50 protein-coding genes and 1 other RNA gene (1 of these 51 running past the window's edge) are annotated in these 57,671 nt (G+C 63.6%); 16 read left to right on the plus strand and 35 right to left on the minus strand.

Annotated features, from left to right (window positions below):
• Nucleotides 1–155 precede the first annotated feature (155 nt).
• From OZ411_RS24505 to rsmH, 12 genes are all read right to left on the minus strand, one after another.
• The gene (locus OZ411_RS24505; RefSeq protein WP_282530004.1) at nucleotides 156–1,163 is read right to left on the minus strand and encodes a D-alanine--D-alanine ligase; all 1,008 of its coding nucleotides are present in this window, start codon (nucleotides 1,161–1,163) and stop codon (nucleotides 156–158) included.
• Between the two features lie 108 nt (nucleotides 1,164–1,271).
• A complete protein-coding gene (gene murB / locus OZ411_RS24510) occupies nucleotides 1,272–2,192 on the minus strand; it encodes a UDP-N-acetylmuramate dehydrogenase (protein WP_282530005.1) in 921 nt (306 codons plus the stop codon).
• Between the two features lies 1 nt (nucleotide 2,193).
• Nucleotides 2,194–3,597: a UDP-N-acetylmuramate--L-alanine ligase gene (gene murC / locus OZ411_RS24515; protein ID WP_282530006.1), complete on the minus strand. Its 1,404-nt coding sequence runs from the start codon at nucleotides 3,595–3,597 to the stop codon at nucleotides 2,194–2,196.
• A 130-nt stretch (nucleotides 3,598–3,727) separates the two neighbouring features.
• Nucleotides 3,728–4,828, minus strand: coding sequence for an undecaprenyldiphospho-muramoylpentapeptide beta-N-acetylglucosaminyltransferase (gene murG / locus OZ411_RS24520; protein WP_282530007.1), 1,101 nt, complete (start codon nucleotides 4,826–4,828; stop codon nucleotides 3,728–3,730).
• A gap of 25 nt (nucleotides 4,829–4,853) precedes the next feature.
• On the minus strand, nucleotides 4,854–6,005 hold the full coding sequence (ftsW, locus tag OZ411_RS24525; RefSeq protein ID WP_282530008.1) for a putative lipid II flippase FtsW: 1,152 nt from the start codon (nucleotides 6,003–6,005) through the stop codon (nucleotides 4,854–4,856).
• 197 nt (nucleotides 6,006–6,202) lie between these two features.
• Entirely contained in the window at nucleotides 6,203–7,606 is a 1,404-nt protein-coding gene (gene murD, locus OZ411_RS24530; protein ID WP_282530009.1) for a UDP-N-acetylmuramoyl-L-alanine--D-glutamate ligase, read from the minus strand.
• Entirely contained in the window at nucleotides 7,603–8,709 is a 1,107-nt protein-coding gene (gene mraY, locus OZ411_RS24535) for a phospho-N-acetylmuramoyl-pentapeptide-transferase (RefSeq protein WP_282530010.1), read from the minus strand. Before mraY ends, murD begins: the two co-directional genes overlap by 4 nt.
• Before the next feature lie 9 nt (nucleotides 8,710–8,718).
• On the minus strand, nucleotides 8,719–10,152 hold the full coding sequence (locus OZ411_RS24540) for a UDP-N-acetylmuramoylalanyl-D-glutamyl-2,6-diaminopimelate--D-alanyl-D-alanine ligase (protein WP_282530011.1): 1,434 nt from the start codon (nucleotides 10,150–10,152) through the stop codon (nucleotides 8,719–8,721).
• The gene (locus OZ411_RS24545; protein WP_282530012.1) at nucleotides 10,149–11,606 is read right to left on the minus strand and encodes a UDP-N-acetylmuramoyl-L-alanyl-D-glutamate--2,6-diaminopimelate ligase; all 1,458 of its coding nucleotides are present in this window, start codon (nucleotides 11,604–11,606) and stop codon (nucleotides 10,149–10,151) included. Before OZ411_RS24545 ends, OZ411_RS24540 begins: the two co-directional genes overlap by 4 nt.
• Nucleotides 11,607–11,710: 104 nt before the next feature.
• Nucleotides 11,711–13,456, minus strand: coding sequence for a penicillin-binding protein 2 (locus OZ411_RS24550; protein WP_282530013.1), 1,746 nt, complete (start codon nucleotides 13,454–13,456; stop codon nucleotides 11,711–11,713).
• Nucleotides 13,453–13,854: a hypothetical protein gene (locus OZ411_RS24555; protein WP_282530014.1), complete on the minus strand. Its 402-nt coding sequence runs from the start codon at nucleotides 13,852–13,854 to the stop codon at nucleotides 13,453–13,455. The genes OZ411_RS24550 and OZ411_RS24555 overlap by 4 nt, the downstream gene beginning before the upstream one ends.
• A gap of 3 nt (nucleotides 13,855–13,857) precedes the next feature.
• The gene (rsmH, locus tag OZ411_RS24560; RefSeq protein ID WP_349017035.1) at nucleotides 13,858–14,850 is read right to left on the minus strand and encodes a 16S rRNA (cytosine(1402)-N(4))-methyltransferase RsmH; all 993 of its coding nucleotides are present in this window, start codon (nucleotides 14,848–14,850) and stop codon (nucleotides 13,858–13,860) included.
• Nucleotides 14,851–15,323: 473 nt separating this feature from the next.
• Here rsmH and OZ411_RS24565 point away from each other — a divergent pair, with 473 nt between their 5' ends.
• A complete protein-coding gene (locus OZ411_RS24565) occupies nucleotides 15,324–16,181 on the plus strand; it encodes an N-acetylmuramoyl-L-alanine amidase (RefSeq protein WP_282530016.1) in 858 nt (285 codons plus the stop codon).
• An 81-nt stretch (nucleotides 16,182–16,262) separates the two neighbouring features.
• Here OZ411_RS24565 and OZ411_RS24570 read toward each other — a convergent pair whose 3' ends face one another.
• Nucleotides 16,263–17,522 (minus strand): RNA polymerase sigma factor, encoded by a 1,260-nt coding sequence (locus OZ411_RS24570; RefSeq protein WP_282530017.1) that lies wholly within the window; start codon nucleotides 17,520–17,522, stop codon nucleotides 16,263–16,265.
• Between the two features lie 65 nt (nucleotides 17,523–17,587).
• Nucleotides 17,588–17,944, minus strand: coding sequence for a YciI family protein (locus OZ411_RS24575; RefSeq protein ID WP_165421009.1), 357 nt, complete (start codon nucleotides 17,942–17,944; stop codon nucleotides 17,588–17,590).
• A gap of 149 nt (nucleotides 17,945–18,093) precedes the next feature.
• Here OZ411_RS24575 and rnpB point away from each other — a divergent pair.
• The 3 genes from rnpB to OZ411_RS24590 all read left to right on the plus strand — a co-directional run bounded on the left by rnpB (nucleotide 18,094) and on the right by OZ411_RS24590 (nucleotide 20,514).
• An RNA gene (gene rnpB, locus OZ411_RS24580) (RNase P RNA component class A) lies at nucleotides 18,094–18,519 on the plus strand.
• A 245-nt stretch (nucleotides 18,520–18,764) separates the two neighbouring features.
• Nucleotides 18,765–19,508, plus strand: coding sequence for a sulfite exporter TauE/SafE family protein (locus OZ411_RS24585; protein ID WP_282530062.1), 744 nt, complete (start codon nucleotides 18,765–18,767; stop codon nucleotides 19,506–19,508).
• A gap of 73 nt (nucleotides 19,509–19,581) precedes the next feature.
• Nucleotides 19,582–20,514 (plus strand): DMT family transporter, encoded by a 933-nt coding sequence (locus tag OZ411_RS24590; RefSeq protein ID WP_282530018.1) that lies wholly within the window; start codon nucleotides 19,582–19,584, stop codon nucleotides 20,512–20,514.
• A gap of 6 nt (nucleotides 20,515–20,520) precedes the next feature.
• Here the strand turns inward: OZ411_RS24590 and OZ411_RS24595 are convergent, their stop codons facing one another.
• A complete protein-coding gene (locus tag OZ411_RS24595) occupies nucleotides 20,521–22,320 on the minus strand; it encodes an ABC transporter ATP-binding protein (RefSeq protein ID WP_282530019.1) in 1,800 nt (599 codons plus the stop codon).
• A gap of 506 nt (nucleotides 22,321–22,826) precedes the next feature.
• Nucleotides 22,827–24,404, minus strand: a complete 1,578-nt coding sequence (locus tag OZ411_RS24600; RefSeq protein WP_282530020.1) for a winged helix-turn-helix domain-containing protein — start codon at nucleotides 24,402–24,404, stop codon at nucleotides 22,827–22,829.
• 299 nt (nucleotides 24,405–24,703) lie between these two features.
• Here OZ411_RS24600 and OZ411_RS24605 point away from each other — a divergent pair, with 299 nt between their 5' ends.
• The 4 genes from OZ411_RS24605 to OZ411_RS24620 all read left to right on the plus strand — a co-directional run bounded on the left by OZ411_RS24605 (nucleotide 24,704) and on the right by OZ411_RS24620 (nucleotide 27,610).
• Nucleotides 24,704–25,459: an SDR family oxidoreductase gene (locus OZ411_RS24605; protein ID WP_282530021.1), complete on the plus strand. Its 756-nt coding sequence runs from the start codon at nucleotides 24,704–24,706 to the stop codon at nucleotides 25,457–25,459.
• A 61-nt stretch (nucleotides 25,460–25,520) separates the two neighbouring features.
• The gene (locus OZ411_RS24610; protein ID WP_282530022.1) at nucleotides 25,521–25,910 is read left to right on the plus strand and encodes a cupin domain-containing protein; all 390 of its coding nucleotides are present in this window, start codon (nucleotides 25,521–25,523) and stop codon (nucleotides 25,908–25,910) included.
• A gap of 53 nt (nucleotides 25,911–25,963) precedes the next feature.
• Entirely contained in the window at nucleotides 25,964–26,920 is a 957-nt protein-coding gene (locus OZ411_RS24615) for an MBL fold metallo-hydrolase (protein ID WP_282530023.1), read from the plus strand.
• Nucleotides 26,921–26,944: 24 nt separating this feature from the next.
• The gene (locus OZ411_RS24620; RefSeq protein WP_282530024.1) at nucleotides 26,945–27,610 is read left to right on the plus strand and encodes a nitroreductase; all 666 of its coding nucleotides are present in this window, start codon (nucleotides 26,945–26,947) and stop codon (nucleotides 27,608–27,610) included.
• A gap of 113 nt (nucleotides 27,611–27,723) precedes the next feature.
• On the opposite strand, the gene OZ411_RS24625 is transcribed toward OZ411_RS24620, so the two are convergent.
• Nucleotides 27,724–29,310 (minus strand): DHA2 family efflux MFS transporter permease subunit, encoded by a 1,587-nt coding sequence (locus OZ411_RS24625; RefSeq protein ID WP_130577544.1) that lies wholly within the window; start codon nucleotides 29,308–29,310, stop codon nucleotides 27,724–27,726.
• A 43-nt stretch (nucleotides 29,311–29,353) separates the two neighbouring features.
• Nucleotides 29,354–30,643 (minus strand): HlyD family secretion protein, encoded by a 1,290-nt coding sequence (locus tag OZ411_RS24630; protein ID WP_282530025.1) that lies wholly within the window; start codon nucleotides 30,641–30,643, stop codon nucleotides 29,354–29,356.
• A gap of 183 nt (nucleotides 30,644–30,826) precedes the next feature.
• Here OZ411_RS24630 and OZ411_RS24635 point away from each other — a divergent pair, with 183 nt between their 5' ends.
• Nucleotides 30,827–31,465, plus strand: coding sequence for a TetR/AcrR family transcriptional regulator (locus OZ411_RS24635; RefSeq protein WP_282530026.1), 639 nt, complete (start codon nucleotides 30,827–30,829; stop codon nucleotides 31,463–31,465).
• A gap of 229 nt (nucleotides 31,466–31,694) precedes the next feature.
• Here OZ411_RS24635 and OZ411_RS24640 read toward each other — a convergent pair whose 3' ends face one another.
• The 7 genes from OZ411_RS24640 to OZ411_RS24670 all read right to left on the minus strand — a co-directional run bounded on the left by OZ411_RS24640 (nucleotide 31,695) and on the right by OZ411_RS24670 (nucleotide 40,899).
• Nucleotides 31,695–32,750 (minus strand): ABC transporter substrate-binding protein, encoded by a 1,056-nt coding sequence (locus OZ411_RS24640; RefSeq protein WP_282530027.1) that lies wholly within the window; start codon nucleotides 32,748–32,750, stop codon nucleotides 31,695–31,697.
• A 4-nt stretch (nucleotides 32,751–32,754) separates the two neighbouring features.
• Nucleotides 32,755–33,087 (minus strand): hypothetical protein, encoded by a 333-nt coding sequence (locus OZ411_RS24645; protein ID WP_130577548.1) that lies wholly within the window; start codon nucleotides 33,085–33,087, stop codon nucleotides 32,755–32,757.
• Nucleotides 33,084–33,842: an ABC transporter ATP-binding protein gene (locus tag OZ411_RS24650; protein ID WP_282530028.1), complete on the minus strand. Its 759-nt coding sequence runs from the start codon at nucleotides 33,840–33,842 to the stop codon at nucleotides 33,084–33,086. The genes OZ411_RS24645 and OZ411_RS24650 overlap by 4 nt, the downstream gene beginning before the upstream one ends.
• The gene (locus OZ411_RS24655; RefSeq protein ID WP_282530029.1) at nucleotides 33,839–34,645 is read right to left on the minus strand and encodes an ABC transporter permease; all 807 of its coding nucleotides are present in this window, start codon (nucleotides 34,643–34,645) and stop codon (nucleotides 33,839–33,841) included. Before OZ411_RS24655 ends, OZ411_RS24650 begins: the two co-directional genes overlap by 4 nt.
• Entirely contained in the window at nucleotides 34,642–35,463 is an 822-nt protein-coding gene (locus OZ411_RS24660; protein WP_282530030.1) for an ABC transporter permease, read from the minus strand. The genes OZ411_RS24655 and OZ411_RS24660 overlap by 4 nt, the downstream gene beginning before the upstream one ends.
• Before the next feature lie 249 nt (nucleotides 35,464–35,712).
• On the minus strand, nucleotides 35,713–36,927 hold the full coding sequence (locus OZ411_RS24665) for an extensin family protein (protein WP_282530031.1): 1,215 nt from the start codon (nucleotides 36,925–36,927) through the stop codon (nucleotides 35,713–35,715).
• 348 nt (nucleotides 36,928–37,275) lie between these two features.
• Nucleotides 37,276–40,899, minus strand: coding sequence for an autotransporter outer membrane beta-barrel domain-containing protein (locus OZ411_RS24670; RefSeq protein ID WP_282530032.1), 3,624 nt, complete (start codon nucleotides 40,897–40,899; stop codon nucleotides 37,276–37,278).
• Nucleotides 40,900–41,026: 127 nt separating this feature from the next.
• Between OZ411_RS24670 and OZ411_RS24675 the strand changes: the two genes are divergently transcribed.
• The gene (locus OZ411_RS24675; protein ID WP_282530033.1) at nucleotides 41,027–41,857 is read left to right on the plus strand and encodes a tetratricopeptide repeat protein; all 831 of its coding nucleotides are present in this window, start codon (nucleotides 41,027–41,029) and stop codon (nucleotides 41,855–41,857) included.
• 252 nt (nucleotides 41,858–42,109) lie between these two features.
• Nucleotides 42,110–43,075 carry an amidohydrolase family protein gene (locus tag OZ411_RS24680; RefSeq protein WP_282530034.1) on the plus strand — a complete coding sequence of 322 codons (966 nt, stop codon included), beginning with the start codon at nucleotides 42,110–42,112 and terminating at the stop codon, nucleotides 43,073–43,075.
• Nucleotides 43,076–43,295: 220 nt separating this feature from the next.
• On the opposite strand, the gene OZ411_RS24685 is transcribed toward OZ411_RS24680, so the two are convergent.
• From OZ411_RS24685 to OZ411_RS24705, 5 genes are all read right to left on the minus strand, one after another.
• Nucleotides 43,296–43,712: an ester cyclase gene (locus OZ411_RS24685; protein ID WP_282530035.1), complete on the minus strand. Its 417-nt coding sequence runs from the start codon at nucleotides 43,710–43,712 to the stop codon at nucleotides 43,296–43,298.
• Nucleotides 43,713–43,794: 82 nt separating this feature from the next.
• Nucleotides 43,795–44,328 (minus strand): tetratricopeptide repeat protein, encoded by a 534-nt coding sequence (locus OZ411_RS24690; protein WP_282530036.1) that lies wholly within the window; start codon nucleotides 44,326–44,328, stop codon nucleotides 43,795–43,797.
• A 115-nt stretch (nucleotides 44,329–44,443) separates the two neighbouring features.
• On the minus strand, nucleotides 44,444–46,039 hold the full coding sequence (locus OZ411_RS24695) for a hypothetical protein (RefSeq protein ID WP_282530037.1): 1,596 nt from the start codon (nucleotides 46,037–46,039) through the stop codon (nucleotides 44,444–44,446).
• A gap of 390 nt (nucleotides 46,040–46,429) precedes the next feature.
• Nucleotides 46,430–47,236, minus strand: coding sequence for a hypothetical protein (locus OZ411_RS24700; protein WP_282530038.1), 807 nt, complete (start codon nucleotides 47,234–47,236; stop codon nucleotides 46,430–46,432).
• Between the two features lie 34 nt (nucleotides 47,237–47,270).
• Nucleotides 47,271–48,743 (minus strand): NAD(P)/FAD-dependent oxidoreductase, encoded by a 1,473-nt coding sequence (locus OZ411_RS24705; RefSeq protein ID WP_282530039.1) that lies wholly within the window; start codon nucleotides 48,741–48,743, stop codon nucleotides 47,271–47,273.
• A 143-nt stretch (nucleotides 48,744–48,886) separates the two neighbouring features.
• On the opposite strand from OZ411_RS24705, the gene OZ411_RS24710 reads away from it, so the two are divergent.
• The 4 genes from OZ411_RS24710 to OZ411_RS24725 all read left to right on the plus strand — a co-directional run bounded on the left by OZ411_RS24710 (nucleotide 48,887) and on the right by OZ411_RS24725 (nucleotide 53,681).
• The gene (locus tag OZ411_RS24710; RefSeq protein ID WP_282530040.1) at nucleotides 48,887–49,795 is read left to right on the plus strand and encodes a LysR family transcriptional regulator; all 909 of its coding nucleotides are present in this window, start codon (nucleotides 48,887–48,889) and stop codon (nucleotides 49,793–49,795) included.
• 1,033 nt (nucleotides 49,796–50,828) lie between these two features.
• Nucleotides 50,829–52,817, plus strand: a complete 1,989-nt coding sequence (locus OZ411_RS24715) for a TonB-dependent siderophore receptor (RefSeq protein ID WP_282530041.1) — start codon at nucleotides 50,829–50,831, stop codon at nucleotides 52,815–52,817.
• A gap of 161 nt (nucleotides 52,818–52,978) precedes the next feature.
• On the plus strand, nucleotides 52,979–53,239 hold the full coding sequence (locus OZ411_RS24720; protein WP_130580031.1) for a GlsB/YeaQ/YmgE family stress response membrane protein: 261 nt from the start codon (nucleotides 52,979–52,981) through the stop codon (nucleotides 53,237–53,239).
• A 160-nt stretch (nucleotides 53,240–53,399) separates the two neighbouring features.
• Nucleotides 53,400–53,681, plus strand: coding sequence for a hypothetical protein (locus OZ411_RS24725; RefSeq protein WP_130580030.1), 282 nt, complete (start codon nucleotides 53,400–53,402; stop codon nucleotides 53,679–53,681).
• 83 nt (nucleotides 53,682–53,764) lie between these two features.
• Here the strand turns inward: OZ411_RS24725 and OZ411_RS24730 are convergent, their stop codons facing one another.
• Nucleotides 53,765–54,472, minus strand: coding sequence for a hypothetical protein (locus OZ411_RS24730; protein WP_282530042.1), 708 nt, complete (start codon nucleotides 54,470–54,472; stop codon nucleotides 53,765–53,767).
• Nucleotides 54,473–54,533: 61 nt separating this feature from the next.
• Complete coding sequence (locus tag OZ411_RS24735; RefSeq protein WP_130580028.1) at nucleotides 54,534–54,722, minus strand: hypothetical protein; 189 nt, start codon at nucleotides 54,720–54,722, stop codon at nucleotides 54,534–54,536.
• Between the two features lie 251 nt (nucleotides 54,723–54,973).
• Here OZ411_RS24735 and OZ411_RS24740 point away from each other — a divergent pair, with 251 nt between their 5' ends.
• Nucleotides 54,974–55,306, plus strand: a complete 333-nt coding sequence (locus OZ411_RS24740) for an SMR family transporter (RefSeq protein ID WP_282530043.1) — start codon at nucleotides 54,974–54,976, stop codon at nucleotides 55,304–55,306.
• 124 nt (nucleotides 55,307–55,430) lie between these two features.
• Here the strand turns inward: OZ411_RS24740 and OZ411_RS24745 are convergent, their stop codons facing one another.
• The 3 genes in view from OZ411_RS24745 to OZ411_RS24755 are tightly spaced (each overlapping or abutting the next) and all read right to left on the minus strand, a layout consistent with a single transcriptional unit that may run on beyond the window.
• Nucleotides 55,431–56,126: an ABC transporter ATP-binding protein gene (locus OZ411_RS24745; protein ID WP_282530044.1), complete on the minus strand. Its 696-nt coding sequence runs from the start codon at nucleotides 56,124–56,126 to the stop codon at nucleotides 55,431–55,433.
• Nucleotides 56,126–56,875: an ABC transporter ATP-binding protein gene (locus tag OZ411_RS24750; protein ID WP_282530045.1), complete on the minus strand. Its 750-nt coding sequence runs from the start codon at nucleotides 56,873–56,875 to the stop codon at nucleotides 56,126–56,128. Before OZ411_RS24750 ends, OZ411_RS24745 begins: the two co-directional genes overlap by 1 nt.
• Nucleotides 56,872–57,671, minus strand: the 3' portion of a protein-coding gene (locus tag OZ411_RS24755) for a branched-chain amino acid ABC transporter permease (protein WP_282530046.1). It continues 505 nt past the right edge of the window; only the last 800 of its 1,305 coding nucleotides appear in the window; its start codon lies beyond the right edge, outside the window; its stop codon occupies nucleotides 56,872–56,874. The genes OZ411_RS24750 and OZ411_RS24755 overlap by 4 nt, the downstream gene beginning before the upstream one ends.

The raw sequence follows: 57,671 nt of genomic DNA on the forward strand, positions 1-57,671 counted from the left end.
TCCCGCGAATCATCGTTCAACTCACGGAATCAGCGATCAAATTCCTTCGCAAGATGTGCGAATATGACAGCCGTCATTCCGGGGCGATGCGAAGCATCGAGCCCGGAATCCATTTCGCCGCTTGCGCCCGTAGCCCGATGGATTCCGGGTTCGCGCTACGCGCGCCCCGGAATGACGGAAGGACTTGTCCGCCGCCTGGCCAATTCGATCTGCTCTTGCAGGAAATCGACGAACTCGATGCCCTGCGCCTTGAGCGCCTTCGGATAGAGCGAGGCCTTGGTCAGCCCCGGCAGCGTATTGGTCTCCAGATAGATCGGGCCCTTGGCGGAGATGATGAAGTCGGTGCGGGAATAGCCGGCGCAGGACAACGCCCGGTGGGCGCGGAGCGCAAGGTCCATGATCGCAGCGCTGATATCAGGCGAAAAGCGCCCGGGACAGATCTCCTGGGTCGATTTGAGCAGGTATTTTGCGGTGTAGTCGAACGCGCCCTCCGCCGGCACGATCTCGATCGGCGGCAGCGAGAAGATTGCGCCGTCGGACCGCTCCAGCACGCCGCAGGTTGCCTCCACGCCCGCAACGAACGGCTCGATCAGATATTCCTCCGCCCTGGCGGCGTTGCGGACGGCGACGATGTCCTGCTTCGCATTGACGAAGATCAGGCCGTAGCTTGATCCGTCGCGCGCAGGCTTGGCGATCAGCCTGCCGTATTCGGCGAAGGCAGCGTCGATCTCGTCCAGGGCGATGCCGCTCGGCGCCGGCACGCCCGCAATCGCCGCGAATCGCTTCGCCGCGACCTTGTCGAAGGCAAGATGCGAGGAAGCCGAGCTAGAACCGGTGAAGGGGATGCCGCGCATCTCGCACATCGCCTGCAATTCGCCGTTCTCCGCGCTGCCACCGTGCAGGCCAAGCACCAGCACGCGATCCTCGCGGGCAGCCTGGTCGAGCGCCTGCGCGAGCGGGATGCCGCGCGTGCCGGGCCTGAACTCGTCCTGGAAGGGCCTCGCATGTTCGAGAAGCTGCTCGGACCGCACGACATGGACATTGTCAGCCACGTCCCAGAACCAGAGATCGGCCTCCGGCAAAGCCTGGTGCAGCGCCTGCGCGCTTGCCACCGAGACGAGGCGTTCCTTGTTGCTGCCGCCGAAGAGAATGGTCGTTCGCATCGCTGTTGCCTTCAGTCATTCCGGGATGGTCCGACAGGACCAGACCCGGAATCTTCTCTCCGTATAAGCTCTGGATTCCGGGTTCGCGCTTCGCGCGCCCCGGAATGACTACGGAATCCCGATTCGCTTGATTTCCCAGTGTAACTCGATTCCCGACGTCTCTTTCACCCGCTGCCGCACGGTTTCGCCGAGCGTCTCGATATCGCGTCCGGTGGCATTGCCGGCGTTGATCAGGAAATTGCAGTGCATCTCCGAGACCTGGGCGCCGCCGACGCGCAGGCCGCGGCAGCCGGCGGCATCGATCAATTTCCAGGCGCTGTTGCCCGGCGGGTTCTTGAACGTCGAGCCGCCGGTCTTCTCGCGAATCGGCTGTGCGGTCTCGCGGTGGGTCTGCACCTCGTTCATGCGCGCGCGGATCGCCTCGGGCGCGGTGATCTTGCCGCGAAAGCGGGCGGAGGTGAAGATGATCGAGGGATCGACGCCGCTGCTGCGATAGACGAATTTCATGTCGGCATTGGTGAAGACATGCTTGGTGCCGTCGCGGCCGATGCCGGTGGCATCCAGCAGCACATCCTTGGTCTCGCCACCGTTGGCGCCCGCATTCATGCGCAGCGCACCGCCGATGGTGCCGGGGATGCCGAAGAAGAACTCCATGCCGCCGATATCAGCCGCAGCCGCCGTCTCCGCCACGCGCTTGTCGAGCGCCGCGGCGCCGGCGCTGACGACGTCGCCTTCGGCCCTGGTCTCGCCGAATGCGCGCGGCGCGAGGCGAATCACGACGCCCGGCATGCCGCCGTCGCGCACGATCAGGTTCGAGCCGACGCCGACGACATAGACAGGCAACTCCTGCGGCAAGCGCGCGAGGAAATAAGCGAGGTCGTCCTCATCCGCCGGCGTGAACAGCACCTGCGCCGGTCCGCCGACGCGAAACCAGGTCAGTTCCGCCAGCGACTGGTTCGCCAAGAGACGCCCGCGCAATTCCGGCATCGCGGCTTTCAGCTCTGGCGTGATGTCGGGGAAACCGGCCACGCTAGCCCAACGCCTTCAATTCGCCGGGCAATGCGTAAGCCCATTGCGTGATGTTGCCGGCGCCGAGGCACACGACGAGATCGCCGGGCTTGGCAAGGTCGCGAACGATTTTCGCAAGCTCGCCGGCATTCGGCAGCGGGATCACCTCGCGATGGCCATGCGCGCGCAGGCCGAGCACGAAATGATCGCGGTCGATGCCCGGGATCGGCGCCTCGCCTGCCGGATAGACCTCGGCGACGACAACGGCGTCGGCGTCGTTGAAGCAGGTGCAGAATTCCTCGAACAGCGACTGCAGGCGGGTGAAACGATGCGGCTGCACCACGGCGATGATCTTGCCGCTGTAGGACTCGCGCGCCGCCTTCAAGACCGCAGCGATCTCGACGGGATGGTGGCCGTAATCGTCGATCACGATGACGCCGTTCCATTCGCCGGTCTTGGTGAAGCGCCGCTTCACGCCGCCGAAGCCTGCGATGGCCTTGCGGATCGCTTCGTCGGAAATGCCAAGTTCACGCGCGACCGCGATCGCCGCGGTGACATTCAACGCATTGTGGCGGCCGGGCATCGGCAGCACGATATCCGATATCTCGTGCACCACGTCGGTTTTGCGGTTGCGGAAGGAGACCTTGAACTTCGAGCCGCCGGGAATCGGCTGCAGGTCGACCAGCCGCGCATCGGCCTGCGGATTTTCGCCATAGGTGATGATGCGGCGGTCCTCGATGCGGCCGACGATCGTCTGCACCACAGGATGGTCGATGCACATCACCGCAAAGCCATAGAACGGCACGTTCTCGACGAAGGCGCGGAACGCGTCCTGCACGGCCTCGAAGGTCTTGAAATGGTCGAGATGCTCGGGGTCGACATTGGTGACGATGGCGACATCAGTCGGTAGCTTCAGGAACGTGCCGTCGCTTTCGTCGGCTTCCACCACCATCCAGTCCCCTGCGCCGAGCCGCGCATTGGTGCCATAGGCATTGATGATGCCGCCATTGATCACGGTCGGATCGAAATCGCCGGCATCGAGCAGCGCTGCGACCATCGAGGTGGTCGTGGTCTTGCCATGGGTGCCGGCGATCGCGACGCAGCTCTTCAGCCGCATCAATTCGGCGAGCATCTCGGCACGGCGCACCACGGGAATGCGCTGCGCGCGCGCCGCCATCAGTTCCGGATTGTCGCGCTTGATCGCGGTCGAGACCACGACGACGTCGGCGCCGTTGATGTTCTCGGCCTTGTGGCCGACCGAAACCTTGACGCCCTTGTCGCGCAACCGCACGACATTGCCGCTCTCGGACGCGTCAGAGCCCTGCACGGTGTAGCCGAGATTGCAGAGCACCTCGGCAATGCCGCTCATGCCGATGCCGCCGATCCCGATGAAGTGGATAGGTCCGATCTCGCGCGGCAGTCTCATGGTTCGTTTTCCCTCGTCATGCCCGGCACTTGCCCGGTCACCCACGAATCTCCTGCCCTTCATGCAAGACGCGGATGGCCGGGACAAGACCGGCCATGACGCCAAACGGGCGAAAATTCGCTGTTCCGGCCTAAATTCCAGCCACTTTCACCACCAGATCGGCCAGCCGCTCAGCGGCGTCGAGCCGGCCGGCGCCGCGCGCGGCTGCCGCCATCGCCGTCAATTTCTCAGGTTCGGCCGCGAAAGCAGAGATTTCGGCCGCCAACCGGCCTTGCGTGAATTCCGCCTGCGCAATCCGCAGCGCGCCGCCGGCCTGCGACAGCACGCCGGCATTGGCGAACTGGTCCTGGTCGATCGCGCCGGGCAGCGGCACCAGGATCGAGGGCCGGCCGATCGCGGCGAGCTCGGCGACGGTGCCGGCACCGGAGCGCGAGATCACGAGATGGGTGGCGGCTAGTCTTGCCGGCAGGTCGGCGAAGAACGGCGCGAGCTCGGCATTGATCTTGAGCCGGTCATAGACCGCGCGCACCCGCGCCATGTCCTCCTCCCGCACCTGCTGGGTGAGGATCAGCCGGCTCCACAGCGCGGGCTCGAGCTTTTCGATCGCGCCGGGCACGATATCGCTCATCACCCGCGCGCCCTGGCTGCCGCCGACCACGAGCAGGCGCAGCGGCCCGTTCGGCTCCGGCGTGGCAAACGGCACCGCGGCAGCCGCGAGGACCGCGGGCCGCATCGGCGTGCCGACGGTGGTGGTCTTGCCGGCCAGCGCCGGATCGCGATCGAGCACGCCGGGCAGCGAGGTCGCGATCGCATTGACGCGGCTGGAGAGGAAGCGATTGGCGCGGCCGAGCACCGCGTTGGCGTCATGGATGATGCCGGGTACGCCGAGCAGGCGCGCGGCGAGCAGCGGCGGCACCGTGGGGTAGCCGCCGAAGCCGACCACCGCGGCCGGCTTCAGACGGCGCACCAGATTGGCGGCAACCACGATACCGTAGCCGAGCGTGATCGCGGTGCGGGCGAGCGTGATTGGATTGCGTCCGCGCACCGTCTCGCTCGGCACCACATCGATATTTTCCTTGGAGAACAGTCCGCTGTAGCGCAGCGCGCGGGCGTCGGTCGCGAGCCGCACGCGCAGGCCGCGCTTGATCAGTTCCACGCCGAGCGCTTCGGCGGGGAACAAATGGCCGCCGGTGCCACCGGCCGCAAGCAGGATGAGGGGCGCGTTGTCCATGGTCTCAAATAGCCGACGGCGCTAGTCAGGCATAGCCCTGCACGGCGCCGGCCGCGTTCACGGATTCGATCTCGGTGCGCGGGCGCTGCCGGGTCAGCGCCAGCATCATGCCGACGCCGTAGGCCAGCGAGACGATCGAGGAGCCGCCATAGGAGATGAACGGCAGCGTCATGCCCTTGGCGGGGATCAATTGCAGATTGACCGCCATGTTGATCGCAGCCTGCACGCCGAACAGGATCGCAAGCCCCGACGCCGCAAAGCGGGCGAACATGTCCTCGGTCGCATAGGCGCGCGAGAGCGTGCGGATCACCACGAAGGCGAACAGCGCCAGCAGCGCGAGGCAGAGGATGATGCCGAATTCTTCCGCGGCGACCGCGAAGACAAAGTCGGTGTGGCTGTCCGGCAGGCTGCGTTTTGCAATGCCCTCGCCCGGCCCGAGCCCGAACCAGCCGCCGTTCCAGAATGCCTCCATCGCCATGTCGACCTGGAAGGTGTCGCCGGAGGCCGGATTCATGAAGCGCTTGATGCGGCCGGCAACGTGCGGGACGAACAGATAGGCGCTGAACAGGCCGAGGCCGGCGGCGCCCGCAAGCCCCGCGACCCAGATCATCCGCATCCCTGCGATGAAGAACAGCGCACCCCACACCATCAGGATCAGCATGGTCTGGCCGAAATCGGGCTCCATTACCAGCAGCGAGACCAGCGTCAACAGCAGCACCAGCGCCATCGAGGTCGCCGGCATTTCCGGACGCCTGGTCGATTCCGCAAACAGCCAGGCCGCGAGGATCACGAAGGCCGGCTTTGCCGATTCGGAAGCCTGGATGTTGACGCCGACCAGCGTGATCCAGCGCCGCGAGCCCTTCACCTCCGGGCCGACCAGCAAAGTCATCACGATCAGCGCGATGCTGACGAAGAACACCACCACCGCGGCGCGCCGGATCTGGCGCGGCGACAGGAAGGAGACCGTGATCAGCACGATGAAGGACGGCAGCAGGAACATCACGTGCCGGCTGAAGAAATGGAAGGGGTCGAGCCCGATCCGGGTCGCGACCGGCGGGCTCGCCGCCAGCGACAGGATGACACCGCCGAACATCAGCGCGATGACCGCCGCCAGCAGCGGCTTGTCAATGGTCCACCACCAGTCGGAGAACGGGGTGCGTTGATCACGGGCGAGCATGGGCGTCCCCAGAATGCCGAGGTAACGGCCATTGGTGGACGAGGATGGTTTCCGAAGGGTTAATGGAGTGAGCAACTTTGGAGATAGAGCGAACCTCTCTCCCCTCGTCATGCCCGGCCTTGTGCCGGGCATCCACGTCTTTGCCGCCGCAACGAAGGGAAGACGTGGATGGCCGGGACAAGCCCGGCCATGACGGGCTACATCACCACCGGCTTGACGCCGGGCAGCGCTGTCACGAGGTCGCGGAAGGCGGCGCCGCGGATTTCGAAATTGCGGTACTGGTCGAACGAGGCGCAGGCCGGCGACAGCAGGACAACCGGGTCAGTGAGCCCAGAGGCTTCCGCGTCACGCGCGGCGTCGGCGACTGCTACATCCAGCGTCTGCGAAATCTCGTGCGGCACGGCCTCGCCGAGCGTGCCGGCGAATTCCTGCGCGGCCTCGCCGATCAGATAGGCTTTGCGGATGCGCGGGAAATAGCCAGTCAGGCTGGTGATGCCGCCGGCCTTGGGCTTGCCGCCGGCAATCCAGAAGATATCGGAGAAAGACGACAGGGCATGGGCGGCTGCATCCGCGTTGGTGCCCTTGGAGTCATTGACGAACAGCACGTTGCCGCGGCGGCCGACCTGCTCCATGCGGTGGGCGAGGCCGGGAAAGCTGCGCAGGCCGTTTTGCAGCACATCCGTCGAGATGCCCATCGCCAGCGTGCAGGCCGCAGCGCATGCCGCGTTCTGGGCATTGTGCAGGCCGCGGAGCGAGCCGATGCCGCCCAGTCGCGCGACCTCGCTGCGCGCGGCGCCCGACGCCAGCACGATGGTCTCGTGTTCGACATAGATGCCGTCCGGCAGCGGGTTCTTCACGGACACCCGCACCACGCGCTTGCCTGACCGATCCAGGCGATCGGCGATGTTGCGGCAGAAGATGTCGTCGACGCCGACGATCGAGGTGCCACCCGGCTGCACGCCGGCCACCAGCCGCTCCTTCACCGCAGCGTAATTCTCCAGCGTGCCGTGGCGATCGATGTGGTCCTCGCTGACATTGAGCAGGATGCCGACGGACGAATCGAGCGAAGGCGTGAGGTCGATCTGGTAGGACGACATCTCGATCACGTGCACACGCCCCATCCGCGGCGGCTCCAGCGACAGGATCGCGGTGCCGATGTTGCCGCCCATCTGGGTGTCGTAGCCGGCGACCTTCATCAGATGGGCGATCAGCGCTGTCGTGGTCGACTTGCCGTTGGTGCCGGTGATGGCAACGAAAGGCGCTTGCGGCGCGTGCCGCCGTCGCTCGCGGCAGAACAGTTCGATGTCGCCGATCACCTCGACGCCGGCCTGGCGCGCCAGCAGCACGCTCCAATGCGGCGCCGGATGAGTCAGTGGCGCGCCGGGGGTCAGGATCAGCGCGGCGAAATTCGTCCAGGAGACCGAGCGCAGGTCCGCGGTGACGAAACCGGCCTGCGCGGCCTTGGTGACGTTGTCGGAATTGTCGTCGCCGGCGATCACCTCCGCCCCACCCGCCTTCAGCGCCTGGCAACTCGCAAGCCCCGAACCGCCGAGTCCGAACACGGCGACCGTCTTGCCCGCGAAAGAGGTGACAGGGATCATCGCAGCTTCAGCGTGGAAAGGCCGGCGAGCGCCAGCATCACGGCGATGATCCAGAAGCGGATCACGATCTGCGGCTCGGTCCAGCCCTTCTGCTCGAAATGATGGTGCAGCGGCGCCATCCGGAACACGCGCTTGCCGGTGAGCTTGAACGAGGCCACCTGCACGATCACCGAAACCGCCTCCAGCACGAACAGGCCGCCGATCACCGCCAGCACGATCTCGTGCTTCACCGCGACCGCCGTCGCCCCGAGCATGCCGCCGAGCGCGAGCGAGCCGGTGTCGCCCATGAAGATCGACGCCGGCGGCGCGTTGAACCACAGAAACCCAAGACCTGCGCCCAGCACGGCGCCGCAGAGCACCGCGAGCTCGCCGGTGCCGGCGACGTAGTTGATCTGCAGGTAGTCGGAGAACACCGCGTTGCCGGTGAGATAGGAAATCATGCCGAAGCTGGCAGCCGCGATCATCACCGGAACGATGGCGAGACCGTCGAGGCCGTCGGTCAGGTTCACCGCGTTGCCCGCGCCGACCATGACGAAGGCGCCGAAGATCACGAAGAACCAGCCGAAATTGAACACCAGATCCTTGAAGAAGGGAATCGCGAGCGAGGTCGAGGACACGTCGCGCCCGAGCCGCACCAGCGCGTAACAGGCGGCGAGCGCGATGATCGCCTCGATCGCGAGGCGCAGCTTGCCGGCAAAGCCGCTGTGGCTCTGCTTGGTGACCTTCAGATAATCGTCATAGAAGCCGACGAAGCCGAAACCCAGCGTCACCGCCAGCACGATCCAGACATAGGGATTGATCGGGTTGGCCCAGAGCAGTGTCGCCACGACGACGCCGGACAGGATCATCAGCCCGCCCATGGTCGGCGTGCCCTTCTTCGTAATCAGGTGCGATTGCGGGCCGTCGGTGCGGATCGGCTGGCCCTTACCCTGGCGCAGCCGCAGATGATCGATGATCCAGGGCCCGAACAGGAACACGAACAGCGCGCCCGTCACCATCGCCCCGCCGGTGCGGAAGGTGATGTAGCGGAACACGTTGAGCGCCCCCCGGAACACCCCGAAGCCGGGCACCGTGTTGGAAAGGTCGATCAGCCAATAAAACATTCAATATGCCTATACCGCTTCTTCATGCGCGGCTTTGCCGGGAAAGCGCTTTTCCAGCGCGTTGACGATCCGCTTCATCTTTGAACCCAGCGATCCTTTGACCATGACGGCGTCGCCGGGGCGGATGGCCGCGACCGCCTGGGTCTCCAGACTCGCCGAGTTATCGGCATAGCCTCCCCGCCTTCCCGTGGAAAGAGCGTCCCAGAGGTTGCGCATCAGCGGACCACAACAATAAACGAGGTCGATATTGTTGACGTTGACAGCCTCGGCCAAACCGCGATGCAGCGCAGGCCCGGTCGGCCCGAGTTCGAGCATGTCGCCGAGTACCGCGATGCGGCGGCCGTGCGGGCCGAGCTGGGCCTGCCCGAGCACGTTCAGCGCGGCCGCCATCGACGCCGGATTGGCATTATAGCTTTCGTCGATCAGCGTCGCCTCGCCGGTCCCTACCTCGAGGATGCGCCGCGCACCGCGGCCCGCGGGCGCCTCGAGCTGCGACAGCGACAATGCCGCGCGCGCAAGGTCCGCCCCGATCAGCGCCGCGCCGGCGAGCACGGCGAGCGAGTTCATCGCCATATGGCGGCCCGGCATGCTGATCGTGTAGGTGACGTCGCAGCCGAGGACGTTGGCATGGACAGCGGAACAGGTCGCGTGGAGCGACACATCGATCAGCCGCGCATCGGATTGCGCGTCCGTGCCGAAGGAAACGACGCGTGGGATGCCAAGTTCCTTCGCGCGGGCTTCGAGCCTTCCGAATTGCGCATTGTCGCGGTTGAGCACGACGGCGCCATCAGGCTCGAGACCGAGAAAGATCTCCGCCTTGGCGTCCGCGATCTCTTCGATGCCGGAAAAGAACTCCAGATGCACCGGCTCCACGGTGGTGATGACGGCAACATGCGGCCGCACCAGCTTCACCAGCGGCGTGATCTCGCCAGCATGGTTCATGCCGATCTCGAACACCGCAAAGCGCGCCGATGCCGGACAGCGCGCCAGCGACAGCGGCACGCCCCAATGATTGTTGAAGGAAGCAACGGAGGCATGCGTCTCGCCCTGCGCCGAGAGCACATGCCGCAGCGCTTCCTTGGTCGAGGTCTTGCCGACCGAGCCGGTGACCGCGATGATCCGAGCGTTGAGCCGCGCGCGCGAGGCGTGGGCAAGATCGACCAGAGCAGCGAGCACGTCGTCGACGATCAAGAGCGGCGCATCGGCGGGGAACTTTTCGCGCTGCGCGCTTTCGACCACCGCGAGCGCCGCGCCCGCTTTCAATGCGGCCTCGACAAAACTGTGGCCGTCATGCACGTCGCCCTTGATGGCGAAATAGGCCTCGCCCGGCCGAAGCGTGCGGCTGTCGATGGAAAGACCAGTGACGCCGGAGGGCAAGCGCCCCTGTGTGGCGGCGCGCATCGCGTCGACCATCGCTGCCGATGTCCACAGTAATGTGCTCATGCGACCCTCGCTCCAAGCGCCGCGGCCACGGCCTCATGATCGCTGAACGGCAGCGTCTTGTCGCCGATGATCTGTCCGACTTCATGCCCCTTGCCGGCAATCAAAAGCACATCGCCCGGCTGCAACGCGGCGATGCCCGCCCTGATCGCTTCCGCACGATCGCCGATTTCGCTGGCGCCCTTCGCCGTAGCAAGGATGGCGGCACGGATCGTCGCGGGATTCTCGCTGCGCGGATTGTCGTCGGTAACGATGACGCTGTCCGCATTGTCAGCGGCGATCGCGCCCATCAGCGGACGCTTGCCCGCATCGCGGTCGCCGCCGGCACCAAGGACGACGATCAGCTTGCGCTTCGCATAGGGCCGCAGCGCCTGCAGCGCCTTGGCGAGTGCGTCCGGCTTGTGTGCGTAGTCGACGAAAATCGGCGCACCGTTGCGCTCGCCGACGCGTTCGAGCCGACCCTTGGCGCCCTCGATATGTTCGAGGCTTGCGAAGACGGCATCGGCGTCGCTGCCGGTCCCGATCGCAAGGCCGGCGGCCACCAGTGCATTCTCGATCTGGAATTCACCGACCAGCGGCAAACGGATGGCGCGCTTTCGGCCACGGTGTTCGACCGTAAGCTTCTGCGCAAAGCCATCGATCGAAGCGTCGACCAGGCGAATATCATCTCCGCCATCGACGTTGCGGCCAACCGCGATGATCCTGAGCTTGCGCGCACGCGCCGCATCGATCACCTCAGGCGAACAATCATGATCGGCCGAAATCACCGCCGCGCCGCCATCCATCACGAGATCGCGGAACAGCCGCAGTTTCGCGTTGAGATAGTGCGCCACGTCGGGGTGATAATCCATGTGGTCGCGCGACAGGTTGGTGAAGCCGCCGGCGGCGACGCGCACGCCATCAAGCCGGTACTGGTCGAGCCCGTGCGAAGACGCTTCGAATGCGAGATGCGTGACGCCATCGCGAGCGATCTCGTCGAGCTGGCGATGCAGCTCGATCGGATCAGGCGTGGTCAGCGAGCCATAGACCGTACGCTTCGGCGACACCAAGCCGATGGTGCCGATGCTCGCGGCATCGTGCCCCAGTCGCTGCCAGATCTGGCGCGTGAAAGCCGCCACCGATGTCTTGCCGCTGGTGCCGGTCACCGCCGCGATGGTCTCGGGCCGGCGCGGGAAAAATTTCGCCGCAGCCAACGCCAGCGCGCGGCGTGGATTCGGCGTCACGACAAATGGCACGCGCAACCCGCCTTGCGGCCGGTGCTCGCTCGCAACAGCGGCTGCGCCCGCGGCAATCGCGGCATCGATGAAGCGCGCCCCGTCGGTCTTGTAGCCCGCGAGTGCGAAGAACAGATCGCCCGGCTTCACCGTGCGGCTATCGGCCGTCACCCCTCCGATCTCGACGGCTTCCGCCTGCGGATCGATCGTGGCATCAGCACTGAAAAGGTCGCGAAGTCTCATGATCTTCCAGTCCGGCCCGCTGCTCACAGGCTCAAACGTGACGGCGCATGATCCTCTCGGAAACCCCGCATCCACGCTTCCGGATCAAGCCCTGCCCCCACGCCTTACTGGGTTGTCCTCGATGCCGCAAGAATAAGGCGGTCGGACGGCGGCAGGTCGAACCGCGGCTCGAGCCCCAAAAGCGGCGCAATACGGGCGATCACCTTGCCGCCGGTCGGCACCGCGTTCCAGCCCGAGGTGATGAAACCATGGGTCTCCGGCAGCGCCTTCGGCTCGTCCAGCATCACCAGGAGCTGGTACTTCGGATTATCGGCCGGGAGGATGGCGGTGAAGGAGTTCAGCACCTGTTTCTTGGAGTAGCGGCCGTTGACCACCTTTTCCGCAGTGCCGGTCTTGCCGCCGATATAATAACCCTTCACGTCGGCCGACTTGGCGGTCCCGATTTCGGCATTAAGTCGCATCAGATAACGGATCTTGTCCGACGTCTCAGGCTTCACCACCCGCTTGGCCATCGCCTTGGCGTCTTCCTCCGAGCGCTTGAGGAAGGTCGGCGGAATCAGATAGCCGCCATTGACCATCGCATTGATGCCCATCACCGCCTGCAGCGGCGCAACCGCGATGCCATGGCCGAAGGAGATGGTGATCGTGTTCAATTCGCCCCAGCGCTTCGGCACGATCGGCGATGCGCTCTCCGGCAATTCGGTGCGCAGCCGGTCGAGCTGGCCGACCTTCTTCAGGAACGCCTTGTGCGCCTCGACTCCTTGCGCAAGCGCGATGCGCGCCGCGCCGACATTGGAGGAGAAGGTGAACACTTCCGACAGCGAGATCGCCCGGCCGAGCGGATGGCTGTCGTGGATCGCGAACTTGCCATAGTGCAGCGCACCGCGCGCATCATACATGGTGTGGAGCGTGGCCTTGCCGGAATCCAGCGCCATCGCCAGCGTCAGCGTCTTGAAGGTCGAGCCCATCTCGAACACGCCCGTGGTCAGCCGGTTGATGCGATCGGGATCGTGCGCTTCCTTCGGATTGTTCGGATCGAAATCAGGCAGTGAGACCAGCGCGACGATCTCGCCGGTCCGGACATTGGAAACGAGGCCCGATGCCGCCTTCGCCTTGTATTTCTCCTTGGCCTTCAGGAGCTCGTCGCGCAGCGCGTGCTCGACGCGCAGATCGATCGACAATTCCACCGGCTTCTGCAAGCGGTCGGTGGCAAAGCCCGCGCGATGCAGATCGGCCAGACCGTTATTGTCCAGCCACTTCTCCATGCCGGCGATGCCCTGGTTGTCGATATTGACGAGGCCGATCAAGTGGGCAACGGTCGCGCCGGTCGGATAGATGCGCCTGTTCTCGCGCAGGAAGCCGATGCCGGGAACGCCGAGGCGGTGGATATCCTGCTGCTGTTGCGGCGTGATCTCGCGCTTCAGCCAGACGAAGCCTTTTCGCGAGGACAGACGGTCGCGCACTTCGGCGGTGTCGAGGTCGGGCAGCGTCGCGGTCAGAAGCTCGATCGCCTCGTCCTTGTCGATGATGCGGCGCGGCTCGCCGAACAGGCTCGGCGCTTTGACGTCGGTCGCGAGGATTGCGCCATTGCGGTCGATGATATCAGGGCGCGCGGTCGCGATCGCATCCTGCGAGGCGGTGCGGCGCGCGCCGTGGCTATCGGCGCCGATCGCGAACATCACGAGCCGCCCGGCAATGATGGCGTAGACCGCGGCAAACGCGATGATCGCAAAGCCGACGCGGGCGCGCGCCTTCACTGCGCGGTCGACATTCCGCCCGTAGAGCAGGCCGCGGATCAGCCGCTGCCGCCACGGCTCGGCCGGCTTTGTGCTTGGCGCGCGGTCGGTCATTGCTGATCTCCCTGCTGCGCCGGCTCTCGTACCGATCCGGTCACGCTCTCCTGGTCGGCGGCGGCCTCGATGGTGTTGATCATCGCGCCGATCGGATCGGGCGCGCCCGGCCGCGCGAAGTTCGGCGGACGTTCGGGCAAGTTCTTCAGCGAATCATATTGATTGGCCGTGAGCGGCTTCAACGCGAGATGACGCTCGGCCAGCCCCTGCAGCCGAAGCGGCGAGTCGAGCTTGGCCCATTCGGCGCGCAGGGCAGCGATCGCGTCGCGCTGCTCGCGGATTTCCGCGTTCAGCCGCAGCACGCGCTCGGTACGGGCCGTCGATTCCATCTTGATGCGGTAGACATAGGCCGCACAAACCACGAGGAAACCGATCACGAGGAAATGGAGGATGCGCATGCGCTAGCCTCCCCTCATCACGCGTTCGAGCGTCGGCCATGACGGCGGTGCACCCTCGGCATGAGCCGGTGCTTCCGTACGCTCGGCGGCGCGCAGCTTGGCCGACCGGGCGCGAGGATTGGCCGCGATCTCGTCCTCGGACGGCGTCAGCGGACGTTTTGTCAGTATCTTGAAGCTCGGCGCCATCTGCGCCACTTCGGGCAGATGCCGTGAGCCGCTGGAAACCTTACCGCGCTCAGCCAGGAAATTCTTGACGATGCGGTCTTCCAGCGAATGGAACGAAACAACCACGAGCCGCCCGCCCGGCTTCAGCACGCGCTCTGCGGCGGTGAGCGCGCGATGCAATTCGTCGAGCTCTTCGTTGACGAAGATGCGCAGCGCCTGGAACGTCCGCGTCGCCGGATGGATCTCGTTCGGCTTGGACCGGACGACCCTGGCGACGATGTCGGCCAGCGCTTGCGTCGTCGTGATCGGCGCTTCCTTGCGCGCGGCCACGACGGCGCGCGCCACGCCGCGCGAGTGCCGCTCCTCGCCGAAGAGATAGATGATGTCGGCAAGATCGCGCTCGGACGCGGTTGCGATCACATCCGCCGCGGTCGGCCCCGCATGCCCCATCCGCATGTCGAGCGGGCCCGCCAGGCGGAACGAGAAGCCGCGCGCGGCCTGGTCGAGCTGCATCGAGGAGACCCCGATGTCCATCACCACGCCGTCAATGACCTCGACGCCTTGAGCGGCGCAGACCTCGGCGAGATTGGAGAAGCGGTCCTCGACCAGCGTCAATCGGCCATCGGCGCGATCGACCAGATCGAAACCGCCCGTGATCGCCGAGCGGTCGCGGTCGATGCCGATGACGCGGGTTCCAGGCATGTCGAGAATCAGGCGGCTATAGCCGCCGGCGCCGAAAGTGGCGTCGATATAGATGCCGCCGTCCCGCGGATCCAGCATCTCGACCGCCTCGCGGCCGAGCACCGAAATATGCGGCGCGGCAGCGGTCATGCGCCGGCTCCGAGCGTTGTCCGGCGTAGGGGATCGAAACTGGACACGGACCAGCCCATGGCGCCTCGAATGGTTGCGCGTCACACCGCGGTTCCGTCCGAGCAGCCGCGGCACGGAGCACACGCCGGTTCCCAGATCAGGCCGCAAATCCTGATTTCCGACCGGAGTTTGCTGGGCTGCCATGGGATTTCGCGCGCAAGCGGGCCTCGGCCGTCCCTCAAAAACCGGTTCGGCAATTCACCACTTAGTAACGGCACTTAGCGTTAAGAAAGCGTTGCCGAATCCTTCACGGTTTTTTTTTGCTTTTTAACCACACCTGGAACCCGCTGATGCGCACCATCCACAGGCGGGTCTAAAATTCGCGGGATGTGCGCGCCATGTGATTGCGCCCGCGGCAGGGTAAAGGAATAGTAAATTGCAGGCTGTCCGGAAATTGCAGGGCTGCCGTTCCGCCGCCGGGTTTGAGATTTGGGATGCCATCTGGTTCGTTCACGTCCGCTGATTCGAAACGTCAACGCGCCCTTCCCGTTCCGAGGGCCATCGCCGACATGAAAACCTTTACCCCGGACTCCTCGATCGTCTCCGACGTCATCCCTTCGGTGAATTTCGGCGAACGCGCCAACGACCGGCAGCCCGACATGATCGTGCTGCACTACACCGGCATGCCCGACGTCGAAGGCGCCATCGCCCAACTCTGCACCGCCGGCACCGAGGTCTCCGCACATTACATTGTGCTGGAGGATGGCCGCATCGTGCAATGCGTGCCGGAGAGCAAGCGCGCCTGGCACGCCGGCGTGTCCTGCTGGGCAGGCGAAGGGGACATCAATTCCTGCTCGATCGGCATCGAGATCATCAACCGCGGCCACGACTGGGGCTACCCGGATTATCCGCTGCGCCAGATCGCAGCAGTGATCGCGCTGTGCCGCGGCATCATGCTTCGCCGCAACGTGCCTTCGTATCGCGTGCTCGCCCATTCCGACGTCGCGCCGGCGCGCAAGAAGGATCCCGGCGAAAAGTTCCCGTGGCATTCGCTCGCCAATTCCGGCGTCGGGCATTGGGTTCAGCCGGCGCCGATCGTGCGCGGGGAGACGCTGCAGCTCGGCGCGATCAACGACAACGTCACCAACATGCAGAAGGCATTCGCCCGTTACGGCTACAACATCCCGACCAACGGCAAGTTCGACGGCCCCACCATGGAAGTCGTCACCGCCTTCCAGCGCCATTTCCGCCAGGCGCGCGTCGACGGCATCGTCGATCGTTCGACCATGACCACCCTGCACGCGCTGCTGGAGAGCCTGCCGGAGGCGGCGACAGAGGTTGCGGCGAAGTAGGCAGGTCTTTCGTCATTGCGAGCGCAGCGCAGCGAAGCAATCCATCCCTCCGCACACGAGGAGAGATGGATTGCTTCGTCGCTACGCTCCTCGCAATGACGGACGGGACTCCATCTCCGCGATGCGTCGCGCGTAGAGCCGGCGCAGCGGCTCCAGTTGCGTCGCGGCGGTTGCCGCCAGATAGGCTTCGCGCGCGGCGTCGGTGCGACCGAGGCGACGCAGCAGATCGGCGCGGACGGCCGGCAGCAATTCGTAACCCTTGAGGCTGCCGCGCGCTTCGAGCGCGTCGATCAGGTGAAGCGCGCGCGCCGGGCCGTCGACCATCGACACCGCCGCGGCATGGTTCAGCTCGATCACCGGTGATGGGCTGATGCGGAGCAGCACTTCATAGAGGCCGGCGATCTGCGGCCAGTCGGTGTCTTGATAGCTTGGCGCGCGGGCATGGAGTGCCGCGATCGCGGCCTGCACGGCGTAGGATTGCGGCCGGCCGGGCATGCGCAACGCTTCCTCCACCAATCGCAAGCCTTCAGCGATCTGGCTGATGTCCCACAGCGAGCGGTCCTGCTCCTCCAATAGCACGATGTCGCCGCCCGCGGTCTCGCGACCGGCGCGGCGCGCGTCATGCAGTAGCATCAATGCCAAGAGCCCCTTGATCTCGCCGCGGGCGGGCATCAGCGCATCGATCAGCCGCGCCAACCGGATCGCTTCGCGCGCCAGATCGGGGTGCATCAGATCCTCGCCGGAGGTCGCTGCGTAGCCTTCGGTGAAGACGAGATAGATCACCGCGAGCACACCGCGGAGCCTCGGCTCCAGCGCCTCGCGCTCGGGCACCTCATAGGGAATGCCGGCGAGGCGAATCTTCTGCTTCGCGCGAAGCAGCCGCTGCGCCATCGCATCCTCGCTGACGAGGAAGGCGCGCGCGACCTGGGCCGTGCTGAGTCCGCACACCGTGCGCAGCGTCAGCCCGACCTGCACCTCGTCGGCAAACGACGGATGGCAGCAGGTGAAGATCAACCGCAGCATGTCGTCGTCGAGCGTGGCATCGACGATCTCGCATGGCGACGACGCATTGAGCAGGAGTTCGTGCGTCAGCTCCTGCTGCTTGCCGCGGAACACGGCATTGCGGCGGATGCGATCGATCGCCTTGTTGCGGCCGACATTGACGAGCCACGCCCGCGGGTTTTGCGGCAGTTCGCCCGCATACCAGCGCTCGAGCGCCACCGCGAATGCCTCCTGCAGCGCATCCTCCGCAAGATCGAAATCGCCGACGAGGCGGATCAGCGTCGCCAGCGCCCGGCTCGCCTCGTCGCGGAAGATCTTTTCGATCTGGGTTGGAGTCATGCGGTCTGTCAAATCATCATTCCGGGATTGCGCCAAATGGCGCATCCCGGAATGACGGTACGGCATCAGTTGTTGTCGTAGATCATGATCGGCCTGACTTCGATCGAGCCGGTCTTGGCGCCGGGAATCCGCGCGGCGACGCCGAGAGCGGTGTCGAGGTCCTTGGCGTCGATCAGGTAATAGCCGCCGAGCTGTTCGTGCGTTTCCGCGAATGGACCGTCCGTCGTCAATATCTTGCCGTCGCGAACCCGCACCGTCGTCGCAGTCGTTGAGGGTTGCAGCCCGTCGCCAGCCTTGAAATGGCCGCTCTGGATGATGGACTGGGTGAATGCACCGTATTCCGCCGTTAGTTTCTTGCGGTCATCGGCGGTCATGCGGCCTAACTCTGCCTCCTTTCGATAGATCAACAGCAGGTACTGCATCTGAAAATCTCCTCTTGATCGGCTGGATCGCCGACATCCAGTCGAACGGGCGACAGGCAAAACGACACCTTCAGGATAGATTATTTTGGCGCGCTTCGCGGGCGTTATCCGCTTGACGGAACCGGCTGGAACCCCCATGCCTATGGGCGTCAGTCGGCCGGACGGCCGCTCCCGCAAGCGCCGAAAGGCCGCGGGGGAGGAAAGTCCGGGCTCCATCGACATGCGGTGCCGGATAACGTCCGGCGGGGGCAACCCCAGGGAAAGTGCCACAGAGAACGAACCGCCCGCCTTCGCCCTTCGGGGCTTCGGCGCGGCAAGGGTGAAAAGGTGCGGTAAGAGCGCACCGCGTTTCCGGCAACGGAGACGGCATGGCAAACCCCACCGGGAGCAAAACCGAATAGGGACGGCAACGCAGGCTGTTCGCGCAAGCGATAACGCTGCAGGGCGATGTCAGGCCCGCCGTCCGGGTAGGTTGCTCGAGGCCGTCTGCAAAGGCGGTCCCAGAGGAATGGCCGTCACGTACCATTCGCGAGAATGGTGCCCTACAGAACCCGGCTTACAGGCCGGCTGATGTTCTTGGAAATGAGGGGTTCGGCGCAAACACGCCGGACCCCTCGCCATTTTTGCAGACCGTCATTCCGGGGCGCATCGAAGATGCGAACCCGGAATCTGGAGATTGCGGCGCGAGATTCCGGGTTCGCGCTCGCGCGCGCCCCGGAATGACGTCGTCGCGCAACGATCCGAAGCAGCGGATTTGCGATAGTGCCTGCCGGGCTCGTCGTGTAAACGTCAGGCCAATGACAATGAGAACAAGACGATGATGGGCGGATTCGCCCTGACGGTGCTGTTCGTCGGCGCGCTCGCCGGGGGCTTCGTATCCGGCCTTGCTGGCTTCGGCACCGCGCTGATGGCGCTGGGGATCTGGCTTTACGTCGCGCCGCCCGCGTTTGCCGTGCCTCTGGTCCTGATCAGCTCTGTCGTCGGTCAAGTCACCACCCTGCCCTCGATCTGGCGCTCGATCGATTTCAGGCTGGTCTGGCCGTTCGTGCTCGGCGGGCTCGCCGGCGTACCGCTCGGCACGCTGCTGATCGCGCATGCCGATCCAAACACCTTCAAGCTGACCATCGGCGTGTTTCTGCTGGTCTTTCCCACCGCGCTCTATTTTCAACGCAAGCCGATGGCGATCAAGTTTGGCGGCAAGCCGTTCGACGGCGCCATCGGATTTGCCGGCGGCATCCTCGGCGGCCTCGCCGGCCTTTCCGGCCCCTTGCCGATTCTTTGGGCCAGCGTGCGCGGCTGGACCAAGGAGCAGCGGCGCGGGATTTTCCAGACCTTCAACTTCACGGTGCTGGCGACTGCGCTGTTGCTGCAGGCGTTCGCCGGCTTCGTCACGAGGGACGTCCTCGCGCTCGCTGTCGTGACCTTTCCGGCGACGGTGGCCGGCGCCTGGCTCGGCGCGCGAATCTATCATGCGCTGAGCGACCGGAATTTCACGAACATCGTGCTCGGGCTGTTGTTTCTATCCGGCATCGGGCTGGTGTGCAGCGGAATTGCTCCGAGATAGCGCGCGCATGGCTGCCATATGCACCGAGTAGATTGCTGTACGCGGAACCGCAAAGCCGGTAACCACCTGTTTCATGTCCTCGTCCTCCTCGCGCGAACGTCTCGGCCTGTTGCTGGGCTTCATCGGCATGGCGATCTTCGGCGGCACGCTACCGGCGACGCGGCTTGCCGTTGCGGAAATTGATCCGATTGCCCTGACCGCGATCCGCACGGCAATCGCCGGCCTATGCTCGCTCGCGCTTCTGATTGTGTTGCGGCGGCCGCTGCCGCGGCGGGAGCTATGGCCGCAGCTTGCGCTGGTGATGCTGTGTGTCGCCATCCTGTTTCCGCTGCTGATGGCAGAAGGCATGCAGCGCGTTGACGCCTCCCATGGCGGCGTCGTGCTCGGCGTGCTGCCGATCGCGACCGCGCTGGTGGCGGTGACCATTACCCACGAGCGGCCGCGGCCCTTGTTCTGGGTCGCCGCTGTCGTCGGCGCTGTGCTGGTGATCGCCTTTGCGCTGCGCGATGGCGGCGGCACGCTGTCGACGGGCGACCTCTTCCTGTTCGCCTCTGTTGCGGTTTCCGCCGTTGGCTATGGCTTTTCGGGACGGCTCACCGCGGAGATGCCGGGCTGGGAAGTCATCAGTTGGGTGTTGGTGATCGCGTTGCCGTTCGCGCTGCCGGCGGCGGCGCTGACGATGCCGGCCGATCCCATGCACATTTCGCTTAAGCCATGGCTTGGTCTGCTCTACGTCGCGCTGTTCTCGCAATGGATCGGCTTCTTCGCCTGGAATGCCGGCATGGCGATGGGCGGGATCGCGCGGGTGTCGCAGGTCCAGTTGCTGCAGCCCTTCGTCACCTTCGTGCTCGCCTCGGTCTTCAATGGCGAGACGATCACCCCGCAGGTCGTGCTGTTCGCCGCCGCCGTGGTGGCGACGGTCGCGATCAGCGCGCGCACGCGGGGTCGAACGCGTGTCGTTCCGGAGCAACGCGCAGCGCTCGCGCTGACGCGCCCCCCGGAATGACGGCGGCTACTCCGCCGCGACGCGGCCGAACTCCGTCGCCTGCCGCTCGAACAGGCTGCGATAGATGCCGCCCGGTCGCGCGGTCAGCGCGGCATGGGTGCCCTGCTCGACGATCTCGCCGCGATCGAACACCAGGATGCGGTCGAGGCCGCGCACCGTCGACAGCCGGTGCGCGATCACGATCGAGGTGCGGCCCTTCATCAACCGCTCCATCGCCTCTTGGATCAGCACCTCCGATTCCGAGTCGAGGCTCGAGGTCGCCTCGTCCAGGATCAGGATCGGCGCATCGGCAAGGAACGCGCGCGCCAGCGCGACGCGCTGCCGCTCGCCGCCGGACAGTTTGACGCCGCGCTCGCCGACCAGCGTGCCGTAGCCCTTCGGCAATCGCATGATGAAGTCGTGCGCATTGGCAAGCCGCGCCGCCTGCTCGATCGCCGCCATGCTGGCGCCGGGCCGGCCATAGGCGATGTTCTCCGCCAGCGAACGGTGGAACAGGATCGGCTCCTGCTGCACGATCGCGATCTGGCTGCGCAGCGACTGCTGGGTCGCGTGAGCGATATTCTGGCCGTCGATCAGGATGCGGCCGTCGGAGACGTCATAGAGGCGCTGCACCAGTTTCACGAACGTGGTCTTGCCCGAGCCGGACCGACCGACCAGCCCGACACGCTCGCCGGCGCGGATATCGATCGACAGTGCGTCATAGAGCGGCGTGCGATGCCCGCCATAGAGGAAGGTGACGTTGTCGAACGTGATCCTTCCGCCCTGGACGTCGATCGGCTTTGCGTCAGGCGCATCGACGATGCCGAGCGGCTCGCCATGGATGGTGACGAGCTCCTCCATGTCGTTGACCGAACGCTGCAGATTGTTGATGTGCATGCCGACGTCGCGCAAGTAGGCATGGATGACGTAATAGCTCGTCAACACATAGGTGCCGTCGCCCGGCGAGGCGCGGCCGGCAAGCCACAGCAGGATGGCGCCGCCGACCACCGACGCGCGGAAGCACAAGAGCACCACGAGCTGCGCCATGTTGGTTGCGTTGTAGCGCAGCCAGGTGCGCAGCACCCGCCTGCGCCAGCGGGCGATGACGCCGGCGAGCCGCGTATCTTCGCGCGCCTCGGCGCCGAACGATTTCACCACTGCGTTGCAGGTGAGCGCGTCCGCCAGCGTGCCGCCGACCTTGGTGTCCCAGGCATTGGAGACGCGCGCGGCCGGTGCGATATAATTCACCGAGAGCACGATGGTCATCGCAACATAGATCACCGCGCCGACGCCGATCACGGCGCCGAGCACGGGCCAGTGCAATCCGAGCAGGATCATCGAGCCGACCAGCACCATCAACGACGGCAACAGCGCCATCAGGACGGTGTCGTTGAGCAGGTCGATCGCCCACATGCCGCGGGTGATCTTGCGCACGGTCGAGCCGGCAAACGAATTGGCGTGCCAGTCGGTCGAGAACCGCTGCACCCGCGCGAACGCCTCCTGCGCCACATCCGACATCGTCGTCAGCGTGAACGGCACGATCGCCTGCAGCCCCACAAACCGCAGGATGATCGACAACAGGCCAAGCGCGACGATGCCGCCGAACGCAACCATCGCCGCATGTCGCGCCGCCAGGTCCGAGGTGCCGAGCGTCAGGGCGTCGACCAGATGGCCGGAGTAAACCGGCATGAACAGGTCGGCGACGGTGGCGCCGAGAAAGCCGACCAACACGGTCGTGGCGCGGGTGGGCTGCTTCAGCCAATGGCGGAATGCAAACGGGATCACGACGCGGATCGCGGCGGGACGTTTGTCAGTTTGAATAGTCATGGCGCAATCCGGCCGCGCTCGCCGCGCAGGCCGACTCCATCTGAATTGACGCGCGAAGGCGCAAAAGCGCGCGCGAGCGTCGTTGAAAGATTGGTAAAGTGTTGGAAGGCTTGGAGGACCGGGACGTCAGCCCCGATCAAAACTGGCGGTCAACGGCGCGACCGAGCATCCAGTACAAGCATCGGACAGGGGCGCGCGATCTGCGAATAAGCCAAAATCATGCAAATCTCCCCGGTTCGAGCGACAACGCGCTGCTTATAAATGCGTCACGCCTGATTTGCAAGATGACAAAGCCGTGAGCTCGCGTCTTCGCGCTAGAGCGACAGCGCGCAAACTTGATTCAAAGACTGCTGCTCGCGGATTCGATTATTTCACAAGGGCCGCGGTGCAATGGCGTGGGAATTCCGCAGTGCTTCGCCTTACATGCGCTTCGGACGCATCCGGCCAAATCTGCAGCAGGACTATGCTACCCCAACTTCACATGATTGGTCGGAGAACCGCGCGCCTCACTCCGGCAGCCCCGCCTTCCGCAACCCATCTGCGAAGGTCGCGAGGTCCTCCGGCCGGCGAATCGGGAGCCAATCCGCGAGATTGGAGACGCGCAGCGTGGGGTCGAGCTCACGCAGATGCTTCATCGCGCGCTGCGCCTCGTCCGGCCGGCCGGCGAGCGCATGGCTCGCCGCGATGACACTGACGACCATCAGGAAGCTCGGCAACTCCCGGAAGGCTTTCTCCGCCCACGACGACGCGGCGTCGAAGCGCCCCGCGAACAGATGCGCCGCCGCCAGTCCGGCCTGCATGCGGTAGAGCTCGGGGTCGAGTGGGCTCAGCCTCATGGCGTGCGAGAAGTGCTCGATGGCGGCGTCCGGCTCGCCGTTCCAGGTCCGCAGGAATCCGGCGAGGAACCAGGCCGACGCGAGATTGGGATTGAGCACGAGCGCCCGGTCGAGCAAGGCGATGCCGCCGGCGACGTCATCGGTGAGGTGGGCGAGCGCATGCCCGCCGCGGGTGAGCGCGACCGCATCGTCCCGGCCCAGGTCGACGGCCCGGCGCGCCAGGCGGGCGCCCTCGGCGATCTCGCCTGGGCGATCGGTCATCCAGCCGTTGACCTTGCGCCAGAAATAGCACCACGCCGCCATCGCATAGGCCGACGCGAAATTCGGGTCGCGCATGAGCGCGTGGTTGAACTGACCGAGCGCTGCGTCGATCGACTCCCTGGATCCCAGATGGAGGTGCGCCATACCGCGCAGATAGTAGTCGTAGGCGTCGAGGCTTTCGGTTGGCTTGCGCTTCGCGCGCTCGATCTCGGCCCGCTCGAGCTGCGGCGCGATCGCGCCGACGACGGCCTCGGTGATCTGATCCTGCAGCTCGAAAATATCGTCGAGCGCACTTTCGAAACGCTCGGCCCACAGATGCGCCCCGGTGGTCGCATCGATCAGCTGCCCGGTGATGCGCACCTTGTGTGCCGCCTTGCGCACGCTGCCTTCCAGCACATAGCGCACGCCGAGCTCGCGGCCGACCTGTTTCACGTCGACCGCGCGGCCCTTGTAGGTGAAGCTCGAATTGCGTGCGATCACGAACAGCCAGCGAATGCGCGACAAGGCCGTGATGATGTCCTCTACCACGCCGTCGGTGAAGTACTCCTGCTCGATGTCGCCGCTTAGGTTCAGGAACGGGAGCGCGGCAATTGAGGGCCTGTCGGGGAGGGTCGGCGGCTCTGCGATGGTTTTGCCCGGCGCGTCGGGCTCGGTGCTGACTGCGGCGGAGCGACTGGCGATTTCGCTGACGTCGCCGACGAACCGGAATCCCTTGCGGGCGATCGTTCGAAGCAGGCGCTGGTTCTGCCCGCTGTCGCCGATGGCCTTGCGCGCCGCGTTGATGTGACTGGTCAGGGTCGATTCAGAGACGATCCGCCCGACCCACACGGCATCCAGGAGCTCGTCCTTGCTGACGACGTGCTCGCGGTTCCGCACCAGATGGAGCAGCAGGTCGAAGACCTGCGGCCCGACGGCGATCGGCTCGGCGCTGCGCGTGAGCTCCCGCCGGTCCGAGTCGATCACGTAGTCCTCGAACGCGTACTGCACGTCGCCCTCTCATCGCCGCCCATCGCCATGGCCGGCAAGCCATTGATAGCACGGTGATCATCGCCGAAGCTCGGCCGAGTTATCGCGCCGGTAAAGCAAGCGGAAACTGCCGGAACAGCGTGGCGCTTTCTTGGCTCGTCTTGCTCTTTTGTCCCGCTGTCTTGGACGGAAACCCAAGCGAAATTCAATCGCGCCTCAAGGCCGCCACAAGGCTTTCCGGCCGCCGATCCGGCACCCTTTGCCGCGTCGAATACGACACAACCTGGACACTCCCTTGCACACCCTTGGAGGGCAAGATCATGAAAATTGTCGTCATCGGAGGCACCGGCCTCATCGGATCAAAGCTCGTCAAGAAACTGCAGGAGAAGGGTCACGATGCCATCGCCGCCGCGCCCAATACCGGCGTCAACACCATCACGGGCGAGGGACTGAACGAGGCGCTCTCCGGCGCACAGGTCGTCGTCGATCTGGCGAACGCGCCGGTGTGGGAGGACAAGGCGGTGCTTGAATTCTTCGAGACCTCGGGCCGCAACCTGATGGCCGCGGAAAAGGCCGCCGGCGTGAAGCATCATCTGGCGCTGTCGATCGTCGGCAGCGACCGCAGTCCCGACAGTGGCTACCTCCGCGCCAAGGTGGCGCAGGAGAATCTGATCAAGGCGTCCGGCATTCCCTATACGATCCTGCGCTCGACGCAGTTCTTCGAGTTCGTCGGAGGCATCGTCAAATCGGGCGCAGAGGGCGGTGTGGTCCGGCTGTCGCCCGCGCTGTTCCAGCCGATTGCCTCTGACGACGTGGTCGCCAACCTGGCCGAGCTGACGCTCGCACCGCCGCTGAACGGCACCGTCGAGGTTGCGGGCCCGGAAGCCTGCCCGATGGACACGTTCGCGCGCAAGTTCCTGGCTGCGAGCGGCGACCAGCGCAAGGTGATCGCTGACGTGCACTGGCGCTACTTCGGAGCCGAGCTGAACGACCGCTCCTTGACGCCCGGCGATCGCCCCCGCCTCGGCTCCATCCGCTTCGACGACTGGCTCAGCCGCAACGCGGTTCATAGCTGAAGCACAGGAGATAACCATGATCATCCGAGCGGGTTCCGGGCAACGAACGAAAGAGGCGACTATGACGATCAAACTCGTTGCGTTGGTTCTTCTGTGCCTCATGACCGGCACGGCGGTGGCTCAGGAGCCTAAGGTCACGTCACTCATGTCTAAGGATCTTCCGGAGAATCCCGGCAGGGAAGCTCTGATGATCACAGTCGAGCATGCGCCCGGAGGGTCGAGCGCTATCCACCGACACAACGCACATGCGTTTGTGTACGTGTTGGAGGGCTCCGTCGTGATGCAGCTGAAGGGTGGACAACCGGTGACACTGACAGCAGGACAGAGCTTCTATGAAGGCCCTGATGATGTTCATGTCGTCGACCGGAACGCGAGCAGCACCCAGCCGGCGAAATTCCTGGTGCTCTTGATCAAGGACAAGGGCGCCCCGGCCGTCGTGCCCGCACAGTGACTGTTACGGCAACCCAAGTACCCGAAAGGCAAGGCAGTCAGCAGGAGACAAACATGAGCTTGGACAACACCTCACAGCCCTCGGTCAAGTACTGCGCCGACAAGGTGAACGCGAAGTACATCCACGGTAGACCGGAGCCCGAGTTGGTTCCGTCGCGCTACGCGCTGAAGGTCGGCGCGATTGACGTGCTGGTGGTCAGCGATGGGGTGCTATCGTTGCCAGGCGCGATGTTGGGCCACAACGTTGACCCGGCCGTCCGGGCGGCCTGGCTGGAGGAGATGTTCCTGCCGCCGGACGTGCTCGAGTGGGCGCTGAACGTGGTCGTGGTGCGTAGCGGCGGCCGGACCATACTCATCGACGCTGGGATGGGGGCGGAGTTCCCGGACTTGCCGCGGGCCGGGCGGACGGTTCAGCGACTGGAGGCCGCCGGCATCGATCTCGCATCCGTGACCGACGTGGTGCTCACCCACATGCACATGGACCACATTGGCGGGCTGCTCGTCGACGGGGTGAGGGACCGGCTGCGTCCGGACCTGCGGATCCACGTGGCCGCCGCCGAAACCAAGTTCTGGGAGTCGCCCGATTTCTCCCACGTCTCCATGCCGCCGGGGTTCCCGGACGCGCTTCGGCGGACGGCCAAGCGGTTCTTGCACGAGTACCAGAGCCAGTTGCGGACGTTCGAGGAGAAGCACGAGGTGGCGCCGGGGGTGCTCGTCACACGCACTGGCGGCCACACCCCCGGGCACAGCGTGGTCCGCCTGGCATCCGGCAGCGACCGGCTGACGTTTGCTGGCGACGCCGTGTTCCAGGTCGGGTTCGAGCACCCCGACTGGTACAACGGCTTCGAACACGACCCCGAGGAGGCGGCCCGCGTCCGGGTCCGTCTTTTGCGGGAGCTGGCGGCGAACCGCGAGTCGCTGGTGGCCACTCATTTGTCGTTCCCGTCCGTCTGCCACGTGGCGCTCGACGGCGACGTCTTTCGTTGGGTACCGGGCCCCTGGGAGTACTGACCGCTGTTGGGTTAGGGTGCGATCATGGACGTATATGAGGCAGTCACAAGCCGACGGGCGGTGCGCGGATTCAAAGACGAGCCTGTGTCGAGGGAGGTGCTGGAGCGCGTGCTGTCCGCCGCAGCTTGGTCGCCGTCCGGATCGAACATCCAGCCGTGGAACACCTACGTGCTGACCGGCGCGCCGCTGGCCGAGCTCAAGACGCGCGCCGTCGAACGCGTGTGCCACGGCGACCCCTGGGACGAGCGACAGTACGAGATGTACCCGCCCGCGCTGAAGTCCCCGTACGGGGAGCGCCGATCCGCCTTCGGCAAGGAGCGCTACAGCGCGCTCGGCATTGCGCGCGAGGACTGGGAGGCGCGCCAGCGGGCGGCCATCGGCAATTGGAACTGTTTCGGCGCGCCCGCCGCCCTGTTCTGCTACATCGACCGCGACCTGGGCCGCCCCCAATGGGCCGACGTCGGCATGTATCTGCAGACCGTCATGCTGCTGCTCCGCGCCGAAGGGCTGCACAGTTGCCCACAGATGGCGTGGTCGCAGGTTCGGGACACGGTCGCGGAGGTCCTGTCACCCTCGGACGCGCTGATCCTCTTCTGCGGCATGTCGATCGGGTACGAGGACTCCACGGTGAGTTACGCCCGTACGGGCCGCGCCCCGCTCGACGAGACGGTCACGTTCGTCGGCGGTTAGTTACTTGCGCTCGCAGACAAGTGGCCCTTCGCGTCATTTCGCGGCGACGCTTTCGGAGCGAAGCGGACATTCAGCGAGCCGCGCTTTCCGAACCGGATTTATGAGCACGCGCCCTAGTGTCCGCCGCCGCCAGGTGCCGCCGCCGACGGCTTGTTCAGCAGCAGGACCAGAAAACTGAGGCCGACATAGAACACGGTCAGCATGAAGAAGGCGTCGCCATAGCCCATCACCGCCGCCTGGCGATGCACGATCTGCGACAATTGCTTCAACGCCATCATTGCAGCATCGCCCATGCCCTGCATGCGCTCCGTGAACATGTTGAGCGTCTCGACCGCCGTCGCATTGCCCCAATGCACCCGATCGTGCAGACGCGAGATGTGCAGGTCCGTGCGGTCGTTCAGCACCTGATTGATGACAGCCAATCCCACCGCGCCGCCGAGGTTCCGCATCAGGTTGAACAGGCCGGAGGCGTTCTTGACCAGATGCGGCGCCAGCGTGCCGAGCGCGATGTTGTTGGTCGGCACCATCGCGCACATCATGCCGATGCCGCGCAGGATCTGCGGCACCAGCAGTTCATAGAAGTCATAGTCGCGGGTGATCCAGGTCATCTGCCAGGAGCCGAGCGCGAAGGTAACGAGGCCGAAGGCAATGATGTAGCGCAGGTCGACCTTCTGCATCAGCTTCCCGACGACCGGCGCCATCAGGAACATCGTGATGCCGGAGACGAACATGGTCTCGCCGATCATCAGCGCGCTGTAGCCGCGGACCTCCGCGAGATAGCGCGGATAGATATAGGTCAGGCCGTAGAGGCCGATGCCGATGCAGAACTGCAGCACACAGCCGATCGCGAAATTGCGGTTGCCGAACGTCCTGAGATCGACGATCGGCTCATCGACGGAGAATACACGCCAGAAGAAAGCGATCGCGGACACGAAGCAGACTGTGGCGAAGAACGCAACCGACGTGTCCTGCAGCCACTCATACTGAGGCCCCTCCTCCAGCACATATTCCAGTGAGCCGAGGAAACCCGCCATGAACAGGAGGCCCCACCAGTCGAAGCGCTCGAGCAGCGCGAAATTCGGCTGGTCGAAATCGATCAGCGCGAGCACGCCGATGGTGATGCCGATGCCGGGCACGATGTTGATGAAGAACAGCCAGTGCCACGACATCAGGTCCGTGATGTAGCCGCCCACCGTGGGACCGACAGTCGGCGCCAGCGTCGCCACCAGTCCGATAATCGGCGCCACGATGTGGAACTTCGAGCGCGGAAAGATCGTGTAGGCCGAAGCGAACACGGTCGGGATCATGCCGGCGCCCAGAAATCCCTGCAGCGCGCGCCAGAGGATCATCTGCTCGATCGAGGTGGCAAAACCGCACAGGAAGCTCGAGACGGTGAAGCCGAAGGCCGAAATCGCAAACAGCAGCCGCGTGCCGAGCGCGCGCGACAGGAAGCCCGACAAGGGAATGGCGATGACCTCGGCGATCAGATAGGCGGTCTGCACCCAGGATACTTCGCTCGAACTCGCCGAGAGGCCGGCCTGGATGTCCGACAGCGATGCCGAGACGATCTGGATGTCCAGGATCGACATGAACATCCCGAACACCATGATGATGAAGGCGACCACCCGCTTCGGCTCGATGCGCTCGGTGGCGGCCGCGGCGTTCATCATGTTCGGCGAAGCGGTGGTGGCGTCGGCCATATCTGCTCACCTGCGCCCGGGATTTTCTTGCGGACTCAAACTATCACTGCGGATGAATCATCATCGGTGCGTCGAGATCGGCATCATTGTCCGCATCCACAGCGCCCTCGCTTGTATCCACGGTGGTGTAGACCGACATGCCCGCGCGCAGCACGTTCTGCCGTGCAACGCTCTTCGGCACGCGGATGCGGACCGGCAGCCGCTGCACGATCTTAGTGAAATTGCCGGTGGCGTTGTCCGGCGGCAGCAAGGTGAACACCGAGCCTGCGGCCGGTGAAATGCTGTCAACCACGCCCTTGAACTTGCGGTGGCCGTAAGCGTCGACCGAGATCGTCACGGGCTGGCCCGGGCGGACGCGCTTGAGCTGGGTCTCTTTATAATTGGCGTCGATGAAGACATCGTCGAGCGGCACCACATTGCCAAGCCGCTGGCCGACCTGGATGAAGTCGCCGACATTGACAAGACGGTTGGAGAAGGTGCCGTCGACCGGCGCGCGCACCGTGGCGAAATCGAGGTCACGCTCGGCCTTGGCGAGCTGGGTCTGCAGTTCAGCGAGCGTGGCGCGGGCCTCGTTCTGCTGCGCCTTGGTCACCTCGACATTGTCGCGCGCAGCGTCATAGGCAGCCTGCGCCGACTTCACCGCGGCGACGCCCTGGTCACGGCTGGCCTCGGAGACTTCGAAGGTGGCGCGCGAAGCAAAGCCCTTGGTGCTCAGCGCCTGCTGGCGGTCGAAATCGAGGCCGGCGCGCTTCAGGTTCGCTTCGGAGGACGCGAGCTGTGCCTGGGCCTGCTCGACCGCGCTTTCCAGCGCGGTGACCTGGCGGCCGATGCGCTCGATGGTCGCCTGCTGGGTGGCGATCTTGCTGCGCGCCGCGTCGACGGCGATCCGGTAGTCGCCGTCGTCGATCCGGAAGATCACTTCGCCGGCGCGCACGATCGCGTTGTCGGCAGGCAGGATCGCCGCCAGATGGCCGGAGACACGCGCGCCGAGCATCGAGTTGTTGGCGCGCACATAGGCGTCGTCGGTCGAGATGTAGAAGCGGCCGGCCACGAACCAATAGACGCCATAGCCGACGGCGGCGAGCGCGAGCAGGCCGAGCACACCCATCATGACGAATCTGCGCTTGGCGGGTTTTGGCGCGGCGGCGGCTGGCGCTGCCGGCTGCTCCGGTGCAGGCGCGGCCGGCGTTTCGGAAGGCCGGCGCTTGGCTTCTTCAGCAGCGGGGCCACGAAGCTGCTCTGCTGGCTGAGCTGATGTGTTGCGCACGGACTCGCCCTCGACCTCCGGCTCGGAGCGAACGACGCGTGCAGCCTGATCTCTCGCCGCGGCCATAGCCGGACTCCTCATTTACCCGTCACGACGCAAGCGAGGCCCTGCGGCCGGTGCGGCATCGTGTCTTTACATCTATCATTGACCGAACGGTTCGGTCAAGCTACATTGTTTTGGAGGAACCCTAAGGAGAAAATCCCTTCCGGATAGTACCCGGATTGAAATGTTCTCCGAGAGGCAAAACCAATGGTTGCAAGCCATACATCCCCTCTTCAGATCGTTGCCGAGGAGGACTCCTCGAAGCGGCGACAGATTCTCGACGGTGCCCGCAAGGTGTTCCTGGAGCTTGGTTTCGACGGCGCCAGCATGGGCGAGATCGCCCGCGCCGCCGGGGTCTCCAAGGGCACGCTTTACGTCTACTTCGACGACAAGAGCCGGCTGTTCGAGGCGATCGTCGAGGAAGAGAAGATCGAGCAAAGCAAGACCGCTTTCAACTTCGATCCCCAGCGCGACGTCGATATCACCCTGCCCGAATTCGGACGCGCCTATGTCGCCCTGCTGTGCAGGCCGGGGGGCGGCTCGGCGATCCGCACGGTGATGGCGATCGCCGAGCGGATGCCTGAGGTCGGCAGCCGATTTTACGAACAGGTGATCGCGAGCAACGTCAAGCGCTTTGCGACCTATCTCGAAGCGCGCGCCGGGCACGGCGACCTCGTGATCGATAATTTCGAGCTCGCCGCCTGGCAATTCATGCAGATGTGCCAGGCAACGCTGTTCCAGGCTTTCATCTTCCAGGCCAAGCCTTCACCATCGCCGGATCAGATCGCCACGGTGGTGGACAGCGCGACAAAGGTGTTCCTGGCGGCGTATCGGAAAGCGGCGTGAGAGGCCGATGCCGGTGTTGCCCCTCATGGTGAGGAGCGCGCAGCGCGTCTCGAACCCATGAGGCCCCGCCTGTGGCCTCGCCCTTCGAGACGGCCGCTACGCGGCCTCCTCAGGGTGAGGAGATAGACTGCGGTCGCCACTCTCTCAGTCGTCCCTGTTCGCAATCACCGAGAGCTGTCATTCCGGGGCGATGCGAAGCATCGAGCCCGGAATGACATCGGAGATACCTTTACGGCTTGAACACGTAGCCCGGACCGATCGCCGCGGCCTCCGGGATTGGCGGCAGGTCGGAGAAGAGTTCGGGGTGATCCTTCATCACCTTCAGGATGTATTTCGGCTCGATATGCTTGTTGACATCGAAGGTCGCCTTGATGATCCCAAGCCGCGACAGACGGTCTTCGGCACTGTAGAGCGCGCGATAATTGTTCGCCGAGAGACGACGGTCCGCCTGCTGGATGTTGAACTGCATCGCGGCTTCGGCGATTTCCTGCTTGAGGCCGGGGATCCAGCGGGTGGCGACCTGTGCCGCCTGCTTCGGGTTCTTGCGCATCCACTGGTCGGCTTCGGAGACCGCAGCGAGGAATTTCTCGATGGTGTCGCCATTGGCCTGCACCCATGGGCGGAGCGCGACATTGAAGCCGAGATAGGAGATCACGTCGCCGCCGCGGATAATCTCGACCGCACCAGGCACATCCTTGCCCGCCACGATCGGCCACGGATCCCAGCCGGAGAAAGCGTCGATGCCCTTGGCGAGCAGCGCGACCGTCATGTCCGGCGGCGGCGTGTTCACTAAGGTGACCTCCTCCGGCTTCAGCCCGGCCTTCTCCAGGATGCCCAGGATATAGAGGTGGTTGATGGTGCCGAAGGATGCCGCGATCTTCTTGCCCTTCAGGCTCGCAAGGTCGCCCTTGACGATCCCTGAGCCTTCGCGCGCGACGATCGCCATGGTCGCATCCGAGCCGGCCTTGGTGGCGTTGCCGCTGTAATTGCCCAGCGCGACCAGATCCATGCCGCGCAGCACCGCGCCGATCATGGGCACACCGACCTGCACGATCTCGCTCTCGCCGGCCTGCAGCGCGTTGAGGGCGTCGACGCCGGTGGCATAGGGCCGCGCGATGGTGACATCGAGGCCGTATTTCTCGAAGAAGCCGCGCTCGAGCGCGATCGGCAATCCGATCTGGTCGATGCCGGTGACCATGCCGGCCTTCAGCTTGGTCAGCGTCTGTGCGCCCGACGGCGTCCACGCCAGCGCGAACGCCAGCGCGAGCAGCAATAATCGTTTCATTCTCCTACCCTCCCGGTTTTATCGGCCCCACCGCCGTCACCCAGTACGGCCGAGCGACGGCGTTGAGGTCCGTTCGTTTGACGCCACGTAATTCAATCGAATGCTCGTCGGTGCCCGAGACGCGTCCATATTGCTGGAATGCGAGCACGTGGAAGCGCTCGGGGGTGAACGGCAGCTCGATCTGCACATTGACCTTCTCGGACGTGCCGGCGAGCTCCGGCGAGATCTTGCCCGGCGCAGCTAAGGTCAGCCAAAGCTGAAAGCCGGCCCAGGCGGCGATGACGCCGAGCACGATGCGGCCCTTGGTCGAACGGAAGGCTTGCGCGACGAGGCTCATGCGGCGCGCACCATCTGCAGCACACGCGCGGAGAGCTGTTTGAACTTGTCGTCCTTGACCAGATCATCCCAGACCCGCGGCCGCGGCAGGTCGATCCCGATCTGGTCGAGGACGCGCCCCTTCGAAAGCACGACGACGCGGTTGGCGAGGAACACCGCCTCCGGCACGTCATGGGTGATGAAAAGTACGGTCGGCTTGCGCTCCTGCCAGATCCGCGTCAGCTCTTCCTGCAGCGTCATGCGCGTCTGCGCATCGACGCTGGCGAAGGGCTCGTCCATCAGCAGCACATCCGGATTGTTGGCGAGCGCGCGCACCACGCCGACGCGCTGCTGCATGCCGCCGGACAATTCATTGGGGTAGCGGTGCGCCGCATGCGAGAGGCCGGCAAGCACGAGATATTCGCGCGCGATGCGGTCGCGCTCGGCCTTCGGCACGCCGCGCATCTTCGGGCCGAAGCCGACATTGTCGAGCACGGTCTTCCAGGGAAACAGCGCAAACGACTGGAACACGACGCCGCGCTCGGGGCCCGGCCCCTTGACCGGCCTGCCATCGAGCAGGATCTCGCCGCCAGTATAGGGAATGAAGCCCGCGATCATGTTGAGGATGGTGGTCTTGCCGCAACCGGACGGGCCGACCAGCGAGACGAACTCGCCTTGCTCGACGTCGATCGAGACGTCGTGGACGGCGTTGACATGCGAGCCGGCATACGGATCGAAATAGGTTTTTGCGAGGTTCTTGAGCGAGAGCGTCTTCATGATGTCACCAATCCCCAGCGCTGGCCGGTCGCGCGCTCGAGCGGCGCGAGGATCCAGGCGTCCACGATGTACCAGAGCAGTCCGAGAATGATCATGCCGAGCAGGATCTCGACGGTGGAGCCGGAGCGGCGGGCATCGAACATCATGAAGCCGATGCCGCTGGTGCCGACGATCATCTCCACCGCGATCAATGCGCGCCAGCCATAGCCGAGGCCGTTGCGCAGGCCGGTGATGATGTTGGGCAGCGCGCCGGGCAGCGTCACCTCCCAGAGCACGCGCGCCGGCGAAGCGCCTAGGCTGCGGGCGGCGCGCGCGAGATCGCGCGGCACGGATTCGACGCCGAGCACGGTGTTGAGCACCACCGGGAACAGCACGGTATAGACGATAACGAAAGTCATCGTCGTGAGCCCGAAACCGAACCAGATCAAAAGGATCGGCAGCCAGGCGATGTCGCCGATCGCCTGGAAGAACAAAAGGATCGGCCAGCAGATGCGATGCGCCCAGCGGCTGGTGCCGATCAACACCCCAAGCGGAATCCCGAGCGCCATGCCGACTGCAGCGCCGGTGAACAGGCGGATCAGGCTGTCGCCGAGATAGTCCGGCAGGATGCCCTTGTAGGTTAGCGTGACGAAGGAGTTTGCGACATCGACCGGGCCGGGGAAGAACGCGCGCGGGAAAATTCCGGCGGCGGCGACCGCGCTCCACAGCGCGACGACCGGAATGAAGGGGATGATGGCCGCGAGTGCCGGCCAGCGCCGCGTCATCCGTGCGTAACCGCTCCAGAACTGCAAGAGGACATTCATGCGCGCCTCACCATGCCCCAGCGCTCGATGGTCGCACGCTCCAGCGGGACCAGCAGCAGACGGTCGATCAGGAGCCACAGCACACCGATCACGATCATGCCGAACACGATAACTTCGGTGCGGTAGAAATCGCGGGCGACGAACAGCATGTAGCCGAGCCCGACATTGGTCGCGATCATCTCGGCCGCGATCAGGCCGCGCCAGGCAAAGCCGAGCCCGGTGCGAACGCCGGTGACGATGTTCGGCAGCGCGCCCGGCAACAGCACTTCCGTCAGCAGCGCCCAGCGGCCGGCGCCGAGCGAGCTTGCGGCATTGCGTATGGTGTGCGGGATGGTCTTGACGCCCAGCAGCGTGTTGTAGGCGACGACGAAGAACACGGCGTTGAAGATCACGAAGACGATGGCGCCGAAGCCATAGCCGAACCAGAGCGTGGCGATCGGAATCCAGGCGATGCCGGCGAGCACGGAGAAGAAGCGGAACAAGGGCGTCAGGAACGCGGCGACCGTCGGACTCACGCCCATCGCGATCCCAAGCGGCACGGCGGTGATAATGCCGATCAGCGTGCCGAGGCCGACGCGCAGCAGGCTCGCGCCGATATGGGCAAACAGCGTGCCGTCGCGGATGGACTCCATCGCGGCAGTACCGACCGCGCCGACGGAGGGGAAGACGCGCGGATTGATATCGAACAGCGGGACGACGACAGCCCAGATCGCAACCAGCGCAAGGAGCGGGGCAACGAACATCGCAGCCCCCGCGAGCGAATTGACGCTGCGCGCAAGCCACGGCGATCGCCGCTTCAGACTGCGCGTCACCTCCATGCCGCCTCCCCCGATATGATGCAGCCTTTGCCGGCCTTTATTGTCGTTTATCGCGTCCGTGCCGCCTTAGACACGCGACGCCATGCCTCATGTTGCGCAAATTGTCTCATCGCGCAATCGCCTATCCTGCGTAGATCACCCGGGCGGGGGGGCCGGACGCCCGGCAAACAACGAAAGGATGGGGCAGCATCGGATGTCAGCGATCCTGCACTGTCGCGGCCTGCTATCCCTCCGACAAGCGCGCAAAGACTACTCGTCGGTGAATTCGTCTTCTTCGTTGACCTTGGGCTTGCGGCTGAACCAGGAGGACTTCTTGCCACCGAGCGAGCCCGTGACATTGGGGTCGCGCGAGGCATAGGGGTTGCGCGAGTTGGCGCGGGCGGCGATCTCCTCGCCGGAGACGGCGGCGGGCTCGCAGATGACGCGGCGGCTGGCGCGGCGCATCAGGTCAACGTGAATGTGATCGTAGTGAAAACGGTTGGAGCCCGGCGCCAGCACGGTGTTGAACTGCTGGCAGGCCGCGCCCTGGATGTCGCGCAAGAATCCCTGCTCTTCCGGCAAGCCACGCCAGCCATCCTTCACCGAGATGCGGCGGCCGTCGGCGAGCGTGAAGCCGGCGATGTCGAGTGCATTGCCGAAGGCGTGCTCGGAAATATGCGCGCTCGGATTGCCGTTCATGCCGCGGCAGGAATACGCGGAGATCTGCTTGATCTCGACCACGCGCGCGCCGAACCAGCGCGTCGCTGCCGGCTGCACGGAATCGGCAAGCCAGCGATCGAGCGCGGAGACGATCGGACAGGCGAGCGTCGCCGTCGGCTTCAGCGTGACCGGGCCGACCGCGGTGACGGGATTGCCGCGCTCCGGCCCGAGCCGCGGCAGTGGCGCGGCGGCGCCTTGCGATGGCGAATAGGGAGCGGGGGAATAAGGTGCGGAACCGCGGTCGCGCTGCGGATAGCCTTGCGGCGCGCCATAGACCGGACCGCCCGGCGGTTCCGGCGTGCCCTCCGCCGGCAAATCGATGTCGTCCTGCTGCGGCGCGACGCCGGGAGCGTTCAGCGAAATCGGCCCGTTCGACGGCGCACCATAGCCGGGCTGGCCCGCGGCCGAATTCGGATAAGGAGCCGGCCGCGGCGCCGGTTGCGGTGCGATCGGCCAGCGCGGCTGGCTGCGGCTCGAGCCGATATCGGCCGGCGGACGCAGATCGTCGGCGAAACCAAAACTCTGGTCGCTCTCGCCGAGTGCTGCGACCTTGAGCGGGAATTGCGCACCGCACGCGCCGGGACCCGAGATCGGGTCGATGCGCACGAGGTCCGGCCCTTCCTTCACGGCTCCGGATTTCAGGCAAGCGACTTCGGCCTCGGCCCGCCAGGGTTCACGCTCGGCCTGGAAGAAACCGCGACCGCAACCTGCCAGCGAAACGAGGACGACGGAGCCGACGAGATACAAACGAACTCCACGCGTCATGCGCGGCAGGTTCGGCTAATTTATTTAAGGACTCTTCAACGCGTTGTTTTTACACATCTTTAACCATACCGTCACCGGCCCCGGAGGCCTCAAGCAGGACGGACAGCATCGCTGGCTTTTTCGGCGGGGAACGGTTTGGTAAATTCGCGCGTTCTATGCGGGCAGGCGCAAACGCTGGGAGCGTTCTCGATGGCTATGAGTCTTCTCGTCAGCCGGCTGAGCGTCGTCGCCGCCTATGTTGCGCTCGCCTTTGTCGGCGCGATTGTGCTTGGCCTGTTGTAGGCTTTCCCTGGAAACCTGGATTGGACTTGCGCCCGGCGGTTCTCCCGCCGGGCGCTGCCGTGATTTCTACCAGCTATAGCGCACCACGCCCTTGCCGGCGTAGGAGCGCGTGACGTCGGAAAATTCACCCTCGAAGGTCGCGGCTGCCGACCAGCCGTTCATCGAGTTCAATTCGGCAGACGCAGTGGTGAGCGCGGCATCATGTGCTGGCGCCGCGCCGCCTACGACAAAGGACGCGCCGGGCAGCGCCTGGAAGGTCGCAGCGATATTGCGATCGGTGTTGAAATCATGCGCCCAGGCAAAGCGGCCGCGCAAGGTGAGCACCGCATCCGGTATCGCGAAAGACTTGTCGGTTCGCACGCCCAATTCGCTGCGCGGCGCCGTGACGGTCTTGGCGCCGTAGGACAAGGCGAACGCACCGACACCGGCCACGACCTGCTCGGCATAGGCCGGGAGATCGAACGTCGTGAACTGTGCGGCGGCATAAGGCGTGACCGCTCCGATCCACGGCGTCGGCAGCCGATAACCGCCTTCAACGCGGCCCGAGTAAGCATTGGCGTTGAACTCAGCGTGCAATCGATCGAGGCCGGCGCCGATCACGGTGCGATCGGTCGTGATGTCCTGCCAGCCATAGGCGAGCGCGCCCAGGACATAAGCCGCGCCGACGTCGTGGCGCGCGAAGACGCCAGCCTGGAACAGGTCGGAGCGGCCGCTTCCGAGCGAATTGGCGACCGAGAAATTGGTGCCGCCGCCGGCGAGCGTGAAGCCTACAAGCGTGTTCGACGCGATCCGGTAGTCGGCGCCAACAGCCGCGCCGTAGATGCGGCTGGACGTGTTGTTCGATCCGAGCGCGGCGTTGCCGTCGGTCGTCTGCGAGCCGCCGAAGCCGGCCGCCCAGACGCTCCAGCGTTGCAAGGCCTGCGCGGGCTGTGGCGCCTTGCGGTACACGGCGGCATAGGCAGCGCGTTCGGCGCGCGATCCACGCTTCCGCGCCGACGCATAGGCGTTCGCGCCCTCGGCATCATCATCGGCGAACTGCGAGGCGCCCGGCGATGGAGATACATTGTCGCCGCGTCCGGCGATGAACGGATCGGTCATGATCCCCATGAACATGTTCATCGCGTTGAAGGTGGTCTGCTGCGAGCCGGTCGACGTCTCGCCTGAAGCCTGCGTCAACCCAGCCGGCGTTAGGCCGCCGAAAGCGGCGGGGATGCTGCCGCCGGCGTTGAAGAAGCCGGTCAGCACGTTCGCCAGCCTGGCCTGATTGATGTTGAGGCCGGAGGTGGGCGCAAAGTTGAGCGCCAGGTCCAGATAGACGTTGTTGGCGTCATAGTTCAGGCCGGCGCTGACCGAAGGCAGGTTGGTCGTGACTGATGAAGCGAAGGTGCCGCTGACGCCGCCGCTCGCGTTCAGGATCGTGTAGTGCTTCTGCAGGGACGAACTGAGCAAGGACACATTCACCGCCGCGCCGCCCGGTGTCGCAGTGCCGGTGACGTTGGTTCGACCGGCGCCCGCTCCGTCGACCTGCACGAGATAAATCGAGGCAGCCGTGAAGCTGAGGCTGCCCTGCACCGTCAGCGTGCCTGATGTCGCCGTGCCCGGAGCGAGGACGCCGCCGCTGACCGCGGTGCTCCCGACGCTGCCGATGCCGCTGAGCGTGCCACCATTATTGACCGTGACGTCGCTGGCCAGCGCGCCGTTCACCAGCAAGGTTGCGCCGGCGAACACGCCGGTGCCATTCTGATAGGTCTGTGCGTCGGTGATGGTCCACCTGCCGCCCTGCACGTTCAACGCCTGGAAGTTGATGACGTTCGACAGCGTGCCCGAGCCCGGGCCGAACAGGTTGATGGTGTTGGTGCCGACGCCGCCGTCGATCCGGCCGACGATGCTGGAGCCGCCGTACAGATTGAGCGTGTCGTTGCCGCCTTCCATGCTGATGGCGCGGCCGGAGTTGCCGATGATCACGCCGTAGTTGGAGAGAACGTCATCGCCCTCGCCGGTCTGGATCGCCGCGCCGTCGCCGCGAATGAAGCGGGTCGAGCCGGTGCCGGTATAGGTCACGCCATTGAGCGTGCCGACCGAACCGGGATCGGGATTGCCGTTCTGCAGCAGCGTCGTTCCGTTCGGGTCCGGGATCGTGCCATTGCCGATGATGGTGCCGTAGTTGACGATGGTGTCCTTGTCGGCGGCGGTACCGGTCTTGTTCTCGGAACGGATTGCATAGCTGTTGTTGCCGACAATTATGCCGCCGGCATAGTTGATCAGATCAAGGGCGGCCGATCCGCTGCGCGAACCATCGGGATTGGAATCATTATTGACGACGATACCCGCAGCGGCCCCCGATATGGTGCCGTAGTTGCGGATCATGCCGCCGCCGATCGCAAGGCCTTCGCTGTTGTTGAAGCGGTGGCCATCATCCGCGCCTTTCGCGCCCGTGCCCTGGACGGTGCCGTAGTTCGTCAGCGTGAGCGCGAAGTCGACATCGATGCCGTCGCCGTCGCCGCGCGCCGACGTGGTATCGATCGCACCCGTGATGGTGCCGTAGTTGGTGACGACAGCATTGCCGCCGGACCCGACGCCCGAGCCGTCGCGGCCGATGATGGTGGCGCCGGCCTCGTTGTAGACTGTGATGTTGCTGCCGACGTCGCCAGCGGTGCCGCTCTTGGCGCCCGAGATCAGGCCGCCCGCGTAGTTGTAGACGGTGCCGCTATGCCCGAGCTGCAGGTCGATGCCGTCGGCGCCGGGACGGTCCGTCGGCTCTGGCGTCGAATTGGCGACGATCTGGCCGTAATTGTAGACCGTGAAATTCTGGCCCGGCCGCATCGCGTCGGCATTATCGGAAGTGATAAGGCCGCTGGCACGGTTGGTGATCGTGACCGTTGCAGCGGTCGAGGTCAGGTTGTCGAAGTCGATCGCCTGGCCGGTCGCCGACTTGATGGTGCCGGCGTTGTCGATCGAGAACGATGCCCTCGTGCTCGAATTGGTGCTGCCGGAACCGTTGATCTGGATGGCATCGTCAACCGACTGGATGGTCGCACCGGCATTGTTGACGATCGTGAGCGAGGTGACATTGTCGAGGTTCGTATTCGCGCGAATCGCGCGGGCGGAGGCGTCGATCAATCCGGAATTGGTGATGGTGGTGGTACCCGCACCGATCCGCATCACGTCATTGCCGAGCGCCTTGAGCGTACCGCCGGCTTCGTTCGTGATCGAGAACACCGCTGTATTCGAGGTGACCGAGTTGAAGTCGAACACGCGACCGTTGTTCGTCGACTGGATGGTCCCGAAATTGTCGACCTTGACCGTTCCGCTGGTGAGACCGCTCTGGATCCGGAACGCATCGTTGGACGATGTGAACAGCGCATCCTTGTTGTTGATCAGCGCGAAATTGCCGCTGATCGCGCTGTTGGACGTATCGATGCCGCGCGACGTCGCGGAAATCGTGCCATCGTTGGTGATGACCACGCCGGGCGAAGTAAGCCCGGTGGTCCATGTGATCGCCGTCCCGATGACCGAGAGCGTGCTTCCATCCGCGACAAAACCGGTATCATTGTTTGAGACCGTCGTCGCGGTCGCCGGATCGTCCGGCGGCACACTGAAGCTTGCAGCTAAGGCAGAACCAAACGCGATAGATGACGCAGCAACAACCAATGCGAGCTTGCTCGCATGGCTCAACAATTCAACTTTCACCACCAGTCCCCTGAAACCTGCGGTTCGCGGCAATCTGGAGTCTGCATGTAACAGTTTGATAACAACGCATTTGCGTGTAAGACATGCGTGGCACTTGTGATATAATTGCAACGAGCGAACATCTCACTTGTCTTCGAAGCCTGAACGACCCGGCGTCGCCGAGCAGACGTTGCAACGCGCCGCGTTGGCGCTGCAGATGCAGCGGCCCGACGAGGCCGAGCGATTGGCGGCAGCGGTGTTCAAGGCGAACCGCGGCAACGTGGCGGCTGCGGCGCTGCTTGGCCGCGCGCTGATGCTGCAGAACCGCTTCGATGAGGCGATCATTCCGCTGCAGAAGGCCTCGCGTCGCGGCGACGACCCCGCAGCCGAGACCCTGCTCGCCGCGGCGTTCGCAGCCACCGGCCGGCGCGACGACGCGCTCGTTCTCCTGCGCCAGGCGATCACGCGACGGCCTGCGTTCCCGCCGGCTTTCCTTGAATATGCCGGCCAGCTCGCATCCGGCGAAAAGATCGACGAGGCGATCGCCGCGCTCGAACAAGGTCTTGCGCTCGCGCCTGGAATCGTCGAGCTGCAACTTCGTTTGGCGACGCTTTATATCGGCCGCAACAAGCGCGCCGAGGCGCGTGCGTTGCTGCAGCAGGCCGCGGTTACCGCGCCTGCGCGCCCCGACGTGCTGGCCGAACTCGCGCGCGTGATGGTGCTGGACGGCGACTACGCCGCGGCCGTCGATGTCTTCCGCCGCGCGCTCGCGCTGTGCCCGGATGATGCGCCAACGCGCGCCAATCTTGGCATCTGCCTGATGGAGATGGGTGAGCGCGCCGCCGGCGAGGCAAGCCTGCGCGAAGCCGCGCGCGGCAGGCCGGACATGACCGGTCGCGCGATCATGTCGCTCGCCGCCGCCTCGCACGGCCGCTTCTTCCTGCGCCCCAGCGCCGCGGCGAAATTCCTGACCGGCTAGCGCCTGTACGGACAAATCCGGTTCTGCGCGTCAGAAACTCGTCAATCGCACCATCGCTTGCTTGCGGCGTATGACCGATGAAACGATTGGTCCGAGCAAATGAAATAATTCAGCAACAGCATTTGTGCAAAAGCAATACAATCGGGTGCTCGGCGACAACTGGCGGATATGCCGAGACGCTTTACGATGTGACGCAGCGTTGGGGCGATACTTCGTCCAGATAGCCGCAATCAGCGATGAGGCAGGTTTTCGGTGAGCAGCTTACGAAACATCATCGACGTTCATTCGCATCCCATTCTGCCTATTGGCAAAAAATTACCCGTCGGCTCGCCGGACAAGATGCCTCAGTGGTCGGTCGAACGCGCGCTATCTTTTATGCAGGAACACGGCATAGCCGCTTGCATTCTCTCAATCCCGGATGCGGCCAACTACGCAACGGGCAACGATGGACGTGATATCTCGAGACGAATAAACGAAACCTTGGCAGACATTGTCTCGCGATATCCAAGCAGATTCGGAGCGCTCGCCACCATACCCGGCTTGGACGCTGAGGCAGCGTCGGCCGAGATTGAGTATGCGCTGGATACACTGAAAATGGACGGTGTCGCGACGTCAACAAGCATCAATGACGTGTATCTCGGCGACCGGCTATTTGATCCTTGGTTCGCAGAGCTGGATCGGCGGGGCGCAACCCTGTTTGCGCACCCCACGTTCACGAAGGCGTCACAGCCGGTGCTGAATGGCTTGAACCCGAGCGTGCTTGAATTTGTGTTTGATACCACGCGCATGGTCACGAACTTGGTCGTGACCGGCACCAAGAAACGCTTCTCAGACATCAAAATCATTGCGACACACGGCGGCGGCACAATTCCATTTCTCGCGTCAAGGATTCAGATACTTGAACACACGTTTGGAGTGGGACCCGGACTGCTTGAACTTTCCCCACAGGATGTGAAGGACGGTCTTGCCTCATTCTATTATGACTTAACGGGCGCTACGTCCGAGGCTCAACTATTGGCGATTCTAAAGCTCGTTCCGGTCTCTCAATTGTTAATTGGCCTTGATTTTCCTCTGATGCCGCGGTCCAGCTTTGCGCCGGCGCTCGATGACATAGCCGGATATCCACAGTTCGACGCGGATGATTTGCAGAGTCTTTGTTTCAGCAATGCCGGACGATTGTATCCAGCCTTAAGGGCGCGGGTGGGGCGACAACGTTAGCGCGAAGCGAGCCCGCGAAGGCATGCGCGACAGACCATGGCCGCTTCTTCCTGCGTCCCAGCGCCGCGGCGAAATTCTTGACAAGCTCGCTTCACGGGGTCGAAAAAGCATGTTTCTCGACCCTCGGGGTGGCATCGACAAATCGCGCATTGCTCAAGCGACGCTGGAGCAGTTGGTCAACGAGCCTCATAAGTCGGCGCGATCATGTGAACGCGGCCGCTCAAACCCATCCCAGTTCCTTCAGTGCCAAGCCTGAATGCCATATCTTCGTCATATGGCTGATCTTGTCGCCAGTAAATTGCATCACGTAGACGTAATCCGAATTCGTCTTTTTGCCGGTCGGCTCACATGGACCACCGGGGCCGGTATGGGTGCCCGAGAAGACGGCATAGGCTGCGACGTTGTTTCGTTCGGTGTCGGTGGCGAAGGATTTCACCTGATAGCTGCCGTCCGGCAAAGTGGTCATTACCCCCTTCATCCAGTCAGTATATTCCGCAAGAGTCTTGATATCGGCAAGCGGTTCGGCCTGAGCGGCGAAACTTGCATCTGGGGCACAGTAGATCTTGCAGATCTCCCAACCCTTTCCAGTTTCGCAAGCGGCAAAGAAATCCTTGGCAATTGCCGTGATCGACGCCATGGCTGCTTCCCCTGTGTGCGTGGACGGAATGTCTCTTTTAGCACTTCGGCCATGTTGCTGGCCGCGAACAAATCGAGGTCGATCAGCGTTTCGCGACTTTGTCGTACGTTGCAATGATGCGCTTCAAATCGTCATATTCGTTGCATTGCATCAGGCAGATCCGTTCGAGAGCCGCGAGATGCTCATTGGCCTTGGCAGGATCACCTTGGGTCAAGTAGGCTTCACCCAAATGTTCATGTGCGCTGCGGTGCCGGGGATTTAACGCCAGCGCCTGCTGAAAATGCCGGATTGCCGGATCGAACTGCCGCAGGCGCCGATAGGCGTAACCAAGGTAGTTCTGAATATCGGCATTGCGGGCGTCGCGGAGCGCAGCTGATGTAAGCGCCTTGATTGCTTCGTTCCACTCGCTCGCGACGATCGCTCGTTTCCCGGCCGCGAAATCCGGATCGAGCACCGCCCAATCCGCAGTCTCTACCATCGATCCCATGGTCGAGCAGATCGGCCAGGCGTCAACCGCGAGCGCCGCCTCGGACTTGGCACCGTCTCCGCGAGCGGCTTTCACCTGATCATGCCGACCGGATGTGGTCAGGAGATACGCCGCCACCACCGCGGTCATCACGCCCATCACGGCGGCGATTAGGATTGATCGCATCATGGTCGTTATGCCGGTTAGTCGGCTGCCGCACATCTGCGCGCGGCAACCGTTCTATTCATTCTCTGCCTCGTTAGTCTTACTGCTGCATCAAGGATGCCTTGGCCTCGCTGATCTCCACCCGATCCGTGTCCGCGTCTTTCGTCATCTCGGCAAGCTTCCGGAAATAGCGCGCGGCTTTCTCCGGCTGATTTATCGCCTTCGCCGCGGTGGCTGCACCGTACAAGCTGCGAAGCCGATTGGGCGCCGACACCAGCGACGTCTCGTACTCCGTCAGCGCTGCTCCCGGTTGCTGCTGTTGAATCAGCAGGTCACCCAACAATTCCCGCATCGGATACAGCCGGTTCTCCATCGCGATGTGCTTTTCGCTGTCATCCTCCAGGTCTGCCGCCGTTCGCATCAGCTTCAGCGACCTCTCCTTCTCCCCCTTGGCTTGCGCAATCCAGGCCGATGCAGCCAACATCTGGATTTCGACTTGGCTCGCCCAATAGGACTGACTTGCGTTGTCCAGCGCAGCGTGAAGCTCCTTAAGTTTGGCAACCTCGCGCTCGGCAGCGGCAAGGTCGCCGCTGCGGGCCGATCCCATGGCGCGGGCAAAATGGGTGATGGCCTCCGCCTGTGGAAATTGGCTGCCTCTCGGCTCAAGCGCTGCCGCTTCCGTCCATGCCTGACGTTCCAACGCAAAGCGCGCCGGCACCGCGGCAAGGGCGGTATAGCTGGCGAGGTAGTCAAACCCGAGCTTCTTTATCGCATTGCTCTCGTCGCGTAGCTGCTTGGCCGGCCCCTCCTGTCCCATTTGCAGCAGGGCGTACTCCATGAAATCCAGATGGTGCGGCTGGCCTGGATGTGCCGCCCCAGGCCAGAGCTTGGCGGCTTGCGCTTCGGCGAGCGCCAGCGATTTCGTGTTCGATGCGATGGATTGCGTCCACATCCCGAGCATTGAATAGGTGTGCGAAGGCATGTGCTGGGCATGCTGAGACGCGGGGGCGACCTCGGCATATCTGTTGGCGGCATCAAGACCGCGCTGCGCAAGCGTCGGGTAATCATAGGTGTGGATCATGTAGTGCAGCACGCCCGGATGCTCCGGCAGCTTCGCCTCGACCGTCTCAAGGATCGCGCCGGCCTTGAGCTGATTGGCGAAGGTCTTGTCGCTGTGCAGGGCCGTCTCGTTGAGGGCGAGCGCATAAAAAACGGCTGCCTCCGGATCATCCGGATATTTCTGCATCAGCGCTTCCATCGCCTTTTCGTAGGCAAGCCCGCGCTTGGTTTGATCGACCTTGTCAAAGTCCTTGTAGTAAACTTCGATCGCGTTGAGCCAGTCGCGCTCGCGCTCGGTCTTGGCACCGATCGCCTTGCCCTTCTCCACGGCCTCCCATCCACTCTTCAAAGCGGTGGCGGTGAGCGGCAGGATCAATGGATTGGGACGGCTGCTTATGGCGATGCCCCAGTAAGCAATGGCGCATTGCGGATCGGCGGTCGCCGCGTCGGTGAAAACCTGGATGCTGTCCGGATAAAAGAATGAATGCACCATCGCCAGGCCGCGATCGAATTTCTCTTGCGCCTGCGGCGTGCACGAGGTCTCGAAGTGCACGCGGCCAAGTCCTTGCGCCCAGGCCGCGGTGGCGAAGGTGCTTGCCAATAGCGCTGTGACGAACGTTCCCAAATTCGGTCTCATGGCGCTCTCTCCTTTGGGTCGAAATAGCTGTTTTGGCGCAATCACCGCGGCGCGGTCGTGCGCACTGCAAATGCTCAGTGAGAGACCGGCATAAAAGGAGTGTCGGTTTTAGGAAGATGCGATGCTTGCCGACAGCATCTTTCGCCGCCCATTCGGCTCTAACGGAGACGTCGGCAGATCCCGTCTCGAAAGGCAGCTCTAAGCAAAGGAGGGTACACGATCTCGCGCCCAGCCAAAAGAGGCCGTATGCGGAGCCCGGCACGGCAGATCTGGCCGAAACTGACGGCCGAGATATCCGTCGGAGGTCAAAAAGCGAAGTGGGCACGGGCATCTTGGGATATCTGCTGGATCATGATCCGATTCCGTCCAATCGGATCATGATCTAATCCCTCAGCCGGCTTGAAACACCTCGTCAGGCAGGCGTCCCAAGTCTTCGAACTCGACCAATCGATCATCTACAAAGGTGAAGGCGGCAAACGATCCCTTTGCACGTATCTCGACGATGACACGCGATGCGGGCTGGCTATTAAAGACATAGTCGACATGCAGCTTCGTTTCGCCATAAAGCGCTTGGACATCGGCAATCGCCATGCCCGCCCGTGGTCCCTCGAACGAGTCGCGCGGCTGAGGTACTGCAGGCAGGCGAACCTGAAAGATGTCTTGCGGAATGTGTCGTCCGAGCGTCTTGGCGATCACCCGGTCGGCGGCGAAGAATACGCTCACTTCCGGTTCGCCAAGAATATCGTACACCCATTGATCCAGCTTGATACCAAAAAAGGTGTAATGGCAGATGCGGCTCGGCTCTCCGAATGAGCGTCGCACGGCGGTGCTCGCCATGCCCGGCCAAGCCTTTCGGCTGATCAGGGGAAGGTCACTCTTTTCGACTTGAAAGACGTCCAACTTGACGTGCGACACTTTCCCGTCCGAAAGGGTGACCGTGCTGGGAATCGCTCCAAAGAACTCGAGCTTTCGCCGGCTGATCCCGCCGGCATCGTAACCTACAACTCGGGCTGGTTCGCCCATGATGCGGATCACTTCCTGCTCCGTCATGCCAAGATGAAGTTGACCGGCGGGGACGGTGATGAACTCGACATGCGGCGGCTTTGGTGCGTCGGATTGGGCGGCCGCAGCCAGCAAGGCTATCGAAATATCGAAAAAGACGGCCATGGCGGCTGTAATGAAAAGCTTCAATTGCATTGTACACTCCGTCGGCAAATGAGGGGTAGGAGGATTACTGTCTCGACGAACTCGTCGTTTCGTCCGGCTCAGCCTCTGCTTCGACCGCGTAAGAGGCGGTAGAAGGAGCGGCGATGGAGTAAAGTTCGGCGGCATGCACCGCAAAGCCCTCGATCACGAATGCGAACACCGACGACCAGAACGCGTTGACCAGCCGGCGCCTTGTTCTTTTCAGTGCTGGAAGCGAATTCGCGCGGGGCGGCGCGGATTGCGGCGACGCCATTGCGTCGCTGGTCGAATTCTCTCCGGTCGCGATCTGCTCGGTGATGTAGGCGGCATCCTCGCTCACACCGTAGATCAGGCCCGACTTCGAGGTGTGAAGCCATGGAAGGCCGACAAAGAACAATCCCGGATAGGCCGTGACACCGCGCGTCTGACGAGGATACCCGTCGCCGTCGGTGACCGGCAGTTTGATCATCGAGAAGTCGAAGCCATAGCCTGTCGCCCAGATCACGTTGGTAATGCCGGCAACCCTCAGATCGAGCTCAGATAGCAACGGCTGCTCAAATCCATCGCGCAGAACCGGCAGTTCTTCTTCCGGCACCACCATTCCCGTCCTGGCGACGTAGTCATCGACGGCGGTCACAAAATCCGCTTCGGCCCGGTCGGCTGCGGCCAGATTGTCGTGCAGGTCCGGCGCGAGCTTGATGACGCCATCGTCGATGCTGCGGAGGCGGCCAAGCAGCACGACGCCATCACGTGCAAATTGATGCAGATTGAGCGTATGGCCGCCCTTGGTCCCCGATATATGCGGCTTGCCGCCGAACTTGGCCTGCGGCGACGGCAGTTCGCTTACCTTGCGATCGTAGTGGCCGAGTCGAGCGAACCACCAGTTTGCATCTTTCCCGCGGTAACGCCGCGGCGTCCGGCCGGCGCGGCCGACCGCGAGGTAGACCTTCCGCCCCGATTCATAAAGCTCTTCGGCGATCTGGGCACCCGATTGTGCGCTTCCAACCACCAGCACAGCGCCGGATATGAGCTGGTCTGGATTGCGATAGGCGTCGGAATGAAGCTGCCTGATGTGGGATGGAAAATTGCGGCTTGGAGCCGGGATCTTCGGCGTTTGATGGAGGCCAGTGGCCACGATGACATTGCGCGCCCGGATCGGCTCGCGATCCTGGATCCCAACGAGATATTCACCGCTTTCTCGGTCGCGTTCGATCCGCTTGACGCGCATGCCATAGCGCACGGGCAAGCGTCGTGCGAACTCTTCAAAATACGCTACGACTTCATTGCGGGACATGAATCCATCGGGATCGTCTTCCGCGTATTGCACGCCGGGCAAACGCGACTGCCAGCGCGGTGTATTCAGCGCAAAAGAATCCCAGCGATGGCTGCGCCATGCGTGGCCTGGCCGATCGGCCTGTTCGAGGACGACATGGTCCTGGGATCGTCTGTTCAGATAGTAGCTGACGGCTAGACCCGCCTGCCCTCCGCCCACGACGACGGTGTTCACTGCTGTGGTCATCGACTTTCTCCTGGTCTCGCGGGAACGGCTTGCCCGCTGAATTGCTCTTCGTGACGCGGAGGTGTTGTCGACAACCGGCTGCAATAAGACGGCGGATCGGCATATGATTGTTCACAAACCGTGATAAATCGCAGGAGGCGCACATGGATCGGATGGCGAGCATGGCGGTCTTCACGAAGGTGGTCGGGACCGGCAGCTTCTCGGCGGCGGCGCGGGAGATGAAGCTATCCCAGGCGTCGGTGACCAAGCAGATCCAGGAGTTGGAGGGCTGGCTTGGCGTGCGCCTGCTTAATCGCACAACCCGGCGTTTGAGCCTCACCGAGATCGGTACCGGGTTCTACGAACGCTGCACGCGCATTCTCGCCGCGATCGAGGAAGCGAGAAGTGCTGCCGGCGCACTCCAGTCGACGCCCCGCGGGCGCTTGCGGATTAACGCTCCCGTCTCGTTCGGCTTGCTCCACCTTGCGCCCGTCGTGACTGAATTCCTGAAACTTTATCCCGACGTTTCGGTTGAGATGCTCGTCAACGACCGAGTGGTCGACCTGCTGGAGGGGAAGTTCGACGTCGGCGTGCGCATCGGGCGTCTCCGTGACTCGAGCCTGATTGCCCGGCGGATCGCACCGATCCGGCTTGCCGTCTGCGCCGCGCCGGAATACCTCGCGCGGCATGGCGTACCGCAGACGCCGGATGATCTCGTGAACCACAATTGCCTGGAATACACCTATTTCGAGAGCCGCGGCGAATGGCGCCTCCTCGATCCCGCGGGCACTGAGATCGTCGTTCCAGTCTCGGGCCGGTATCTTGCGAACAACGCCGACGTGCTGCGCTCCACAGCCATTGCCGGCGGCGGGATCATCTTGGTCCCCACCTTCCTCGTCGGCGACGACCTGCGATCGGGCCGCCTCGTTCGTTTATTGCCCCATTATCCGCCGCCGGAACAGGCGCTCTATGCTTTGTATCCGCCTGGTCGACATCTCTCGGCCAAGGTACGGAGTTTTGTGGACTTCCTGGTCGTTCGCTTTGGCGGCCGGCCGACGTGGGACGACACCTGATCAGAGGCGAATAGCTCGGTCTTGGCGCCAAGAGGATTGGAACAAGTCGCCTTTGCGTCAAGAAGGGACGTTGCGGCTCACCCGGCACTCGGTCCGCTGTACATTTGAAAGCGGACATCGCAGGCCCAACGAGCAGGTCTGCTTACCAGCGGCTCGGCTTCGAGGTGCTGGGCGTCATACGCGTGGGCGATTCGCCGCCTATGGCGCCGATGCTGCGGCCCGCGCGCTAGCGCATGATCCGGAAAAGTGGAAACCGGTTTTCCCTCGCGCCAAACGCGAAGCGTTTGCGCGGAGATCATGCTCAAACAAAGAGATGAGATCATGATCCGATTCCGTCCATCGGATCATGATCTAGGGCCGCCTTTCGAATAGCCCATCACGGTCAAGCGCTTCTGCTTTTCGCCGGGATGCAACTGATCGTCCATCTGAGAACGGCTCCGTTTTCATGCACTAGGTGATTTCCCCTATGAAAGCGGCTTCACGCGCACGCGTGCTTATCGTCATGTTAGAATCATTCCAATCAACGGTAGCCTTCGCCGTTCCCGCCCGCGCAACTTCGAACGATTCAAAATTTCGGAGGTGGAATTGCACCGTTCGCTTCGTGTTTAAGTGTTGGTCGCCGCGCGCCATGAAGCTCGCGGCCAACAAGGTCATTGGGGCGTAGAGAAACATGATGAGAGTATCGCAGGCGAGGCTTCGGCTATTCGCCTCGACTAGCTATGTCGCGTTCTGTCTGTCCATCGGCGCAGCGGACGCACAGGCGCAGACGGCACCGAGCCAAGGAGGAGCATCCTCTCTGCCTGCAGTTACAGTCGACCCGCCAGAGACGCGACGACGTCCCGCGTCGCCGGCCGCGCGCACGTCCACGAACGCAGGACGGACGCGGCGGACCCAAGCCGCACGCCGGAACGAAACGGCACCGGCCACAAACCCGCCCCCAGCGCCCAGTTTCGGCCCGAGCCAGGATGCCCGCACCGGCACGGTCGGCGTCTATGCCAACAGCACGTCGGTCGCCACGAAGACGAACACACCTTTGATCGACATCCCGCAGTCCGTCAGCGTCCTGACCAAGGAGTTCATCCAGGACCAAGGCTTTCAGACCCTGACGGATGTGACGCGATATGTGCCGGGGGTCGCGATCCACCAGGGCGAAGGCAATCGCGACGAGCTTGTCATTCGCGGCGTGGACTCCAGCGCGAACTTTTATGTCAATGGCTTCCGCGACGACGTGCAGTATTTCCGCGACCTTTACAACGCCCAGAGCGTCGAGGTGCTGAAAGGGCCGAGCGCACTGACCTTCGGACGTGGTGCCGGCGGCGGTCTCGTGAACCGGACGCTGAAGGAGGCAGACGGCACGAGAATTTACCAAGCGACGGCGCAGACCGGCTCCTACAACGACAGGCGCGTGTCGCTCGATGCGGGACAGGCCGTGAACGAGAACATCGCCGTACGGCTGAACACCTTCTACGAGAACAGCAATACGTTCCGCGACTATGGTCACTTCGAGCGATACGGTTTCAATCCGACCGTGACGCTGAAGCCGACCGACGACACAAAGATCAAGCTGAGCTACGAATACTACCACGATGAGCGTCTCGCGGATCGCGGTAACCCGTCGCTCGGCATTCCAGGCGGCGCCACGCGCTTCAACCCGACGGTACCGTTCGCGCCCAATGGCGATCTGACGACGTTCTACGGCAGCCCAATCTACAACCAAGCAAGGGTTGACGTGCAGACCGGCATTGCCGTGATCGAGCATGATTTCGGCAACGGACTGACGGCAAAGAACTCCACGCTCTACGCCGACTACAACCGTGGCTATCGCAACGTCTATCCCGGTGGCACGGGCGGCGGTCCAGGCGGCGGCGCGGTGACGCCGGATCTTACACAGGTGTCGCTCAACGCGTACCAGAACGACACCCCCCGCGAGAACGTCTTCAACCAAACCGATTTCGTGTACAAGACGGCGACGGGACCAGTCTTTCATACCGTCGCGTTCGGCACCGAATTTGGTCGAGAGACCGGCCTGTCCAGGCGCGACTCCGGCATCTTCCCCAACAACGGGAACAGGGCTTTCGACGTCGTCAATCCATTCAACCCGACTTATTTCGGACCGGTGCTGTTCACCCACCTTCCGAGCGACGCCAACAGCAAATACCGGCTGAATATCGCCTCAGGCTATGTGCAAGACCAGATCGAGGCGACCCGCTGGCTGCAATTCTTCCTCGGCGCCCGCTACGACAGCTTTGACCTGTCGGCGTTCGATTTCAATACCAACATCAACCGCAGCAGGGTCGACGAGAAGGTCTCTCCGCGCGTTGCGATTATCGTGAAGCCAATCGACAACCTTTCCGTCTACACCGCCTACAGCACCTCCTTTTTGCCCGCGTCCGGAGACCAGTTCAGCGCGCTGAGCCCGGGGACACTGATCTTGCAGCCGCAGAAATTCGAGAACACCGAGGTCGGGGTCAAATGGAACATCCAGCCCAAGCTGCTGTTCACGGCGGCCCTGTATGAACTCAATCGTACGAATGTGCCGATTGCCGATCCCAACAACCCTGGCTTCTTCTTCGCCAACGGCGCCAACCAGATCCGCGGTTTCGAGACTGCGGTCACGGGTTACGTAACGCCCGATTGGCAAACAGTTTTCGGCTACGCTTATACCGACGCGCGCGTCACCAGCGCGACTTCGTCAACGATCGTGCCCGGCAATCGCGTGCAGCTCGTGCCCTTCAATCAGTTCGCCTGGTGGAACAAGTATCAGATCGATCAGCGATGGGCTGCTTCTCTCGGTATCATTTACTTCTCGGATTCCTTTGCCTCGTCCGACGATACTGTGCGGCTGCCGGGCTTCTGGCGTTTTGATGCCGGCCTGTTTGCAAAGATCGACGAGACATGGAGCGCTCAGCTCAATGTCGAGAACATCTTCAACACGGGCTACTGGGCGACCGCCGACGGCAACAACAACATCTCGCCGGGCCAGGGTCGCACGATCCGCGTGCTGGCGCGGGCGAGGTTTTAGGTTCGCTGCCGGTCGCATCGTGTTCACAGCCGGAATCCCGGCCGCGCCGCATAGCGGTCGGCCGGGGTGTGCACGGCTCCTGTGCAACGCACACACGTTTGTACCAGCGAATCGGCGGGGCGTTGTGATAATATTGGCCCACAATCACGAGGAGTATCCAGATGCCCGAAGCGGAGATTGGCTGGATTGCAGCAATCATAATTGGTGGCTTGGCCGGTTGGTTCGCCGAGATGTTCATGAAGTCCGGCACCGGCATTCTGATGAACATCATCCTTGGTATCGTTGGCGCCGCGTTGGCAAACTGGCTGCTCGGCCTGTTTGGCGTCGCTCTCGGCGGATGGATCGGCTACTTGATCGCCGGATTCATCGGCGCCTGCATCATCATCTTCCTGTGGCGGGCGATCCGGGGCCGCACTGTTTAGACGCCTGGGCTTCGGTTCTGGTTGAATCAGAACCGAGTTCTGGATTCGTCTTTTGACGCGTTTCCTTCACGCGAACGGGCATCCACTTCGCTCGAAAGCGCTCCAGCTCTGCATCTGAACAACTAAAAATCGTTCTACGCGGCACTTAAGGGAGGATTTCGTGGAGCAGATTCTTATCAATCTGGTGGCGGGTGCGATCGGCGGAAACGCGGCCGGAAAGGCGTCCCAGAACTTTGATTTGGGCACGCTGGGCAACACGATCGCCGGCCTCGTCGGCGGCGGCGTTCTCGGTCAGATCATCACGCTCGTATGGCCGGCGATCGCCACATCGATCCAGAGCGGGAATTTCGACATTGGGTCAATCATTGCCCAGGTGGTCGGTGGCGGCGCAGGTGGTGCGATCCTCACGGCCATCGTCGGAGCGATCAAGAACCGATCCTAGAGCATGATCCGGAAAAGTGGAAACCGGTTTTCCGAAAAGATCATGCTCAAATAAAGAGATCTCAGGCCGACGACGAAGGCGCGCTATTCTTCTGGCGACAGACGGACAATCTGGCGCCCGCCATTCATCACCTTGAGATTGTTGACGTACTCCTCAGGACGCTGCCAGCGGTGAGGTACTTTCAATCCCATGAAGCTTGCGATTTCGCCGATGAAGCTAGTGCAATTGAATGTTTCCGCGTTCCAGACCGGTGAATCCGCCTGCAACTTCTTGATGTATGCGAAAACCCGTTTTGCGTCCGCCTCATTCAGGTAAACCCGATAGCTCGCGGTCAGGTAGTCCGGATCTAGATCGCCGTAGCTTGCCCCGGTCTCGGACGGCACCACCGTCAAATGACCGAGTATATAGGCAAAGGTTTCTCCCGCTGGGGTCAGGCCCGCGACGTCAACCGCCCGCTCGCTTGTCTTTCCATACCAGACGAAAGCATGTCCCCAACTCGCCGCCGTTCTGGCTCTGAAGTCGACGTAATACGGGCCCATTGCGGCGCTAGACGCCGACTTTCGTGTCGACCGTGGCGCCGGTTGCGATTCAACGGCCGCGTCACTGGAAACAAGCGCATTCGCATTGGCGGTGCGCTTGTAGGCCTCCCGTTTCTGGGAAGTGGCGCGTTCCGAGCTGGCGCGAGCGTCAGCTTCCTGAGCAGAAGCCGATTGGACTGTGGCCGGGAGCAAAACAGCGAGAGTTAATCCCGCAAGTAAGCATCGTCCTGATCTCGTCAGGCTGTTTACCACGCTTTGCCCCCTTAACCGTCGACGATAAAGCTCAGATTGAACGAGCCGAGTCAGTATCGCGTCAGTAGCGCGGCGCGACAATAGGCGTCTTGCCGACGGGGGTCTTCCCGACCGGGGTCTTGCCAATCGGCATCTTGCCGATGGGAGCCGCCGGATAGGCGGGCACGGGCTCTCGGCGCGGAAGGTCGGCCGCGCTGGCGGCGGTCACCAGAGCAAAGGTTGCGCCTACTGCAATCACGATTTTCTTCACGGTACTTCTCCCCAACTTAGAAAGAACCAGGCGGTAACCTGCGCTCCTCCCGACCATGCACGGCGGAATGCGACCTCAGTGCGGCAGATCGAACCCGTTGGAGCAATTGGTCCACAGTGCGGCACATATGACACACCCCTGATGCCATTCTCACGTGGGCAAGCCGCGGTTGCGACATTCACGTAACGGTGAACGTGACGATTGGAGGGATTTCTGATCATTGGGTGCCTCCAGATGAATGGAGGTTCGGAATGCCCCCCTATGCGGTCCTCGCGCTCGCTATTGTTGTCGAAGTTGTCGCAACGAGCGCGATGAAGGCATCCGCGGGATTTACCAGGCTCGGCCCTTCTCTGTTGGTGGTAGCAGGCTACGCTGTCGCCTTCGTGTTGCTCGCCAAAACCCTTGATCGTATACCGCTCGGCATCGCCTACGCTGTTTGGGCAGGCGGCGGTATCGTACTGGTCGCGCTCATTGCGTGGGCGATCTACGGACAGCGCCCCGACTTTGCGGGCTTCGTCGGGATGGGCCTGATCGTGGCGGGCGTCCTGGTTCTGAACCTTCTGTCCAAGACATCCGTCCACTGACCGGCTAGAGCATATTCGGTTCTGATTGAATCAGAACCGAAGCTCTCCATTCTTTTTTTGACGCGTTTTCTTCACGCGAACCGGTACCCACTTCGCTCGAAAACGCTCTAGGAGCGTAGAACCTCTACACTTCGAGCCATTCCTTGCGAACGGCTTCGTTGGCCCTGAGCTCGTCGGGCGTGCCTTCGAACACGATGCGGCCATGGCCCATGATGTAGACCCGGTGCGAAATCCTGAGCGCGATGGACAGCTTTTGCTCGACCAGCAGGATAGCAACGCCCGCCTTCGCGATATGAGCGATCAGGTCACCGACCTGCTGCACGATCAGCGGGGCCAGTCCTTCCGTGGGCTCATCGATCATGATGAGCTCGGGGTCTCCCATCAGCGTCCGGCAGGTGGTCAGCATCTGCTTCTCGCCGCCAGAGAGCACGCCGGCGGGCGTATCGGCGCGCGCCGCAAGGTTGGGGAACATGTCGAGCATGTCCTGCAGCCGCCATTTGCCGGGCCGACGCGTGTTCTTGATGCCGAGCAGGAGATTCTGACGAACCGTCAGCCCGGGGAAGATATCGCGGTGCTCCGGCACATAGCCGAGCCCCAGGCGCGCGATCTTGTGGCTCGGCAGCCCGGCGATCTCCTGCCCCTTGAAGCGAATCGTCCCCTGAGGCGGCACCTCGCCCATGATCGCCTTGACCGTGGTGGAGCGGCCGACGCCGTTGCGGCCAAGCAGGCTCACCACTTCGCCAGCCGAGATGGAAAGGTCGACCCCTTGGAGGATGTGGCTCTTGCCGTAATAGGCGTGCAGATCCCTGACCACGAGCATCAATGCGCCTCTTCGCCGAGATAGGCTTCCTTGACCTTCGGGTTGGCCCGGATCTCCTCGGGCGTGCCGGAGGCGATGATATGGCCGTAGACCAGCACCGAGATGCGGTCGGCAAGACCGAACACCACACTCATATCGTGTTCGACGATCACGAGCGTACGCCCTTCGGTGAGGCGGCGGATCAGGGCGACGGCGCGTTCGGTCTCCGCGTGGCTCATGCCCGCGGTCGGCTCGTCCAGCATGATGACGTTGGCACCGCCTGCGATGGTGATGCCGATCTCGAGTTCGCGCTGCTCGGCATAGGTGAGAAGCCCTGCCGGCACATCGCGACGGTGGCTCAGGTGGATGTCCTCGAGGATCTCGGCGGTGCGTCGCCGCACCTCCGGCAGGTCGTCCACGTTCTTCCAGAACGCATAGCGATGGCCGGTGGCCCAAAGCACGGCGCAGCGAACATTCTCCCACACCGTCATGCGGGCGAACACGTTGGTCACCTGGAACGAACGCGACAGGCCGCGCCGATTGATCTCGAACGGCCGCAGTCCCGAGATCACATCGCCATTCAGCCGGATCTCACCCGAGCTCGGGCTGAGATAGCCGCTGATCAGGTTGAAGGTCGTGGACTTGCCGGCGCCGTTGGGACCGATGATGGCGTGGCGCTCACCCTGCGCGACACTCAGGTTGAGGTCCTGAATGATGCTCACATTGCCGAAGTGCTTTTCGACGGCACGAACTTCGATGGCTGGCGTCACGCGAGATACCCCCGGTCACGGGCGATGCTGGCGGCACGGTCCCAGGCCTCGGCGATACGCCGCCAGGTGATACGGGCGACGATGAAGCCGCCGACCACCAGGACGGCCGCGATGCCCCAGGTCGTGGGCGCAGTGGTGTTAAAGGGGATGCCGAGAAGCTTGACGATGTTGCCTTCGCCGCCGGTGACCGTGTAGCGCGCCACCGTCTCGATCGACAGGATGACGCCGCAGGCCAGCGCCAACGTCGGGAGTGCGGCGACCAGATAGGACGGGATCACCATGCCGAGCGTCCTGGCGCGGATCAGCGGCCGGTGCATCATCAGAAGGCCGGCGATGCCGCCCGGCGCGAACATCACGATACCGATGAAGATGATGCCGAAATAGAGCTGCCACACGCTGGTCAGGCTGGTCAGCCCGAGTTGCAGATAGGTCACGAGGATCGCGCCCAGGATCGGACCGAAGAAGTAGGAGGCGCCGCCGATGAAGGTCGCGAACAGCACCATGCCGGACTGCACCGCGCCGAGATAGGCGGAGTTCGCGATCTCGAAATTGATGGCGGCGAGACCGCCTGCGATGCCGGCAAAGAAACCGGCAAAGCAGTAGGCGAGGTAGCGGACGACGTGAGGATCGTAGCCGATGAACTCGACCCGCCCGGGATTGTCGCGGACCGCGTTGCAGATGCGCCCCAGCGGCGTGCGGGTGAGCGCGTACATCGCCATCGCCGACACCAGCACCCAGAATGCGATCAGATAATAGACCTGGATTTGCGGGCCGAAGGTCCAGCCGAAGATATGCG

Source organism: Bradyrhizobium sp. Arg237L (assembly GCF_029990105.1).
Taxonomy (GTDB): Bacteria; Pseudomonadota; Alphaproteobacteria; order Rhizobiales; family Xanthobacteraceae; genus Bradyrhizobium.

Coding starts and splice junctions, on each gene's coding strand:
- OZ411_RS24655 (WP_282530029.1), bottom strand. CDS start 34,645: ATGAATGTCCTCTTGCAGTTCTGGAGCGGTTACGCACGGATGACGCGG.
- ftsW (WP_282530008.1), bottom strand. CDS start 6,005: ATGCTCGCCCGTGATCAACGCACCCCGTTCTCCGACTGGTGGTGGACC.
- OZ411_RS24620 (WP_282530024.1), top strand. CDS start 26,945: ATGGACGTATATGAGGCAGTCACAAGCCGACGGGCGGTGCGCGGATTC.
- murC (WP_282530006.1), bottom strand. CDS start 3,597: ATGAGACTGCCGCGCGAGATCGGACCTATCCACTTCATCGGGATCGGC.
- OZ411_RS24705 (WP_282530039.1), bottom strand. CDS start 48,743: ATGACCACAGCAGTGAACACCGTCGTCGTGGGCGGAGGGCAGGCGGGT.
- OZ411_RS24625 (WP_130577544.1), bottom strand. CDS start 29,310: ATGGCCGACGCCACCACCGCTTCGCCGAACATGATGAACGCCGCGGCC.
- OZ411_RS24595 (WP_282530019.1), bottom strand. CDS start 22,320: ATGACTATTCAAACTGACAAACGTCCCGCCGCGATCCGCGTCGTGATC.
- OZ411_RS24550 (WP_282530013.1), bottom strand. CDS start 13,456: ATGACCGACCGCGCGCCAAGCACAAAGCCGGCCGAGCCGTGGCGGCAG.
- OZ411_RS24685 (WP_282530035.1), bottom strand. CDS start 43,712: ATGGCGTCGATCACGGCAATTGCCAAGGATTTCTTTGCCGCTTGCGAA.
- OZ411_RS24585 (WP_282530062.1), top strand. CDS start 18,765: ATGGGCGGATTCGCCCTGACGGTGCTGTTCGTCGGCGCGCTCGCCGGG.
- OZ411_RS24700 (WP_282530038.1), bottom strand. CDS start 47,236: ATGCAATTGAAGCTTTTCATTACAGCCGCCATGGCCGTCTTTTTCGAT.
- OZ411_RS24720 (WP_130580031.1), top strand. CDS start 52,979: ATGCCCGAAGCGGAGATTGGCTGGATTGCAGCAATCATAATTGGTGGC.
- OZ411_RS24605 (WP_282530021.1), top strand. CDS start 24,704: ATGAAAATTGTCGTCATCGGAGGCACCGGCCTCATCGGATCAAAGCTC.
- murG (WP_282530007.1), bottom strand. CDS start 4,828: ATGGACAACGCGCCCCTCATCCTGCTTGCGGCCGGTGGCACCGGCGGC.
- OZ411_RS24570 (WP_282530017.1), bottom strand. CDS start 17,522: ATGACTCCAACCCAGATCGAAAAGATCTTCCGCGACGAGGCGAGCCGG.
- OZ411_RS24660 (WP_282530030.1), bottom strand. CDS start 35,463: ATGGAGGTGACGCGCAGTCTGAAGCGGCGATCGCCGTGGCTTGCGCGC.
- OZ411_RS24695 (WP_282530037.1), bottom strand. CDS start 46,039: ATGAGACCGAATTTGGGAACGTTCGTCACAGCGCTATTGGCAAGCACC.
- OZ411_RS24650 (WP_282530028.1), bottom strand. CDS start 33,842: ATGAAGACGCTCTCGCTCAAGAACCTCGCAAAAACCTATTTCGATCCG.
- OZ411_RS24640 (WP_282530027.1), bottom strand. CDS start 32,750: ATGAAACGATTATTGCTGCTCGCGCTGGCGTTCGCGCTGGCGTGGACG.
- OZ411_RS24555 (WP_282530014.1), bottom strand. CDS start 13,854: ATGCGCATCCTCCATTTCCTCGTGATCGGTTTCCTCGTGGTTTGTGCG.
- murD (WP_282530009.1), bottom strand. CDS start 7,606: ATGATCCCTGTCACCTCTTTCGCGGGCAAGACGGTCGCCGTGTTCGGA.
- OZ411_RS24710 (WP_282530040.1), top strand. CDS start 48,887: ATGGATCGGATGGCGAGCATGGCGGTCTTCACGAAGGTGGTCGGGACC.
- OZ411_RS24615 (WP_282530023.1), top strand. CDS start 25,964: ATGAGCTTGGACAACACCTCACAGCCCTCGGTCAAGTACTGCGCCGAC.
- mraY (WP_282530010.1), bottom strand. CDS start 8,709: ATGTTTTATTGGCTGATCGACCTTTCCAACACGGTGCCCGGCTTCGGG.
- OZ411_RS24665 (WP_282530031.1), bottom strand. CDS start 36,927: ATGACGCGTGGAGTTCGTTTGTATCTCGTCGGCTCCGTCGTCCTCGTT.
- OZ411_RS24690 (WP_282530036.1), bottom strand. CDS start 44,328: ATGACCGCGGTGGTGGCGGCGTATCTCCTGACCACATCCGGTCGGCAT.
- OZ411_RS24635 (WP_282530026.1), top strand. CDS start 30,827: ATGGTTGCAAGCCATACATCCCCTCTTCAGATCGTTGCCGAGGAGGAC.
- OZ411_RS24505 (WP_282530004.1), bottom strand. CDS start 1,163: ATGCGAACGACCATTCTCTTCGGCGGCAGCAACAAGGAACGCCTCGTC.
- OZ411_RS24630 (WP_282530025.1), bottom strand. CDS start 30,643: ATGGCCGCGGCGAGAGATCAGGCTGCACGCGTCGTTCGCTCCGAGCCG.
- OZ411_RS24645 (WP_130577548.1), bottom strand. CDS start 33,087: ATGAGCCTCGTCGCGCAAGCCTTCCGTTCGACCAAGGGCCGCATCGTG.
- OZ411_RS24565 (WP_282530016.1), top strand. CDS start 15,324: ATGCCATCTGGTTCGTTCACGTCCGCTGATTCGAAACGTCAACGCGCC.
- OZ411_RS24590 (WP_282530018.1), top strand. CDS start 19,582: ATGTCCTCGTCCTCCTCGCGCGAACGTCTCGGCCTGTTGCTGGGCTTC.
- OZ411_RS24745 (WP_282530044.1), bottom strand. CDS start 56,126: ATGCTCGTGGTCAGGGATCTGCACGCCTATTACGGCAAGAGCCACATC.
- OZ411_RS24545 (WP_282530012.1), bottom strand. CDS start 11,606: ATGAGACTTCGCGACCTTTTCAGTGCTGATGCCACGATCGATCCGCAG.
- OZ411_RS24540 (WP_282530011.1), bottom strand. CDS start 10,152: ATGAGCACATTACTGTGGACATCGGCAGCGATGGTCGACGCGATGCGC.
- OZ411_RS24610 (WP_282530022.1), top strand. CDS start 25,521: ATGACGATCAAACTCGTTGCGTTGGTTCTTCTGTGCCTCATGACCGGC.
- OZ411_RS24575 (WP_165421009.1), bottom strand. CDS start 17,944: ATGCAGTACCTGCTGTTGATCTATCGAAAGGAGGCAGAGTTAGGCCGC.
- OZ411_RS24740 (WP_282530043.1), top strand. CDS start 54,974: ATGCCCCCCTATGCGGTCCTCGCGCTCGCTATTGTTGTCGAAGTTGTC.
- rsmH (WP_349017035.1), bottom strand. CDS start 14,850: ATGACCGCTGCCGCGCCGCATATTTCGGTGCTCGGCCGCGAGGCGGTC.